Here is a 57,671-nt window from a genome sequence, read left to right on the forward strand (position 1 = left end):
GACTTTTCCTGGAAGTATGGTATCAGCCACTTCGCTAATAAATTAGCTTGCTATCAGTTCTCAGCATAGAGTACCCCGGATTTGCCTAAGATACATGCCTACAACCTTTCACCTGGACAACCATCGCCAGGCTGACTTAACCTTCTCCGTCCTCTCATCGCATTACACAGAAGTATTGGAATATTAACCAATTTCCCATCGACTACGCCTTTCGGCCTCGCCTTAGGGGTCGACTCACCCAGCCCCGATTAACGTTGGACTGGAACCCTTGGTCTTTCAGCGAACGAGTTTTTCACTCGTTTTGTCGTTACTCACGTCAGCATTCGCACTTCTGATACCTCCAGCAGACTTCTCAATCCACCTTCATCGGCTTACAGAACGCTCCCCTACCACTTGCAATAAATTGCAAATCCGCAGCTTCGGCACATAGTTTTAGCCCCGTTACATCTTCCGCGCAGGCCGACTCGACTAGTGAGCTATTACGCTTTCTTTAAAGGGTGGCTGCTTCTAAGCCAACCTCCTAGCTGTCTATGCCTTCCCACATCGTTTCCCACTTAACTATGATTTTGGGGCCTTAGCTGGCGGTCTGGATTGTTTTCCTCTTGACTACGGACGTTAGCACCCGCAGTCTGTCTCCCGGATAGTACTCATTGGTATTCGGAGTTTGCATCGGTTTGGTAAGTCGGGATGACCCCCTAGCCGAAACAGTGCTCTACCCCCAATGGTATTCGTCCGAGGCGCTACCTAAATAGCTTTCGGGGAGAACCAGCTATCACCAGGCTTGATTAGCCTTTCACCCCTATCCACAAGTCATCCCCTGGCTTTTCAACGACAGTGGGTTCGGTCCTCCAGTTAGTGTTACCCAACCTTCAACCTGCTCATGGATAGATCGCCTGGTTTCGGGTCTACACCCAGCAACTAAACGCCCTATTAAGACTCGATTTCTCTACGGCTCCCCTATGCGGTTAACCTTGCTACTGAATGTAAGTCGCTGACCCATTATACAAAAGGTACGCAGTCACCGAACAAGTCGGCTCCCACTGCTTGTATGCATGCGGTTTCAGGATCTATTTCACTCCCCTCACAGGGGTTCTTTTCGCCTTTCCCTCACGGTACTGGTTCACTATCGGTCAGTCAGGAGTATTTAGCCTTGGAGGATGGTCCCCCCATATTCAGACAAGGTTTCACGTGCCTCGCCCTACTCGACATCATCATATCAGCCCTTTCGTGTACAGGACTATCACCTACTATGGTCGCACTTCCCAGAGCGTTCCACTAAAGCTGATATGACTTAATGGGCTTTTCCCCTTTCGCTCGCCGCTACTGAGGGAATCTCAATTGATTTCTTTTCCTAAGGGTACTGAGATGTTTCACTTCCCCTCGTTCGCCTCGTATGACTATGTATTCATCATACGATACCGACCTTATGATCGGTGGGTTTCCCCATTCAGAAATCTTCGGATCACAGGATATTTGCCGCCTCCCCGAAGCTTATCGCAGGCTATTACGTCTTTCATCGCCTCTGACTGCCAAGGCATCCACCACATGCACTTAATTACTTGACTATACAACCCCAAACAGTCGTTCATCCCTACAAGCAGGATAAGCAACAGATCAACCAATTTCTTAGTCAATCATACAGTTGGCGTCTGTGCACTTAAGCACTATACAGCTTCAATTAGATTCATATACCAAAACGCTTGATTCAGTTAATTTCGCTAGTTCTCATTCAATCACTTCAACTCCATAACTTGCGTTACTTCGTTTCCGCTTTTGTATGAGTTTGAACAAATTATTTCAACTCAAATATATTCTGTTAATGATTCACCACGTCTTCGTCAGATCGTGGTCAACTGTGATAAATCACAGAAGTTAACAAGACGCGCATATTACGCTAACTTCTTATTAAATTCTATAATCTACGACTTCGTTCGATTAAAGCCTGCGCAAAGCAGTACTTATATGATCAAACACTACGCGCAGCGTAGCTGCTTGTCTTGCGTTTCGACAAAGCGTTGCTTTGTTATTTCGAAACTCTGGTGGAGACTAGGAGAGTCGAACTCCTGACCTCCTGCGTGCAAAGCAGGCGCTCTACCAACTAAGCTAAGTCCCCAGCTTATCATCTATAGATTCGATATATCTTTACGCTCTGTTCGCCTCAGTACTTTCATACTGCGTTAGTCAGAATGGTGGGTCTGACAAGACTTGAACTTGTGACCCCACGCTTATCAAGCGTGTGCTCTAACCAACTGAGCTACAGACCCTCAGATACATCTTCATGAAGAACAACTTGTTGTGGATTCTTACCAATCGTCAATCTTTCGTTAAGGAGGTGATCCAGCCGCAGGTTCCCCTACGGCTACCTTGTTACGACTTCACCCCAGTCATCGGCCACACCGTGGTAAGCGTCCTCCTTACGGTTAGACTACCTACTTCTGGTGCAACAAACTCCCATGGTGTGACGGGCGGTGTGTACAAGGCCCGGGAACGTATTCACCGCGGCATTCTGATCCGCGATTACTAGCGATTCCGACTTCATGGAGTCGAGTTGCAGACTCCAATCCGGACTACGATCGGCTTTTTGAGATTAGCATCCTATCGCTAGGTAGCAACCCTTTGTACCGACCATTGTAGCACGTGTGTAGCCCTGGTCGTAAGGGCCATGATGACTTGACGTCGTCCCCGCCTTCCTCCAGTTTGTCACTGGCAGTATCCTTAAAGTTCCCGGCTTAACCCGCTGGCAAATAAGGAAAAGGGTTGCGCTCGTTGCGGGACTTAACCCAACATCTCACGACACGAGCTGACGACAGCCATGCAGCACCTGTATGTAAGCTCCCGAAGGCACCAATCCATCTCTGGAAAGTTCTTACTATGTCAAGACCAGGTAAGGTTCTTCGCGTTGCATCGAATTAAACCACATGCTCCACCGCTTGTGCGGGCCCCCGTCAATTCATTTGAGTTTTAGTCTTGCGACCGTACTCCCCAGGCGGTCTACTTATCGCGTTAGCTGCGCCACTAAAGCCTCAAAGGCCCCAACGGCTAGTAGACATCGTTTACGGCATGGACTACCAGGGTATCTAATCCTGTTTGCTCCCCATGCTTTCGTACCTCAGTGTCAGTATTAGGCCAGATGGCTGCCTTCGCCATCGGTATTCCTCCAGATCTCTACGCATTTCACCGCTACACCTGGAATTCTACCATCCTCTCCCATACTCTAGCCAACCAGTATCGAATGCAATTCCCAAGTTAAGCTCGGGGATTTCACATTTGACTTAATTGGCCACCTACGCACGCTTTACGCCCAGTAAATCCGATTAACGCTCGCACCCTCTGTATTACCGCGGCTGCTGGCACAGAGTTAGCCGGTGCTTATTCTGCGAGTAACGTCCACTATCTCAGAGTATTAATCCAAGTAGCCTCCTCCTCGCTTAAAGTGCTTTACAACCAAAAGGCCTTCTTCACACACGCGGCATGGCTGGATCAGGGTTCCCCCCATTGTCCAATATTCCCCACTGCTGCCTCCCGTAGGAGTCTGGGCCGTGTCTCAGTCCCAGTGTGGCGGATCATCCTCTCAGACCCGCTACAGATCGTCGCCTTGGTAGGCCTTTACCCCACCAACTAGCTAATCCGACTTAGGCTCATCTATTAGCGCAAGGTCCGAAGATCCCTGCTTTCCCCCGTAGGGCGTATGCGGTATTAGCATCCCTTTCGAGATGTTGTCCCCCACTAATAGGCAGATTCCTAAGTATTACTCACCCGTCCGCCGCTAGGTTAGGTAGCAAGCTACCTTCCCCCGCTCGACTTGCATGTGTTAAGCCTGCCGCCAGCGTTCAATCTGAGCCATGATCAAACTCTTCAGTTTAATACTTCGTAGCGCCTTAAAGGGCGCCAATCTTGGCTCATCAATTTTCTGACATTAATTTCTCAAATAAACTTCGAGTAATTTCTACCATCAATCAATGAAAATAATTTCGATCAATCAACCAGTAAAAATCCACACAAGTTGTTCTTCATAATCTCTTAATGATCTTCTTGTTACTTCGTCAGTAGCAAGCTAGGTCGGCTATATTACTCTCTATCTCTAGAAAGTCAACCAGTTCAACTAAATATTTTCCTTAACAAATCATCTTTTTTAAATCTTTAAAATCTCTCGCAGAAATCCTAAATCATTCAATCAAGTTATTGATTTATCAGAAGTTTTATTTAACATCACCGCCGATGGATGTGCATTCTACAGCATTTCACATGCGTTGCAAGCATGTTTTTTAAATAATGTGTTTGAGTGATTAATTTTCAATCTCAAATGTTTATATATTATTGTTTTATATCATTATTTTTAATTTAAATTATTTTTCTTTAAGACTATCTACCTCTAAGTAAGCCAATATCATTATGCTTAATTCCTTTTTAAGTTCTTGTTCTGAAATAAGAAATTCGTTATTTGTCACGTAACGCATCATGGTAAATAAGGTGCTATTAATAATCACAAAGGCCTTGTGTTTAAGTATTTCAAAGCTCCATTCGGGATAAAAACGATTAAATACATACAATCCGACCTCTAAAAAATGTTTTTCTAAAATTTTAGCAGCCTCTGAATGATTAAATCCGTGCCAATGTTTCAATACCTCTATAAAGAATCCATTGTCATCCTGCATAACATCGAAACCAAATTGAATACTCATAGGTATCAACTCTTTTAAGCTAATTCCGTCTTGATTCATCGTGATGTTCTTAAATGCCAAGCCTAGACTTTCACTTTTTCGACGTAGAAGCTCTAGAACGATCTGGTCTTTATTTTCAAAGTATTGATAAATAGAACCCACACTCACTCCAGACTTTTCAGAGATCTTTGGTGTTGTGACTTGTAATAGACCGTATTGAGCAATACAAATCTGAGTCGCTTCTAAAATATGTTCAACAATTTGTTTGGCACGTTGTTGTTGAGGTTGCTTTCTCATTGTTTTATCGCCTCATTTCAATTTTATGATTTTGTTTTTTTCACAATGAAAATGCGAATTGAATGCGAATAAATATTCGTATTAGTCTGGATGAAACAATAATCAGGCATCCCCCTTTATGTCAAATATAAAAACACCGAAAAGAATGGCATCTTTTGAGCGAATGATTGAAAGCGATTTTCTTTCCAAAATTTTAAACCGCTTCACCGACCAAAATTTTGTACCTACATATAAAGATTACCTTGAACTCAATCAGAGTATGTATACAGGTGATGAAGCCATGGATCAGCTCATGGTTTGGGTGATGACCAATCCTAGAATCCATCGGCAATATTTTGAAACGGCACTCTATCAAGGATTAGAACATCTCCCCCACACTATTCCTGAACTCGAAAACTTTTTTAAGCTCGTTGAAACACCACCCGAGTGGCTAGACCCACAACAAATACAAACAGCGATTCAATTTTCACATCGCTTGGGTGCAAACAGTACATTTGTTCTACGAGATTTAGCATTAATGACGGGGTATCAATATCCCGGCTTTAATCAGCCGCTCATTTTAACGGGTGCTTTAAAACAATATGCAGGCAAACGTTTAGCTGAAACCCATAAATGGTGGTTAGACATTACCAAAGAGCATGGTTTTGACCGTTTTAATGATGGTTTCACCTCCACCATTTTCGTGCGCTTTATTCATGCTTTGGTACGTTATCAACTTAAAAAATCTAATGATTGGGACTGGGATATTTGGGGAATGCCAATTAATCAATATGACCAAGCCATGACCAATATTGCTTTTAGTGGTGTTTTGCTGTTGGGGCTTCGCGGAATTGGGATTTTCCCCAATAAAACAGAAGTCAATGCCATGTTGCATTTTTGGAAATATGCAGGTTGGCTAATGGGTGTCGAGGAAAAATGGCTTATTGAAAAAGAATCTGAAGGATGGAAACTTTTACAATGGATGAACTATGCACACCCCACCACAGATGAAAGTAGTCGTGCATTGGCAATCAGCCTATCGAAAGAACCTTTTGAACGTGAATACAAATACTTCAATACACTACAGCAGAAAAAGGCCTATCAAAATCACTTACACATGACTCAATTCTTTCTAGGTCGAAAGAAAATGCGAAATCTTGGCTTAAAACCTCGTACGCTTGCATGGTATCCATTGTATCTGATGGCAAAAAATAGTGTGATTTATACCAGTGCTAAAGGCTTTAAACCGCTTGATCGCTATTTACAAAAACGTGGGCGTGCACAACAAGAGTTTGCTTTGGAACTGTATAAAAATGCAGGAAAGCAACTTGCCAGTATGCATCGTTGATACATTAAAAATGATCGTCGTCGCAACCATCTTGGAAATTTCAACAGACCCGAATATTAAAAAAACCGAGCTGTTAAGCTCGGTCTGTACATGTTGATACAAAAGATATAGGGAATAAAAAAATCAAAGTGAGGAATTAAGAAAATCTTGGCTGTTGCTGTTTCATCAGCCTTGCTTCTCGTTCAGCTAGTTGTGCAGAAGGAGAACGTGCAAGATACGCCAGAGCTTGCTCTGTATTACCTTCTTGTTCAGGATGAAATTTTGGACTGAACCAACGGAATGTTGCCAAAATGAGATGACTAAAGGTTGGAATATTGTCAGTTTTACGACTAACCTTTTCGACTTGCATTAACAATCTGAGCGTACCCATATTTCGATATTTTCCAGCATCGATATCTTGCTTTAAGATTGCTTTTCCACCTTCCATCCATACCAATGCCATCAACGGTAAAATAACTGCCATTAATGCATTTTTAGACATTTGAAAACCAAACTCTGTTTCAAACATATGTTCGAACAAATCAAAAGCAACACTGCGATGTTCAACCTCTTCTGCCAAATGCCAGCGGAATAAATCTGCCATGATCGGATCTGCATGATCTAGCGAGGTATTGTCCAGACTCCACTGACCTGCCACACCAGTATAGTGCTCGATTGCAGCAATAATCCCCAAGCGTAAAATTAACCATCGTTTTTCATTTACTGCATATTTGAGTGCCTTTATCCCGAGTGGTTTTTCACCCAATAGAATCTCAAATAAAAAATGCATCCGTTGAATAAAAGGTTTCACATCAATTTCATGTTGATCAAAATAAATTTGTGCATGCTGATGTGTACGTCCATGGATGGCTTCTTGTTGAATAAAACCTTTCACATCTGCTTTTAATTGCTCATCTTTAATATAAGGTAAGGCTTTATTGAACACACGACAAAACCAGAACTCACCAGCTGGCAAAATCATATGTGCAACATTCAAAATATGTGTTGAAATTGGATCGTTTGGAATCCAATGCTTTGGAATTTGGTTAAAATCGAATTTTACTTTACGTCCAATAATCTGGTGTGCTTCATTATTATTTGTCATGTTTTACATTCCATTGAATATGTCTATTATTTTTAAATAATTGTCGATTAAGTCACCATATCTTTTAAGGACAATTGATTGTTAGGTCAGACAATTCAAAATAAATTGATAAATAACAAATATTTAAAAAATAAATTAGTTTCATTTATCCCAATAAAAAGAGGTCATCACATGGCATGATGACCTCTTTATGCTGTTTAAGACACACGTGAATCATTAGAACTTCATACTGATTCTAGCCCAGTAGTTACGTCCGATATTATTAAATTGTTCTTTTGCAGATAATCCTGTACCTGCATCACCCAATTTATTGAGATGTTCGGTATAGGCTTTGTCAAACACATTATCAATCCCCACGGACAGATCGACCCCTTCATGAATGTGATAGGTTCCATTTAGAGACAAAGTTCCAAATCCAGCACTTTCTTTTAAATCATAACCGACAATATTACCTTGATTTAAAGCCACACGATTTTGCTTCGCCACCACGCGCCAATAGGCACCCAAAGTGTATTTGTCTTGGATATATCTTAAATTTACGCGACCTTCTAAAGGAGAGATTTGCGGCAAAGGTGTATCATTACTAGTGTTTTTACCCCATGCATACATGGCACTGACATCAGCTTGTAGATGTTCCGTAAATTGATAGCCAACTCCTGCTTCTGCACCTGCAATGGTTGCATCGACATTTTTAGCGCCAGCGCTGAATGAAGAACCGTGATTCATTCCACCCATATCGTGATTGTGATAGCTCATCAAAATGAAATCTTTCACTAAGCCCGCATATCCAGAAACCCATGAACTCAAAGCACCATGTTCATGTTGATAACCAAAATCCAGTTGAAGGGTTTTTTCAGTGTCTAAATCATTAAAGGTCGGGACTGGCATGCCTGTATTGCCATGTGCTGTACTAAACAATTCCCAATAATCAGGTACACGCTCTACATAACCTAAACCTATATAGGTTTTAGCATTATGGTCTGGGTGTTGATTTTCCAGACGAATAAATCCACTTGGCAATGTTTCATTTCGGTCTTTATTCAGTTTTAAAGCATCAATTTTAACTTGATCAATTCGCGCACCAGTGACCAGTTTATAGTTGTCATTGATGTTATAAGTAAGCTCACCAAAACCACCATAAGACTGAAATTTCATATTTAAGGCATAAGGTGTACTCATTGACGGCATGGCATACATTTTCATATCACCACCATGCTTATTGAACTGTGAATCAAGTCCAGTTACTAAACTGAATTTATCCCATTCCATAGTCATGGCTAGTCTTGAATTGAGCGTACGGCGTGTCACTTGCATGGACTTTTTATTAGGGACAAGCATAGATGACATCGAACCCATACCCATACCTGAGCCCATACCCATTCCTGAATCTGAACCCATTCCCGAATCCATATTCATTTCCGTCATCGGCGGTGTTCTTAAACTAAAGTTATCCATAATATGGTCGTTATAACTATAGTTCACCTGCCCTTCGATTTTTTTAATCACTTCAGTGATATTTTTCTTTTCAAAACGTAAGCCTAAACTTTCACGAGCAAACTGAGAGCCATCCATGCTACGACCTGCATAATCGGCTTCACCATCAGCCTTTCCGCCTGTGAGTTCAAACCATGTATTTTCATTGGGTGTCCAACCCAAAGCTAAATCAGCATTCCAACGCTCCCAACTGGAAGGAACTGTCAATCCATTGCCATCTTGATAACTGTTCGATGTAGAACGGTTGGTATTGATGCGTAAATATTTGTGTTCATCGCCAATGGCTGCTTCAACATTTTGGTCAAAACGCCCAAAAGACCCCAAGAGCACACTGGCTTGACCACGGTAATGCTGATCTTCAGTAAACTGTTCAGGCTTACGTTCAAAAATGACGGTCGCAGCTGAACCCGTATTGGCATATTGAACAGTTTGCGGTCCTTTAATCACCGAGATTCGGTCATAACTTTCAGGTGAAATATAAGATGTCGGAGCATCCATTCGACTTGGACATGCACCTAGGCTTTCTGAGCCATCGGTTAAAATTTTAATGCGTGAACCAAACATGCCACGGAACGTGACATCACCATTGGTGCCTGCACCACTTTTCACAGCGTTAAAACCCACAATACTTTTCAGATAGTCTGCGCCATCTGTAGCAGGAATCGGCTGAATAGGTTGTTTAGGATCCGCATGAACAATTAAACCATTGGCATCATTACCTTGATGCGCTGTTGCCACAATCGGGGCTAAGGTTTGAACAGTTCGACTTTCAGTTTCTGCATGCATCTCTTCAGCAAAAGACGGCAATGAATAACATGCAATGCAAATAGCAGCCGCAAGTGGCTGTAATAAGAATCTAGGCTGAGCCATGACTTTCTCACTCAATACAAAAATAAAAAACGTGTTGGAAAAAAATTAATTTCCAATGAAAGTTTTGATTTATGCAGAAAGTGGCGGCGCTCGCCCCTGAGGAAGCAGAAACAAACGCTGCAGAACAAAATAAACATGTTTAAATGCTTTTTGAAATGCAATAAGTCGGACTTGAATACGGACCAAAACTTCTTTGACGCTTAATTCAGGAGGCAAAACCAGATGACCCAATACCGTACAGTACTGACACTGGTGATTTGCATCATGATGGTCATGATGTGTGCTGGATGTTTCAACTGCAGTAGAACTTAGTTGATGATCAACATGCTCAAGCACTGTCAATTGATGAGATTCGACATGTGCATCCGATGTGATTTGATTCTGCTTGATACGATGTGTGCGTTCAGCTGAAATAGAATTCGAGTGATTGACTGATACTTGGACAGGCTGAAATAAGGCACGAGTGATCGTTTCGCATACTGGAGCAATTTGATATTGCTTCGGAAGCAAAGGCTGTAAAAAGACGGCAATTTGTAAACACACTGCTGCTAAGCTCAGCAACAACCCAATACGAAACAATATTCCAGCTCATATTTCATTCTGGCTCAAGTATAACAAAGCCCAATCGAAATTGGGCTTTGTAAATCAAAAAGTATCCAAAATAAAAAATATTTAGCGTTTAGCTGGAACTTTTTCTTTTTGACGTTGACGCACAATTTTCTCCACTTTCTCACGTGCACGCTGACGTTTAAGCGGTGAAAGGTAGTCAACAAAGAGTTTGCCGTCTAAGTGATCCATCTCGTGTTGAATACACACAGCAAGTAATCCATCTGCTTCAATTTCAAAAGATTTCCCATCCAAACCAATTGCTTCAATTTTGACACGTGACGGACGATCAACTTTGTCGTATATTTGAGGAACAGACAAACAGCCCTCTTCATAAGGCTGGGTTTCTTCTGTTAATGGGGTTACTTTGGGGTTAATAAAAACCATTGGCTGATCTTTATCTTCAGACAAGTCCATGACAATAAGCTGAATATGATGATCAACTTGTGTTGCCGCTAGACCAATACCTGGCGCTGCATACATGGTTTCAAACATGTCAGAGGCAAGTTGACGAATTTCTTCTGTCACTTTGCTGACAGGTTTTGCAATGGTACGCAAACGGGGATCAGGAAAACTTAAAATAGGTAATAAGGCCATACTGTTCCTCACCGGCTATGCCATTGATCTTAAAAAATTAAATGAAATTAATCTTCATTAAAAAATGTGTGTAATATGCTTATTATAGCGCAAATAGATCCATAATTTTAGGAATTATGATAATGAAAAAGGTTTTAGATAGCATGCCAAATTTAGGTGCTTCGGGGTTTAAAAAACAATGTCTTGCATTAACTATTTGCCTTTTTACAGGCATATTTACGGTTCAATATACTCAGGCAGCTAGTCCAAATTACACACCACCGTCCATCAAGGCGAATGCACCCAATGTCTATGTGGTGAAAAAAGGCGATACGCTTTGGGATATCTCAAGAAAATTTCTGAAATCCCCTTGGCGTTGGAAAGAAATTTGGACAAGTAACCGCCATGTTAAAAATCCACATTGGATTTACCCTGGGGATCGCCTACTTTTGTGTACGCTCAATGGCAAACCGCTCATTGGAAAAGATGAAGGTGATGGCTGTGCAGGGGTTATTCGACGTCATTCTGGTGACATGAAATTATATCCTCAAATTCGTGTTGAAAACTTAGGCAATGCCATTCCTGTGATTCCACTAGATCATATTCAACAATGGTTATATCGCAATCTTATTGTGACACCTAGCGAAATGCCAAATGCACCATACATTGTGGGAACTGAAGATAAACGTGTCATTGCTGGTGTCGGTCAAACGGTTTATGCACGCGGTGAAGGTTTAGAAGTGGGTCAACGTTATGGTGTTTATCGTCAATTAGAGCCGTACACCACTGCTGCACTCAAAGGTAAAAAAGAGGTTGTTGCCCTTGAACTCACTGAAGTTGCACAAGGTACAGTTGTAGGTGTGGAACGTGATATCACCACAATTGAGTTAAACCAAAGTTTCAATTATGAAGTCCGTCGTGGTGACTCCGTCTTACCAATCTACGAAGCCGATTTACCAAGCTTGTTTTACCCAATTGCCACCAATGAAGTTCAGTCTGGTGGTCAGGTACTTCGCGTGATGGGGTCTATTGGCACAGGTGCTCAACATAGTGTCGTTTCGATTGATCGTGGTACAAATCACGGGGCAAAATTGGGTCATGTTCTGAGTATTTACCAACAAGGGGAAAGCATTGGGGATCCTCGAACTAAAGAGACCATCAAACTACCAAATCAACGCATTGGTAATCTCATGATTTTTAAAACTTTCCCTAACTTTAGCTATGCTTATATTTTAGATAGTTCACTGCCAGTGAAAGTTGGTTCTGAAGTAAAAGCTCCTCCAACAGTCGATTTAGAATAATCCCCAGTTGGAGTAAGTGAATATGTTGAACTCAATATCAGATTTGCATTTAGACTCAATCAAATTATGGTATTTAGTTCAACATTCACTTTCAAGTTATCGCAAACTTATTCAATATTTTGGCTCTGTAGCGCAAGCTATACACCCAGATCAATTAAACTGTTGGTCTGATGTCAAAATTCATCAAAATCATATAGAACGTGCCCGTAATTTTCTAACACCTACAGGTCAAGAACAATTTCACATCTGCCTCAATAAAATTCGCCAACATACTGATTTTATCTTACTCGACTCAGAAGCAAGTTACCCCAAACAACTACTTCACTATGAAGATCGACCACCCATACTCTTTGGCAAAGGCAATCTACAAAATTTAAGTCAACCTCAAATTGCGATTGTTGGCAGTCGTAAACCGAGTCCTCATGGTAAACAAGTGGCATATGACTTTGCTTATTATCTCAGTGAAAAAGGCTTTTTTATTACCAGTGGACTCGCGCAAGGTATAGATGAAGCAGCACATTTAGGGGCATTAAATCATCATCGAACCATTGCAGTCATTGGCACAGGTTTAGATCAGGTTTATCCGAGCCAAAATCAAGGACTTCAAGACAATATATTGAAAAGCTCAGGCACAGTGATCAGTGAATTTTTACCCGAGACCAAACCCTTACAACACAACTTTCCAAGGCGCAATCGGATTGTGAGTGGTTTAAGTTTAGGCATTTTGGTGGCTGAAGCGACTTTAAAAAGTGGCTCACTGATTACGGCGAAATCTGCTGCTGATCAAGGCAAAACAATTTTTGCGATACCCGGGCATATTTATAGTGAGTTTCATCAAGGTTGCCATCAATTGATTCGAGAAGGTGCCATTTTGGTTGATCATCCTGAACACATCATTGAAGACCTTGCCCTACCCACTCAATGGCAAATCCATGAAAATGCAAATCAAGACTCATCCATTTTAAATTTAGAAACTCAACCTCAAAGCAAAGATTCTTCAACCGCGAAAAACCATTCGATCAGTCCAAAGCCCATCAATCTCCCCGATCATCTGTTTGCTTTATATCAACAACTTGATTGGGTGGGTCAAGATCTTGATCAGTTGGCATCAAAAGTGAGTTTATCCACTGCAGAATTGACCAGTGCGCTGATGGAGCTCGAACTTCTTGGTTTATGCATGCAAAAATCTGGGCTTTACTTGCGTTGCCGATCAGATCATTAAGGTTCACAATATGGTCTCTTGATATTCATGCATATGGTGACCCGCTATGATTACAACCTCTGTTGCTGAAGCTGCGACACATTTAGCACAAGGTAAAGTCTTGGCTTATCCAACAGAAGCAGTATGGGGATTGGGCTGTGACCCCTTCAATGAACGTGCATTTAATGAAATTCTTAAACTGAAACAACGCCCAATTGAAAAAGGTGTGATTTTATTGGCAGGTCAACTCAGCCAAGTTGAACATCTTTTACAAAAGCTCGATCCTAACATTCGTGAGCAAGTGATCGAAACGTGGAAAAATCCCACAACATCTGATCGCGCAACCACGTGGCTGCTCCCAGCAGATGAACATATTCCCACATGGATTAAAGGCAATCACCCCAAAGTTGCTGTTCGTGTAACCAGCCATCCTTTATGTGTTGCCCTCTGTCGGACATTTAATGGTTTTATTGTCTCAACCAGTGCCAACCCTGCTGGATTGGATCCTGCTCGTTCACTTCAAGATGCTCAACACTATTTTGGCAATGACTTAAATTACTTGGATGGCGATTTAGGCACATGTCGTCAACCCAGTCGTATCATTGATGCCATCACAGGTGAAGTGGTTCGAGCTTAAGCGCTCGAACCTTTATAAATTTGAATAATAGCTGTATTTAATAAATTTATTTAGTCTTAAAAACTATTATTTAAGCAAAAAAAAAGCTCAGCCAAATAGGATAGGCTGAGCATAGAAAAGGATGTGATTGTCACATCCAGAGGGTTCGAAAATCTCGGATCAGATGTAAGTATATGTTGTTAAAGCAACATCATCTGGAATGAACGTATTATGCATCAAATACATTTATTACACAAATTTCATAAACTGATTACAAATGGAGATCACAACTAATACATAAAAGATATTATGGCCATATGTTCAATTTAAGTAATTATTTTCATTTACTAAAAAATAAAAAAACTCAAAAGTAGATGTTTTGCAAATAAGCTTATTTGATTTTCTGATTAAAACCATTGGAAAAATAAAAGTTTGTTTGTTTGTTTTTTATTCATAAAATTCAATTTTAACTGTGTAAAGGGAAAATTTAGGATGGCTTTAGCCATGAAGGTGCTTGCGTTGCTGTTTTTTTCTGCGCAATCGCAATACCGATTAAAATTACAACGCCACCAATGGTGTGATAAATCGTCCATGCCTCTTTTAACCAAAATAAAGCAATCACTGCAGTAGCGATTGGCATTAAGTTCATAAAAATACTGGTTCTATTGGGACCAATGCGCTGAACTGCGAGCATCCACACAAGTGGCGCAATAAGTGAAGGGAATATTCCAGCGTAGGCAACACTAGCGACATTTGTAGAATTGATTGGATCTAAACCTAAAATCACCACAAAAGGCAGATGATAAAGCAGTGCAAATGCTATCTGCACATATAAGCTGATCATAAGTGAAATTTTTAACTGCCATTTTTTCAGAAACACACCATAAAAAGCATAGAAAAAAACAGCCAGCACCATGAGGATATCTCCCCAATGTCCACCTAGGTTCAACAAACTACTCAAATGCCCTTGGCCTACGACATAGATCAACCCAGAAAATGACAGTACGCTACCGATGACAGCAAATCGATTTGGGATTTCTCTTAAAATCAAAATCGAAACAAAAATCGTAAATACAGGAATAAAGGCATTAATAATGCCCATATTGGTTGCAGTTGTATAATGCGCCGCACTATAAGCCAAGCCTTGATATAAGAACATACCACTGGCACTGAGTACTGCAAACTGAAGCCAATGCTGACGTATAAATGTTCTTTCTCGCCAAACAGGACGCAGCATAAACGGGGTTAAAATTAAAAATGCCAATAACCAGCGATAAAAACTAATACTGATTGGGGAAATATAATCCGCAACATAACGCGTGACCACGATATTTAATGACCAAATTAAGACAGCAACAATCGGGAGTGCAAATGCCCACCAAGCGTGGTGTGACTTTAAATTCATATGGATAATGTCCTGCTAAATCTTATCTTGATTATTGGCTCTATTTAATTTTTTCGTTGATCTTTAAATGCAACAGATCATTCTAAATAAGGCTGTACGTTAACATAAGCATTGGTTTTTTTTAAAGCACAACGAGCAACACATCAACATTATCATGACTCAAACAGGTCATTTCATTCCCCATAGCTCTACAAAAACACTATTGAACATTAATCAGTGATATGTGACTTTAAAACTCGTTTTTTGAAACCTGTAGCATGATTGCTTCATATTTTCATATTTAAAACCCTCTATTTAGATCCATCCTGAATTTTTTATTACAATTCAATTTAAACAACTTAGGCAAATCAATGAAAAAATTACTTATTGCATCTTTATGCATGACGGCACTTACACTTACTGCATGTGACAAAAAAAATAGTGATGCGACGACATCAAACCACTCAAATACAACATCTGCACCAGCAAGTATTTCACTCAGTAAAGATAATGTTGCAGATATTAAAAATGACTTAACTCAGTTACAAACCTTGTCAAACGCTAAATCTCAAGAAGCCTTAAAGTTCCAAGATGAAGCGAATAAAGCAGCAGAGCAAGGCAAAGCACCTGAACTCACTGCTGTGGTCAATAAAATGGAAAGCTTTGTGGTGAGCTTTAATAAAGATCTAGATGCTTTACCTATAAAAAGTAAAGAAGCAGATTCTATTCGCAGCAAAATGAAACAATCTAATGACCTTGGTCTTGAGTTAGCAAAAGCCAGCATCAAAACCCCACCTGATATGGATAAAATCAACGCCCTACAGAAAAAAGCGGTCGATTTACAGCAAGAACTCATGACAGAAATGCAAACGCTTGAAGTGAAAGTCAATTCAAAAGCTTAAATATCCAACATAGGATAATTAAAAGTCTAAACGAGACAGTAGACATCATTTTGAGATTTCACTCAGCATTTTAAAATGCACGCTTCAGCAAAAAAGCAGGGATTCCCTGCTTTTTTTGTGCAACCATTTTTACTTTTATTGAGCGCTTAAGCAGATTCATTGCGATCTTTATCTCAAACATAGCTTGTTCTCGGATTAAATTCCCTTTACAACATGGTATGTCAGATCAAATCTTCAAAAGGAATTTCACATGGCTTCAGTTTACGATATTCAAGTTAATACCATTCAGGGACAAGAAACTACACTCAATCAATATGCAGGCAAAGTTGTTTTGATTGTGAATGTTGCTTCAAAATGTGGCCTTACACCACAATACGAAGGTCTGGAAAAACTTTATCAGGCCAAAAAAGATCAAGGTTTGGAGATTTTGGGTTTTCCTGCCAATAATTTCTTAGAGCAAGAACCTGGTACTGACAATGAAATCCAAAGTTTTTGTTCAGTTAACTATGATGTCCACTTTCCACTTTTTGCAAAAATCTCTGTGGCGGGTGAAGACAAACATCCCCTATATCACACCTTAATTCAAGCCGTACCAGAGCGAATTGGTGAAGGTCCTTGGTGGAAAGATTTAGTCGACTATGGTTTAACCCCTAATCCGAAACCAGAAGTTCTATGGAACTTTGAAAAATTCTTAGTCAACAAAAAAGGTGAAGTCGTTGCACGATTTGCACCAGACATTACAGCTGAAGACCCACGTTTGCTTGAGGCGATTCAACGCGAACTCGATGCTTAAATAAAAGTATATTTCGTTCAATAAATGACATAAATATGAGTATGTAGCACAATCGCACATACTCATTATTTATAATACAATCATAAAGTTATAAGATTTTACAAAAGAAATCTTCTTAATTTATCCACTATTTTTATATTTCAACAACAATTCATTCACTATTTTTCAATGACTTAAGCCTAGGATGACTCTATCGAAACAACGATAATCCCTAAGAGGTTGTGTCATGAATACATTCGTTAAAGCAATTGTTTTATCTTTATCTACTGCTTTAGTTGCTGCTCCTGTAATGGCTGCACCTCAAGATCATCGTGGGTTTGATGACCGTCACGCAACACATGCTCCCGTGCATCAACAAAAAAATGGCTATGATCAAAAACAGTATAGCCATCATAATCAGCAATATTCAAAACAGCAGTATTTAAATAATAGTAAAAAGGTCAATCCGTCACGTGATTGGAAAGTAGGACAAAAAGTACCAGCTCAATACCGTGTTAATAGCTATAAAGTTGATCATAAATTGATGAAAAAAATGAGTAAACCTGCTAAAAACCAGCAATGGATCAAGATCAATGGCGACTATGTTTTGGTCAATGCAAAAAGCAATACGATTTTAAAAATCATCAACGGCTAATCTAGACATTGCGATTTTAATCATACAACTTTCCCCAAATTGAGCACTTTGGTGCTCTTTTTTTAATTTGAGAAGTATTAAATTGTTATTTGTTTGCAACAATCACTATTTTCTACACATTTAGCTTATATATTGATTTCATATTAAAAAACTGTTTATGGGATGAAAATTGATTGTGATGAAAAAACTGATTCAAGGTGCACTCATTCCTTTTTCGCTTTTTGCCTTTGTGATGTTAATCATTGGTTGTGATCCAAGCATGCAGACTGCTGCAGAACATGATCAAGATAACGATGCCGTTACTCAGCAAGAACAGCCAAAACAAAACAATAAAGAAAGTGACAATGATGAAGCTCCCTCTGAACGTGATCTTGCATCCAATCAATCTGAATTGAAAAGTGGTAATTTCTTTTATATTGCCAGTGATGTTGCGCTCATGCAGTCAAAAACAGGGCGTTATGTGAGTGAACTTCAAAAAACCCAAGAACAATTTCAGCAGGCTTTAGACAGCAAAAATACAGCACAGTTAGAAAGCACCGCAAACCATTTGTATAGCCAATTGAATGGATTTAACCAAGCACTCAATGGTTTGGATTTAAGAACTCAAGAAATAGACCAAATTCGCCAGAACTTAATGAAAGCCAATAAGGAAGCATTAAAATCGCCATACTTGAATGGTGAAATAGACATATCACAAATTGATGTTAAAAAAGTTCAACAACAAATGACCTCGATTCAAAGTGAAATGCTCAAACTGGCTGCCATGATTCTTGCACCAGAAGATAAGAATGATCAACAGAACCAAAGCTAAAGAATATTTAATCCATTAAAAAAGCCCTTTGCAATAAAAGGGCTTTTTTAAAATCAAATTTTAAGAATTTTTCAAATCTGTAAATAAAGCTTATTTCAATCGCATATCGACCACGATACGACCATCAATTTTACCGTGTTCCATTCGGTTAAAAATATCATTGATATTTTCAAGCGGTTCAACATGTATATGCGCTTTCACTTTACCACGTGCTGCAATATCGAGGGCTTCTTTTAAGTCCAAACGTGTTCCGACAATTGAACCACGTACCGTGATACCGTCAAGCACCATATCAAAGATAGACAAATCGAATTTACCCGGCGGCAAACCATTTAAGACCATGGTTCCACCACGGCGTACAATCGCAACAGCCTGTTCAAATGCTTTCGGTGAAACGGCGGTCACCAACACACCATGACATCCATCACCTGTCGCCTCTAGAACTGCATCTTTGACATCAACTTTCAATGCATTAATACTAACATCTGCACCTAGGCTTTTCGCCAGCTCAAGTTTTGAATCATCTACATCGATGGCAACCACATTAAAGCCCATGGTTTTTGCATATTGCACTGCAACATGGCCTAAACCACCAATACCTGAAATTGCGACCCAATCACCAGTTTTGGCTTCAGTCATTTTCAGACCTTTATAAACCGTCACCCCTGCACATAAGATCGGCGCGATTTCCAACAAATCAACACCCTCAGGAATCACCCCTACGTATTCACCATCGGCAAGGCAGTATTCAGCAAAACTTCCGTTGACTGAATAGCCTGAGTTTTGCTGTTCTTTACACAAGGTTTCCCAACCTGCATAACAATGATCACAATGCCCACATGCAGAATATAACCAAGGAATACCCACCAAATCTCCAACTTTGAGATGATCAATGCCTGCACCAATTTCAATCACTTCTCCAACACCTTCATGTCCTGGAATAAATGGAAGCGTCGGTTTGATTGGCCAATCCCCTTGCATGGCATGTAAATCTGTATGGCAAATCCCAGTGGCAATAATTTTGACTAAAACCTTACCTGGTGAAACTTGTGGAATAGGCACTTGTTTAATTTCTAATGGCTGACTAAATGCTGTAACAACAGCTGCTTTCATGGTCCCTTGCATATCTAAAACTCCCTAACGTATTGGTTTACATCATCTCTTTCAGGTGATGATGCCTTTGTAATGATCTGTTATGAACATACGTTTACTTAGGTAGGTTTTTGGTAGGTTTCAAATAAACTTAAGGCTATGAAATCGAATAAAAATCCAAATAATCATTGCTTTTATACATAAATTTTAATGATTTTTAACATAAAAATATTCAGTTTCAATTTGCTGCTGACGTGACATTACATTCTTTGTCTTGCCCTAGAGCACGTTTCACGTCCTGCTTAAAACGCGTACGGGGAAATGGATAGTTACTTGGCAAATATACAGTGAGTCGTGTTTTATTATTTTTTAATCCTTCAACTGTTGTTTTATGAAAATAAATACCTCCTTCGCCACGCGCAAATAACGTACCCATCTCTAAGTCTTGTTCCAAACGATTATCACTAAAAATAAATATTTCTTTATCTGTATCTGTAAATGCGACACAACGTCCATAAGCTTGTTTTAAATGGTTAAATGCTGTCTGATAATTGATCTCTAATTCGGTGCTTAATCCATTCTCAAATGAATTTGCAACCAATGCTGCTTCTGAAGGTTGGCTTGGCGTGAGTACATAGTTGGTTTGACAGGCTGTCATCAACATACCGCCAAAGCTAAATAAGACTATTTTAACCCGAATCGCGGATAAGAAATTGACTTGAAAAATAGAAGGACTAGAGCCATCAGTTGAGTTACCACACCAAACTCACAACCCTAGTCCTAATGTTCAATAGTACCGAATTATTCTGCTTAATTGATGACTTTTTTCTACAATTTGAAGCAACTTATTGGAAATTTCTCAAGCAAGATGGCAAACTTTCAAGAATCCGAGTTGCTCAACTCAGTCTTTCAGAAATTATCTTTATTGCTATTTGGTATAAATCCTCTCATTTCACTAATTTCAAAGCCTTTTTCACTTGGTTAAAAGAAGATAAAAGCTATTTATTTAAGTACTTGCCTTGCTATCAAAGGATGATTCATCTGATCAATATGCACCAATTGGCTCTACACGCTTTGCATGTGGCGCTGATGAAAGGTCAAGAAACACAATATTTATGGATTGATTCAACAACTCTGCCAGTTTGTAAAAATCAACGTATTCAACGCCATAAATCATTAGTCCAAATTGCATCACGCGGTAGAAGCTCAATGGGTTGGTTCTATGGCTGTAAATTACATATTGCGATGAATCAATTTGGTGAAATTACCTGTTCTGCTTTATCGAATGGACATGTTGCTGACATAAAAATGGTTGAGCAATTAGTTGATGGCCTAAAAGGAAAAATTTACGGGGATCGAGGCTACATCAGCCAAGAATTAAAGCGCAGGCTGCAAGTTCAAGGTATTGATTTAATTACTTATCATCGGAGGAACATGGAATCTGTTCAACTCAGTGCATCAGATGAATATCACCTAAGGCAACGCAATAAGATAGAAACATTATTCAGCTTATTGAAAGGGCAATATCATTTAGTGACGAGTAAAGCACGTAGTACTTATGGATTTCTCAGCGGAATTTATGCTTCGTTATGTGCATATCAATTAACCCATCGAAATAAGCCAACGATTCAAATTATGGAGTCATCGGCTTAAGCAGGATTCGGGTTATTTTAGAATAATATTTAAACTTCAACATGTTGGTATTTTGAGTATAGTTGTTGATTTTGATTATTTTAGATTAACAAATCATAGGGTTATGACAACATTTTAAATGTAATGATTTAGCTCATCTAATTATCCTAGATATGGGAAACATAACTATAAAAATACCGTCTATTTCTATTTAAAACTTGGTTATAAATAAACAATCAATCGATAGCAAAAATTATTTCCATCTGATTTTTATGATTCAAAAATCAAATATTTGAGTGAGAAAGCATCTTATGAATAAGAAAGTTGCCATTATTTCAGGCGGTTCTCGTGGTTTAGGTCAAGCTATTGCCATTGGACTTGCTCAAGATGGCTATCAAGTTGTAATCAGCTATGCTCAAAGTGCTGAAAAAGCCCAAAGTATTGTCAATATGATTACAGAATTCGGCGGAACAGCATTGGCCATCAAAGCAGATGTATCCATTGAAAATGATGTCAGTCATTTATTTTCAAAAACCAAAGCTGAATTTGGACAGATCGACGTTGTCATTAACACAGCAGCAATTTCAGTTTTAAAACCACTGTCTGAGTTTAGTCTTGTAGATTTCAATCGTGTCATTTCCATCAATTTAACAGGGACTTTCCATATTTTAAAACAAGCAGCTGCACATATAAGCAAAGGTGGAAGAATTTTAACTTTTTCTAGTAATGTTGTTACCTCCTTACCTCCTACTTATGCTGCTTATGCTGCATCCAAAGCAGCTGTTGAAGCGTTAAGTAAAACCTTTTCTAAAGAATTACGTGGGCGTGGAGTTACAGTCAATATTGTTTCCCCTGGTCCAACAGCAACAGATATGTTTTTAGAAGGTAAGTCTGAAGAATTGGTCAATCAATTTGCCCAAGCTTCGCCCTTAGAGCGTTTAGGTACACCCGAAGATATTGTTCGTGTGGTACGTTTTTTGGTTGGTCCAGATGCCGCTTGGATTAATGGGCAAGTCATTAAAGTGAATGGTGGAGCAAATTAGTTTTTGTATTCAAAAATAGATCATGGTCATGCTGTTAAATTTGGATGCATCTTCATAACGAAGCATCCAAATTTAACCATACACACTTTAGCTCAAGCTGAGATTTCAGCTTTCATCTCTTTCCAGCGCTTAAATGCTTTTTGCATTGCATAACGTTCATAAGGTTTTGCCAAACGGCTTTCCATACCTGAGTAATCACCTTTATGTGCAGCTTCAAGCAAACTGTCTGCAAGTTTTTTAATGCTTGCACGACCACGGTGTTCATAGCTTTGGACTTCTTCTTGGTCTAAAACCAAGTCCCAGCAAGAATCTACTGAGCTGAAGTGTACAGAAATGCTTAGATAGTAGTGGTCGTAGTCTTGATAAAGTTCCCAAGCTTGGGCTTCAAAGTCAATCAGGGTCATCGTACGTCTTAAAACATATTTCAGTTGGGCTAACCATACTCCTATCATTGATGAAAATAAATTGCTCTATGTCAGATTGAGTGTGTTTGATTAAAAATTGGTACTATCATGCTTTACCCTCTTCTCTCATGATAAATTTATGCAATTGATCATTTTTATTGGCGTACAGGCTTCAGGCAAATCGACCTTTTATCAGCAGTATTTTTATCATACGCATCTTCGGTTAAATCTAGATATGTTGAAAACTCGACATCGTGAAAACGTATTGTTCGAAGCAGGGCTTGCCTCGAAAACCAAGATGGTGATTGATAATACCAACCCAACTAAATTGGATCGTGAACGATATATGCAACGTGCCAAGGATGCAGGTTTTGAAGTGGTCGCTTATTATTTTGAAACGGATTTAAAAAGTACTTTAGAACGCAATAGTCAAAGGATTGGCAAAGCGAATATTCCTGAAGTCGGTGTTCGAGCGACATATAAAAAGCTTGAAATACCACGTTTGGATGAAGGTTTTGATGAGATTTTTAAAGTGAAGATTGTGAGGAATGGAGAGTTTGCTATTAATAAATAACAAACTCCTTCTGAAAAATTAAGCTAGTGTCTCTTCATTATCGTCATTATTTGAATCAGATAACTGATTAGATCTTTTAATAAGTAGACCATCTTCTGGCTTAACTGTTAATAACGTATGAATTCTTTTAAGAATCATGAATATATTTAAAGCTGTTAAAGTGAGTAAAAATACTACTAGAGGATTTAAAAACCAATTTGATATCAATATATTAGATTGTGAAGGTAGCTTATAACTTAAAAGTTGCGATAAAACCAAACAAACTATTACTAATGTTAGAGCACAAATAATTGAAAATGAAATATTTGAATACAATTGACCAAGTAGCTCTTTCCTTTTCTTGAATAGTGGAATTGTTAAATTATTACTATTCCATAAGTCAGCCTTTTCATCCAACTTTGTTTCCTGATCAAAAATAAGTACTAGTAATGAAAGTAAAAGAGCTGTAAAAATGGATCCAAAACTTACTAATAGAGATAATGTTTCTTTGAATAATCTGATATCTAACATAAGCGCAAGAATTACAAGCACTATAGGTAAACCAAAAAAGCTAACCATATCTCTAATATTTAAGGTTTTAAAATGCTGATTACAGATGTTTATAACGCTTATTTTTTTACTCATGTTATATCTCCTTAAGGAGTAATCTCGGAAGAAAACTCCTCAGCAACCTCAAAAGCCCACTCTTTAAGCTCTTCAAGAGTTGGAGTTGGGTTTTCCAATAGTTTCTCTGGAGCCTCAATTTCACAAAGAACATTCGCAACTCCATTTCCTATCTTGAATGTTCTTCTTTTACCATTCAATTCGAATACTGTTTTTACTTCTTTACAATGTTCAGTTAAAACTTCAACAGCCTTTAATTTCTTTTGAGGATTATCAATTTTTTTTCTTGAGAATAACTCTGAAAGAGTGCCAAAATTTCCGCCACGCACAGGTGGCTTAAGTGTAAGTGTTGCTGGAGCCTCCTCATAACCTAAATCAGTGATTGTATCGGTTATATCATCCTGTACTTTAAATTTATTTAATTTGATTTCTTTAGCTACAGCTTTACTCCAATTCTTTAGAGATGTCTCATCAGACAATGGAGTCATAGTTATTACACAACTTATTTTAGGTCTTGTGAAAGCAATTATTTCATCATGAAATGTTGTTTTCATCCCATGACCATTAAAATTATGTAGTAAAGCTAAGCCATAGCGTGACGATAGAGGTAAATTTATGTAGAAAAAATGCTTTGTTATTTCAGCATTATCTAATCTTCTAGTAAATTCCACATCCGAACTATTTATATCAATAATTTCTTTTTCGAGACCATACTCTCCTTCAAGAAACCACCCATAAATTATTCTCTCTTTATTAAGTGCAGTTACATTTAAAAATTTATAAACTTTTTTTCGACTCTGATCGGCAACTTTTTCAAATTTAGAATTATGTGATGTTATGAATTTTTTTATTAAATCGAATAAATCTTTTCCATTTATATCATTCAGTTGACTATTAGCACCGATTTTTTTCTTACCTGCCACATCGATTTCTAGAGTTGGATTGTAAACTTTTACCAAATATGGACTAATTGAATGCAAAATTTCCCCCTTAAAAATTATAAATTTATTTATCCTTTACTATTATAAATAAAAAAACCACCCTTTCGGGTGGTTTTCAATCTTGAACCGTCTCTTATTGAGCGCGGTTTTTGATTTTTCGGATCGTTTCCAACTGAGCAGCAGTTTCTGCAAGAGCAGCCAAAGCAGCAGCAGCGTCCAAATCGCCCTTTTGATTTGCAAGCAAAGTTTCAGCATTTTTACGTGCTTCAAGAATTGCTGCTTCATCTAAATTTTCAGCACGGACTGCAGTATCTGCAAGAACCGTAACAATATGCGGTTGAACTTCTAGAACACCACCAGATACATAGATCAACTCTTCTGTACCGTTTTCCAACTGAACGCGGATTGCGCCCGGCTGAAGCAAAGTTACCAACGGAGCATGGCCAGGCATAATACCCAACTCACCGCCAGCACCTTTAGCAATTAGCATCGTTACAGTGCCTGAGTACAAAGACTCTTTAACACTTACAACATCACATTGCATAGTCGCCATGAGAATCTCCTAAATTAGGGAACTAATTAAAGTTTCTCAGCTTTAGCAATCACTTCGTCAATACCACCAACCATGTAGAACGCTTGTTCTGGGATGTGGTCGTATTCACCAGCTAGAAGACCTTTAAAGCCACGAATCGTTTCTTTAAGCGGTACAAGTTTACCAGGAGCACCAGTAAACACTTCAGCTACGTGGAACGGTTGAGAGAAGAAACGTTGGATCTTACGTGCACGGTATACAGTAAGTTTGTCTTCTTCTGCCAATTCGTCCATACCAAGAATCGCGATAATGTCTTTCAATTCTTTGTAACGTTGAAGAACGTTTTGAACTGAACGAGCAATTTCGTAATGCTCAGCACCCACTACAAGTGGATCTAACTGACGTGAAGTAGAGTCAAGTGGATCGATCGCTGGGTAAATACCAGAAGATGCGATGTCACGGCTCAATACAACAGTCGCATCCAAGTGAGCGAATGTAGTTGCAGGCGATGGATCTGTTAAGTCATCGGCAGGTACGTATACCGCTTGAATAGACGTAATAGAACCAGACTTAGTCGATGTAATGCGTTCTTGAAGAACACCCATCTCTTCTGCAAGCGTTGGTTGGTAACCTACTGCAGATGGCATACGACCTAGAAGTGCTGATACTTCAGTACCTGCTAGTGTATAACGGTAGATGTTGTCTACGAACAATAATACGTCACGGCCTTTACCGTTTTCGTCTTTCTCGTCACGGAAGTACTCAGCCATCGTCAAACCAGTCAACGCTACGCGTAAACGGTTACCTGGTGGCTCGTTCATCTGACCGTAAACCATTGCTACTTTGTCAAGAACGTTAGAGTCTTTCATCTCGTGATAGAAGTCATTACCTTCACGAGTACGCTCACCAACACCAGCGAACACAGATAAACCTGAGTGCGCTTTAGCGATGTTGTTGATCAATTCCATCATGTTTACAGTTTTACCAACACCAGCACCACCGAACAGACCAACTTTACCACCTTTAGCGAACGGGCAAAGTAAGTCAATGACTTTAATACCAGTTTCTAAAAGGTCAGTAGAAGCCGCTTGTTCTGCATAAGAAGGCGCTTGACGGTGAATTGGTAAACGCGCTTCAGTAGCAACAGGACCAGCTTCGTCGATAGGGCGACCAAGAACGTCCATGATACGACCAAGAGTCGCTGTACCTACTGGTACAGAGATCGGCGCGTTAGTGTTAGTTACGTTCAAACCACGTTTAAGACCTTCAGTAGATCCCATCGCAATTGTACGAACTACGCCATCACCAAGTTGTTGCTGAACTTCTAATGTAGTTTCAGTACCATCAACATGGAGGGCGTCATAGATCTTAGGAACGCTATTGCGTTCAAACTCGACGTCGATAACCGCGCCGATGATCTGAATGATACGACCGCTATTCATTGCTGTCTCCTCAATTCAAAATAATGTTAAACGGCAGCGGCACCACCAACGATCTCAGAAATTTCCTGAGTAATCGCGGCTTGACGCAGCTTGTTATAAATAAGTTGTAGGCTCTTAATCAGCTCACCTGCGTTGTCAGTTGCAGCTTTCATTGCAACCATACGAGCAGATTGCTCACATGCGATGTTTTCAATCACACCTTGATACACCACAGACTCGATATAGCGAACCAATAAACCATTGAGAAGCTCTTCAGCTTCAGGTTCATAGATATAATCCCAACCATATTGACGGTTAAGATTCTCGCTCTCATCGGCAGCTGCCAATGGAACAAGTTGCTCAATCTTTTGATTTTGAGTCATGGCGTTGACAAAGCCGTTTGACACTAGATAAATACGATCTAACTCGCCTTTATCATAAGCATCTAACATCACCTGTACAGAACCAGATAACTGTTCAAGACTCGGTGTATCGCCTACATTCGTAGTCGCACCCAGTACTTTACCGCCGTAGTTTTTAAAAAACGAAACCGCTTTTTGACCAATTAAAGCAAATTGAACTTCAATTGACTGCTCTTGTTGCTGTTGTACGTGTTTAACAACTTTTTTGAACAAGTTAATGTTCAAACCACCTGCCAAACCACGATCTGAAGAAACAATGATATAGCCAACGCGCTTTACAGGACGTTCAACCATATAACGGTGTTTGTATTCAGGATTCGCTTGTACTAAATGAGCAATTACACGGTGCATATTTTCGGCATACGGACGGCCCTGAGCCATGCGCTCTTGCGCACGACGCATCTTAGAAGCAGCTACCATCTGCATCGCACGCGTAATTTTCTGCGTCGACTTGATACTAGCTACTTTGGCGCGAATTTCTTTTAAATTTGCCATACGCTTAACCTAGTATTCGGAAGCCCTTTCGAGCCTCCGAAGGTTGATCCGTGAACCAAACCGACTAGCTTTTAGCAAGTGCTAAAATTAGTAAGTTTGAGTCGCTTTAAAGCTTTCAATACCTGCTTTGAATGCTGCTTCGATATCTTTATCCCAAGCACCAGTCTCGTCAATTTTTTGCATTAACGCAGCTTGTTCTGAACGGAAGTAAGCAACTAACGCAGCATCAAATGCAACGATTTTCTTAACTTCAACGTCAGCCATGTAGCCTTCGTTAGATGCGTAAATTGATACAGCTTGGTCAGCAATTGAGTAAGGAGCATATTGTTTTTGCTTCATTAACTCAGTTACACGTTGACCATGCTCAAGCTGTTTACGAGTTGCTTCATCAAGATCAGAAGCGAACTGAGCAAACGCAGCCAATTCACGGTATTGCGCCAAAGCAGTACGGATACCACCAGACAATTTTTTGATGATCTTAGTTTGCGCTGAACCACCAACACGAGATACAGAGATACCCGCGTTCACAGCAGGACGAATACCTGCGTTGAATAATGATGTTTCAAGGAAGATCTGACCATCTGTAATCGAAATTACGTTTGTTGGAACGAATGCAGATACGTCACCTGCTTGAGTTTCAATAATTGGCAATGCAGTTAATGAACCAGTTTGGCCTTTAACTTCACCATTAGTGAATTTCTCAACATAGTCAGCAGATACACGAGAAGCACGTTCAAGTAGACGACTATGAAGATAGAATACGTCACCTGGATACGCTTCACGACCTGGTGGACGACGTAAAAGCAATGAAATTTGACGGTAAGCAACAGCTTGCTTAGACAAATCATCATAAATGATAAGAGCGTCTTCACCGCGGTCACGGAAGTATTCACCCATTGTACAGCCAGAATATGGAGCCAAATACAACATTGCTGCTGGATCGGCTGCAGCTGCTGCTACAACAGTTGTATACGCCATAGCACCAGTTTCTTCTAGCTTGCGTACAACGTTAGCGATAGTCGATTGTTTTTGACCAATTGCTACGTATACACATTTAATGCCAGAGTTCTTCTGAGCGATGATCGCGTCGATCGCCATTGCTGTTTTACCAGTTTGACGGTCACCAATGATCAACTCACGTTGACCACGACCTACAGGAATCATTGTATCTACTGATTTATAACCAGTTTGTACAGGTTCATCCACTGATTGACGCCAAATTACGCCTGGTGCAACTTTTTCTACTGCATCAGTTAATTTTGCATCAATTGGGCCTTTACCATCAATTGGGTTACCCAAAGCATCTACTACACGGCCAAGAAGTTCAGGACCAACCGGAACTTCTAATACACGACCTGTGCAACGCGCTTTTTGACCTTCTTGAAGGCTTAAGTAGTTACCTAAAACAACGACGCCCACTGAATCCTGTTCTAGGTTCAGTGCCATACCGTATAAGCCGCCGTCGAATTCGATCATCTCACCGTACATTGCATCAGCAAGGCCGTGAATACGCACAATACCGTCGGAAACCATAACAATGGTCCCTTCGTTCTTAGCGGTCGCGCTGGTGTCCAGATCGCCGATACGCTGTTTAATGAGCGCACTGATCTCGGATGGATTCAGTTGTTGCATTGCGCTATACCTCAATCTTTAATAAGTTCAGTCTTCTTTTTATGCAATTACGCAAGAAGACGAGTCCGCATTTTTTCAAGCTTGTTAAGCGCAGAATCATCTATCACTTGGTCGCCTGCACGAATAACAACACCTGCAATTAAAGCAGGATTCACTTCAACAGTTACACTTACTTTCGCGTTAAAACGTTTTTCTAACGCATGTGAAAGCAACTGCTCTTGTACTGAAGTCAATGGAAACGCAGATTCAATAACGACATCTACAACATTGTTATTCTGTGATTTAAGCAGTTCGTACTCTGTTTCAATTTCAGGTAAGAGTGTTAAACGATCATTTTCTGCAAGAAGTGTCAAGAAATTAGACACTTGTACAGTTTGATCTTCACCTAAAACTTTTGCAAAAAGACTCACCTGCTCAACAGGAGTAAGCTCAGGGCGACTCAAGTAAGCGGAAAATGCTTCATCTTGCACCGCAGCACTAAGCACTTGTAACACATTAGACCAATTGTCAGTTGCACCTTGCTCAGAAGCGAAAGCAAATGCTGCTTTGGCATACGGGCGTGCTAACGTCAAGAGTTCAGCCATAATCGCCTCGCTTAAAGTTTAGCAGCCAGCTGAGTAAGCATGGCATTATGAGCTTCTTGATCAACTTGCTGGTTCAGAATTTTCTCTGCACCAGTAACAGCAAGAGCTGCAACTTGTTGACGTAATTCTTCGCGAGCAGAATTGATCTCAGTATCAACAGCTTCTTTAGCCTGTTGACGAATACGCTCACCTTCAGCAGATGCTTGAGTACGAGCTTCTTCAACCAATTGCGCTGCACGACGGTTCGCTTGTTCGATCAATTGAGCTGCTTGTGCTTTAGCTGCATCAATTTCTTGCTTAACTTGCGCTTGAGCGTCAGCAAGATCTGCTTTCGCTTTTTCAGCAGCATTTAAGCCATCAGCGATTTTACGCTGACGCTCACTAATCGCATTGATTAGTGGTGGCCATACAAACTTCATGCAAAATGCGACGAAGAACGCAAATGCAATCGCTTGGCCAATCAATGTGAGGTTGATATTCATTGCTATTCCTCAAATAGTTGATTTCGGAATGTAGCGAATTAACCCAATAAGCTTACGAACGGATTAGCAAAGATAATGAACAAGCCAATACCAACACCGATCATAGGCACAGCATCAAGAAGACCCGCGATTAAGAACATACGAGTTTGAAGTTGTGGAGCCAATTCTGGTTGACGAGCAACAGCTTCAAGGAAGCGACCGCCTAAAAGACCAAAACCAATCGCAGTACCTAAAGCACCAAAAGCGATTAAAAGAGCAGCTGCAACAGCAGATAAGCCAACTACTAAATCCATGAAAAAATCCTCAGAGGTTGAGTTTAAATCAAACAAAAAAACTTTAGCTCAACTACATAGTGTAGTCGAGCAATATAATTAATGCTTTTCGCTAGCCATACTCATGTACACGATAGTCAGCATCATGAAAATGAACGCTTGTAACGTGATAACAAGAATGTGGAAAATTGCCCAAGGCACAGACAACGCCCATTGAACCCAGAACGGTAATAATGCGATAAGGATGAAGATTAACTCACCTGCATACATGTTACCGAATAATCGTAGAGCCAATGAAATTGGACGCGCGATAAAAGTTACTAATTCAAGAAGAATATTTACTGGAATTAATAGTGCTTTTAAAAATGGGTTACTCGGATTGAATGGGTTAAGTGCAAATTCCGCACCAAAACCGACAAGCCCTTTCTCACGAATACTATAAAAAATAGTCAACGCAAATACTGATAACGCCATACCTAAAGTTACGTTAGGGTCAGTAGATGGAACAATTTTAAAGTAGACATGGTGAGGGTCCATACCAAATACGCTTGCACCGATTTGTTGTGCTAGATACGGAATCCAGTCAACAGGAATCAAGTCCATTGCGTTCATGAGGAAAATCCACACGAAAATCGTCAATGAAAGTGGTGCGATTAAACGTGATTTGCCATGGAATGTGTCGCGGACACTCGAGTCAACAAACTCAATGATCATTTCAATTGCAGACTGGAACTTGGTAGGAACACCAGAGTTAGCAGCTTTCGCCACAACCCAGAACAACAAACAGAAAATCACACCAAGGCCGATTGACCAACCCATCGAATCCAAGTGAATAGCAGTGAACCCCATATCTTTCGCTTCAGCAGCAGTCTCAGCTAACTTCCAAGTACCGTCTGGCATTTTGCCATAGGTCATGTTAGTCAAGTGATGCTGAATATACTCAGACGAGGTAAGGGTATGTTCTTCAGCAGCCATAAATCACACCTGGTTAATGTCAAATACTAAATTAGAGAAAACGAATATCGCGTGCTGCTTGATATCTCGCCTATCTTCTAAAAAACTTTTCAATTTTTGTTGTGCTTCAACTCATTTTTGTAGACGTGACGCCCAAAAAGGAGCGACCCACGACATGGTTTGAACGAGTATAAAACCACAAAACAATGCAACCGGTGACAACGGTTTAACATTGATTAAAATCAAAATGAATCCAACAATCACAATTGCAAACTTACCGAGCAAACCTCGATACATGTTCGAAAGAACCTGCTTCGAAGCTCTAGCACCTGCAGCTCGGAACGACTGCCATGAAAAATAACAACTGGCTAGCCAACACACGAATGCACCCAAAGCTGCACTCAAAGCCGCAGTCGAGTCTTTCAAGACCCACGCTATCAAGGCTGAAACAGGTATCATACATGCTTGCAAGATGACTAAAGCTTTCGCTAATCGTCGGTCAATCAAGCGACTAGTTCGGCTCATTTTTTTCTCACTCACAGCATTAATGCTTGACAAGTTTAGCTGATGATTATTTTTAATCGCAGGCATTATAGAGTTACACCCCTGAACATGCAATCTTTTCCCGACCTAAGTCTGGTATTTTTCATACTTATATTGATGTTCATATATACAATTATCGATTGTTTTTAAATCACTTTTTGTGACTTCCCACACAATTGAGTGTAATCATCGCCAATTTTTTCCATGCAACGATAAAATTTTGTTGCAAAGAAAAACTTTCATCGACGACTTGAAAATGAATATCCCCTAATTTTTTATATTGATTTGCGCTTGCTGTAGACTCAGCTAAAAGGCACATATTGGTTTGTGGTCGAGTATCACTCAAATACTTAATTTGAGCAATAGTAGGTGCCATATGTGCATCTTCAGTCAATGCGCCAGCAAATTTTAAATTCAGTGAACGCTCTAAATATTGGTAGGCATCATGGTATGCCCAATAGGGCTTAGCTTGACCAGAGAGCTTGAACTGCTGTGAAGTATGAAAGAGACCTTTGGCAAACTTTTTTGCATTTGCCCAATACGCTTGTTTGTGTTCTGGATATTGCTGTGATCTGAGCGCCGCAATAAAGAATCCAATACGTACTGCATTATTTGGCTCTAACCACACATGCGTATCGATGGCATTTTTTAATGCTCCACCCCGACTATTACGCATTGGGAGTGTATGCACAATATGCGCATCCAATATTGATATGGCTTGATTCTTTTGTGCCAGTACATTTGCAAGTGGTGCTTCATGCGCTTTACCCAACCAAATCACCAAGGAAGCATCTTGAATCATTTTGCGATGCGCTGGAGTAAGTTGCACATCATGTCCTGTTTGATGTTCTAACAGTAGTTTTGGCTCCTCTACCCCGCGCGTGATTTCTTTCGCGATCAAATAAATGGGATGCGTTGAAACCACCATAGGCCCCTGAGCCCATGTAAATGATGTAAATAGAGTGACTAGACAAAGAACGACAAAGCGGGACATGGAAATATTACCAGTACAAATTCCATGTTATAATATAACAAAACTCAATAAATGCCTATCTTGAGTTCGTCAGCCGTTAAAGCTTCATGTTATATTTAACGATATTTTTTCTATTTACGAAACGTGTTGAGGTCTGCAATGAGCTTATGTTCACACGAGCATCACGATACTTTGCACGGCGTGCATGATCATCATAATGTTCAAAATCGTCTTGCTGAAGCTGAAACCATTTGCGTGGATTCAGGCGCACGACTGACGCCACTTCGTAAAGAAGTTCTTGAGCTCATTTTAAATGCATCGGGCCCTGTAGGCGCTTACGATCTTTTAGCAAAGCTCAAAGGCAATTTAGATCGACCTGCCGCACCACCAACGGTGTATCGAACTTTAGACTTTCTATTAGAAAAAGGCTTTATTCATCGTTTAACATCGATTAATGCTTATATTCCGTGTTGTCATCCGCGCGCGGGACATCAAGCGGCTTTCCTTATTTGCACCCAATGCCATGTAGTGAAAGAAGCTTCTGCCACAGGTTTAATCCAACAACTCGATTTACTTGCAGATTCAGATCATTTTCAACCGCATCATAGTATTATTGAGATCTCTGGAATATGTCAGCAGTGCTCGAAGTAAGCCTCTCCCCTTCATTAATTGAGTTAAAGAACATTCATGTTCGCATTGATGATCGAGATATTTTAAAAAATGTAGATTTCTCCGTTCAAGAGAAAGAGATCGTCACGCTGATTGGTCCAAATGGCGCAGGTAAATCAACTTTAATTAAAGTGATCTTGGGCATTGTCAAACCAAACTCAGGCAAAGTCATTTCAGAAAAACCATTAAAAGTGGCTTATGTGCCGCAAAAGTTTAATCCATCTCATAGTTTGCCTCTTCGCGTCAAAGACCTGCTTGCACTAGAAAAATGTAGTGCTGAAATCAAAGCTGAAATTATCCGTGATACAGGTATAGCAAAATTAAGCGACTCTAAAGTTCAGCAACTTTCTGGCGGTGAACGTCAGCGTGTACTTTTGGCTCGTGCATTGTTACGTCAACCCAATCTTTTAGTGCTTGATGAGCCGATGCAAGGTCTCGACATCCAATCTGAAGCTGAATTATATGATTATGTTCGCAGTCTTCCTGAACGTTATGGCTGTTCCATCCTCATTGTTTCTCATGATTTGCAATGGGTGATGCAAGGGACACAACGTGTGGTGTGCCTTAATAAACATATTTGTTGTAGTGGTCTACCCGAATCGATTCAGCAACATCCTGAGTACCAAGCCATCTTTGGGACCAACCGAGTGTTCTATCACCATCATCATGACCACTGTGCGCATGGCGATAGTGCTGTGCCTTGCCAACATGATCCACGTCCACATATTCACCCTGAGCCGGAAGCCTAAACCATGATGGAATGGTTACAACTCCTTTTACCTGCATGGACAATGGGCACATTGTTGGTTTTTCTGACTGCACCGCTCGGCTGTCTGATGCTGTGGCGCAGAATGTCTTTTTTCGCTGACACCATGGCACACGGGACCTTGTTGGGTGTTGCGATTGCAGGGGTACTTACCCTCCCCCTCTGGATGGGTGTGAGCTTTATTGCATTGCTTTTAGTGGGTGTACTTTGGATTTTGCATGATCCTCGCCTCCCCAACGATGCTTTACTTGCATTATGTTCTGCAACTTTGCTTTGCTCAGGCTTATTATTAATTCAACATTTACCTGCACTAAAACCTGAACTTTTAAGCTATTTATTTGGCGATCTACTCACCATTTCATGGTCTGATTTACCCATATTTGCTTTGGTGATTGTTTTTGCGCTGGCAGTTTTATTTAAAAACTGGAAAGCCCAAATTCAAGTGGCCATTGATCCCGATATTGCTGTCAGTGAAGGCGTAAACGCCAAATGGCAACGCCTGATTTTTATGATCTTACTTGCGCTGTTTACGGTATTGGCTTTACGTGCAGTGGGCTCATTACTCATGGGGGCATTATTAGTCATTCCTGCATTAACAGCCCGCTTGCTTGCACACTCACCTAAACAAATGGTGATTATGGCATTTATAGTCGCTCAAATTGGGGTGACTGTCGGCTTATGGTCAAGTGCAGGTCTGAATATTTCTACAGGTTTAAGCATTGTGCTGACAATGTCGATTTTATTTGCTTTGATTTTTATTGTGCAGAAAGTTAGAAGTCGAACCAGATCATTCAAATGAATAGTCTAATAAGACTCAAAAGTAGATCATCATGCTTTTTGAGTCTTAGTAGAACTTAATGCTGCAACATGCAGTGAAGAAATCAATTTATACCCATTTAGCATTGAGCACATATATAAGTCCAAGGGCTTTAGATAAGTTCGAACGCATAAATCTGAACTCAACTTAAAGCCTTCGCCTTATACTTCATTTTTCTGATCCAACCATGTATTCAAGTCCAAACCAGATGGCGCCTGATAAGCATGCAAACCAAACTCTCCAATAATGGCAAGAATATGATCAAAAATATCCGATTGGATATCTTCATAGTCTGCCCATACTGTCGTCTTGCTAAAAACATAAATCTCTAAAGGTACGCCTTGAGGTGTCGGCTGTAACTGTCTGACAAGCAATGTTTCTTCTTGAGAAATACTTGGATGTTGACGCAAATAATGCACCAAATAGGCTCTAAATGTACCTAAATTTGTTAAGCGTCGTTGGTTACGTAAATCCGTTACAGTTCGATTCCATTTTGATAATTCTTCAGTTTTCTGTTTTAAGTACTGCTGTAAAATTAAGAAATTTTGCAGTTTCTCGAACTCTGAATCATTTAAAAAATGGATACTGCTTTGATCGATATAAATGGAACGCTTTATACGACGACAATTGGCATCCGCCATCCCTCTCCAGTTTTTAAATGTATCCGTGACTAATCGATTGGTTGGAATGGTGGTATATGTCTTATCAAAATTTTGCACTTTGACTGTATGTAAAGACATATCGATGACGGTGCCATCAGCACCCAAGCTTGGCATTTCAATCCAATCTCCAATACGGATCATGTCATATGAAGAAATCTGTACGCTGGCCACCAAAGATAAAATCGTGTTTTGAAAGACCAACATCAGCACAGCAGCCATCGCACCAAAGCCTGCCAACAATGTGAAGACATCTTTTTTTAGGAATGTTCCTAAAATCATCAATGCACAAACAATATAAACAATCAGTTTGACTAACTGTAAATATCCTTTAATTGGCTTATTTTGTGATTTAGGATTTCTTTGATAAATCAAATTAAAAATATTTAAAAATTCACTGATGGATAGTGCAATCGTGATAAAAATCCAAGCCTGAGCAAGCATTTGAACCATCTGAACAAATTTTTCAGATAGATGAGGTACTGATGCTATGGCATTGATAATAAATAATGCAGGGACAATATTGGCAATTCTTCGAATGACACTATGATTTTCAAATATATTTTTATGCGCAAAAGGAAGCTTGTTAATGAGTCGTCTTAAGCCAACAACAACGACTTTACGAGTCAGAACATATAACAAAAATGCCAGTAATATCACAATGGAGAGTGACGTCAGCATTTCCAACCAAGGATATTGATCGATCCAGTCAGAAAACCTTTGAATTAAATCTTTCAACATAAACCTCCTGTAAGCCAGAAAGCACATGCTAAATTGATTTGTTTAAAAAACAATCACCTATAACATAAATAGAAGAATCAACTACATAACAGTTACTTTTCTCTTATACATTTCAGTATTGATTTTATTGGCATATTCACATGAAGTGATTATTTAAATTTTGCTGAATCATACTCACTCAATAGTGACTTTATTTCATTGGAATTAACGTATGAGGCATTATATTTTTGGATATTATATTGACCACGAATTCGGATGGATCAAGATACGTCAACTTCATCATGCTAAATTAAAGTAGACCCAAAACGCTTATAACACGATCATTTTTATCCCCAATTTTGAAATGAACTATATAATCCAAATAATGCAATTAGAATTAAAATACAGCCACATAGTCCTAGAACTTTTGGATAGTAGCGACTTTTCGACAACTGATTAAAAGATAAATACACCACCGACAAGGTGAGAAAATCTAAAATAATCCAAGTGATCACAAGAATCATCAAACTGATATTGATATCCGAATGAATACCGATGAATTGCGGGAAAAAAGATGAGAAGAAAATAATATCCTTGGGGTTCGAAATTCCGACTAAAAAGCCTTTCTTCAGACCACCATCAATGGGTTTCAGTGTTTCTATACGCTGATCTTTTACTTGATAGACTTCTTTTAAAATGTCATAACCCAAATACGCGATATAAAGGCAACCTAAAATTTTAATGATCAAGAATAATGTTTCATGCACACTGAACGTACCTTTCAAAATCAAAATTGAAAGGGTGATCAGCAGCAATGAAGCAAGATTTGTCCCTATAATGGTTTCAAGTGACTTTCGATAACCACCTTTCAAACCTGCACTTGCAACCAAAATCATGACTGGACCTGGGGTTGCAATCATGATGATCACACTAATGACATATAAATAAAATTCTAAATAATTCATTATTCTTTATGGTTCGCATCTAAGCTTTAAATCAAATAGTGCGACCTTATTCCTTATCTATTTCAATTAAAAAAATTACTGATGAACCAAACTCAGTAAACTCGCTGCACAAGCAAACAACACGGCAAAGCTTCGGTTCATATATTTTTGCTGTTTTGGTGATCTGAGCATCCGAAGCACTTTTGCTGCAAGCCCTGTATATCCGGCCATCACAATCATATCAATCGTGATCATCGTAACGGCCATAATCACATATTGAAGCGCTTGTGGTTGAGATAAATCCAAGAATTGCGGCAACACAGCCAATAAGAATACAATCGCTTTAGGGTTGGTGATATTGACCAAAAAGCCATTTAAAATCAGTTTTGAAATCGATTTTTGAGAGCTTTCAACCGTTATATCAATTGATTGCGGAGGGGCAGTCCATTGTAAATACGCCAAATACAGCAAATACAACACACCAAACCATTTTACGACTAAAAATGCCCAAGGTGATGTTGCAAATAATACTCCCACCCCTGCTGCCACAATCGCAATTTGCACCAGTAAAGCGAGTTGCAAACCAATCACATTCCAATAGCCATGCTTAAAGCCATAATTTAAACCGCTGGACATAGACGCAATTGCCCCTGCACCGGGTGAAACACTAATCACCCAACATGCCAGCATATAGGCGAACCACATTTGGTAGGACATAAAAATTAGGAGAGAAGAACTTGAAAGATAAAATGATTATACCTGTATCTTTCGATAATTTTGCTTTTAAAAAAAGCATGGATTACCCTATTCACCTAGAATTGCTTCATGCACAATACTGCTTAGAGAAAAGACAATAATCAGGAGCCATCGTTCAATGACAGCCCAATCTGTAATTTTACCATTACCGTCAAACCATGCACGTTTTATCGTGATCCGTTTAAAAGACCTGTCTATAGATGGCTTAAAGAAACAACTTGAAGCATTGTTGTCGACTCGTGATCGTTTGATTACCCAACATCCTGATGCTCAAATTAAGACCTCAATTGCCTTTGGTCCTGAGCTTTGGTCTAAACTTTATGATCAAACACCAACAGGTTTTAAACAGTTAGCCCCAATTCATAGTTCGTTTACCATGCCGGTCGTTCCTGCTGATGTTTTGATTCATATCGCAAGTGCTCGTACCGATATTTGTTTTGTTTTAAGTCAGGCTTTTTTCGATGGCATTCAAGACCAAGTTGAAGTGTTGGATGAACGTGTTTGTTTCCGTTATTTGGATGGGCGTGACCTTACAGGTTTTATTGATGGTACGGAAAATCCACAATTCCCTGATGATCGTGGTGAAACAGCTTTACTGGGTGAAGAAGCCGGTATTTTTGCCGATGGTTCGTTTGTCTTTGCGCAGCGTTATGCCCATGATTTAGAGAAATGGAAGCGCTTAAAAGTCGATGCTCAGGAGCATATCATAGGTCGTACCAAGCTCGAAAGTATTGAACTGGATGATGATGTTAAACCTGAAAATGCACACATTGCCCGTACCGTTATTGAAGATGATGAGGGTGAAGAACTGGAAATTTTGCGTCATTCTTTACCTTATGGTGATGGTAAAGGCGACCAAGGCTTGTTCTTTATTGCGTATACCAAAGATTTAACACGTATTGACCGTATGTTGCTTCGTATGTTTGGTACAAGCGGTGATGGGATTCATGACCGTTTGCTTCACTTTGTGACAGCACTTGATGGTGCCTATTACTTTGCACCAAGTGAAGAGTTGTTGGAAGAAGTTTTGGAAGATTAAGAATGGAGCCGACGAGAGTCGGCTTTCTATTAGGATTTTAATATGAGCAAGTAGCACTCTTCGATATTTATTATTTTAACTCATTTTTAAATCTCTAAATATAACAGATAAAATTTAGTATTAACCATATTTAACCAACTACTTCAAATCTAACAATCCTAAATTAGATATTTTATCATTTTCAGTACAAGAGGGCTCTAAATCCATATCTAAATAAGTATAACGATGTAACAACTTTTCTTCACTATTAGCCCCACCCCAAATATTAAAGTGTGAACCTTCATTAGAAAAACATTCAGTCAAAATATTAGGTACTCCATCACCTATTAAATCCACTCCTCTAATTTTTCCATTTTCATACATTATTTGAGATTTATTAACGACTAACCCATAACCCCTTATATTAATTTTACTTTTTTTATCAATACTATAAAAATAATTTGGTTCATCTGTAACATAAGCCAAGTTTGAAACACAATCAGTATTTTCTTTCTTTAAAATAGGGTTTACTAAATCATATGTAAATTTTTCGTCTTCTTTATAAACTATTATAATTTCACTATTTAAGGGCTTTTCACTTACAATACATCCTTCTTCAGTATTTAATAATAAGAAAACTTTATTATCTAAAAATTCTTTCACTGATTGATGATGTTGTTGTTGCTTTTCTCCCTGTGATGAAGTTAATTTTCCTTTCTCTACTTTATAATCCTTAACTGGCTTAGGATGACTACTATTGAAATATGTATCATCACAAGCATTCAGTGCCAATAAACAAATGATGGTTATTATTATTTTATAATTCATTTCATTACCTACCTGTATGAGACCAATGTGGGGCATCTTTACTTCCGTACCAAATTACACCATGTTTTTTCCCTAAAGCTACTAAAGAAGACCAACTTGTAATTTTTGTATTAATGCCATCAATGGATACAACTTTTCCATTGTAATTTGATATCGTCATATCTACCGCCATTTTTCTATTATGATTCGATGATCCTGGTTTTCCAACCGGGTTATTTCCTATTGCATACTTTTGATGCATTGCCTTAGCAGCCTTTACCGCCTCACTTGTATTTCCTTTGTGTGTCCAATCAATATTGACCCCAGGAAAAGGAGGAATTTTATCTACAGCAATCTGTCCTCTCGCTATGGCAGTAGAATAATACATTAAATAACTTCGCTCATTAGGACGCCACGTTGTATTAATTGTTATGCTAATGCCTGCATTTCTCATAGCATTGATAAATTTTTTTGCATTAGTTTTAAAGGGCTCAGCTAAATCATCTAGACTTTTACTTTGCAAATATAAACCACACCAGTCTTGACCACTAACCTTTACTTGAGTTAAATCTGGTTTTTTGACGTTAATAGATATTGGTTGCATATCTTTTTTTAACACTTCTTGTACTAATAGGGTATTTTTTTCAAATATTTTAATAGTTTCCCCTGATTGCCCTTTATGCATCTTTGCACCAACATCATTTACACCACTAATATGTGTTTTTTTATTTCCTTTATACTCAATAATATACTCACAATTACTAACCAATTGGCTTGATGAACTATCATAAGTTAATACTTTAAACTCAATTTCATTATTGTCTTTGATAATAGTTTTGGGATGACCTTCGGAACTAGTTTTTTCCGTTTGATCTCGAATTGTTGTTGAGTCATTTACTTCTATATCTTGCCCATTAGATTGATCACTTTTTGTTTCCAATTTAGATATTGATTTAGGTTTTGTGATTTCTATAAGATCAGTATTGGATTTCAAATTTTCTGAAGCATTTTCAATTACTTGTGATTCAACATCTATAATACGTAGTGGCTTATTTTTATCCACTCTAATTGTCAATAAATTTTGACCATCTCTTAGCCTATAGTTAATTTCAAACCCAGGCATTGCATTAACAGTTATCCTCCCATAATTATTAGTTTTTTTTAATTTTGACTGATTTCTATATCTCTGAACCAAATTCAAATTTGTTATAGGATCTTTATTGCCTTTATGTCTAAAAAGAATATCAAAAGTATATAAATTAATTTTAATAACTTTTTGTGCCATCTGCTCAGTCACAATAAAACGATCAATTTCTTGCTTTGAATCAAGACCATTAATTAATACTATAATTTCCTCCCCATTTAAAGCTACAATATTTTTCTCTATCCCGTCCACTCCAACACAATGCTTTTTTTCAATTGTTTTATATTTTAAAAAATAAGAGAAATTTGGAATTTCTTTATTATCACTATCCACAATTTTAATACTAAAATTAACATCTTTTTGTTTTTTATTACTACCACTTGATTCTATTGTTTGCTGTGTATTTGAAATAACCTCTTCTTTTTGAGAGTTCTTCTTAGATAAAGTTGGTTGTTGATTATGTATATCTGTTTTAGCTTTAATTCCACTACAACCATTTTCAACTACTAAGATTGCCGAGTGATTTTTCCCATCTGCAATTAGCATTATTTCTTTTTTATTACTGTCAATAACTTTTTTTCCGTCAACTGTAAATCTTGCCCCCCAACCATCATTTACTAAAAATGATTTGATTTTACCTTGACTATTAGTTATTAAATTACTAAGAGCTGGTACTACTTTAGTTTTTCTATATCCTATATTTACTTTCGATTTGACAAGTGGGTTTGCGCTTTTATCAATAAATTGAACATAAAAACGCGAGGTACCTTTATATCTGTACCATCGCATATCATCATTTTCGGTGCCTTTAATCTTTACTTCTTCAGTTAAAGGGCTCTTAGCAAAATCAGGAATCGCTGATTTATATTTATCAGGATTACTTTTGTTTCCAGCAGCTTGGGCTTGAGGGCTAAAATATAATACGACACCATTAGTAATATCTTCTTCTAAGCCTTGGTAAATTGGTGATATTGCTTCAATAATGTCTTGTGTATGCTTAGATATTTTTCCTGAACGCATTTCTTTAACAGCTTTTCTAAAAGGAGCATTTTTCTCTGTCATTGCATCAAAATTTTTTTTCAAAATATCGCTAACATTTCTTGCATTAATCCATTCAGCAAAACCAATTCTATTTTTTATACAGTGAGCAACAACTTTCCAAGTTGTTACACTACATCCACCCGCTTCTCCAGCTACAGTTCCAACATAATTCATAAATTCTTCAGAATAACTCATTTTTTAACACTTCCACATGGATTTATTATTTTCTTTTTAAGTAAAATTTTTTCATAATCATTTGCAATCAAATTAAGATTGCCAGCCTTGTCAAAATATGACATCTCATTAAAATCACTATAATAGTTCATTTTAGATGAAAGGATATCAAATTCGATTTTACTTAAGTTTATTAAAGTTCTTCTATTATTAGAAAACATTCTTTTAGCATATATTTTTTTTCCAGCACTATCACTCTCTATAATACATCCTGAATTAATATCAAAAACAATCAACTCATTTGTATAATCTTCTTTATTTCTATCAAAAAAATAATGACCAACACATGGTGATCCACATGAACTTAAAACATAAAAAACATCATCACTAATTTTTTTTATAATTGGAGATCTAACCCCTGCCAATATTATATTTTTCTTAACACCATTTAAACGCAACACATCACAACTTGTTTCATATTCATTATTACATTGTGATATAATATTAAAATTATCACTCGCATAAATCTTAAATGGTAAAAAAAATAAAAAATAGATAGTAACCCGAATCCTGCTTAAGCCGATGACTCCATAATTTGAATCGTTGGCTTATTTCGATGGGTTAATTGATATGCACATAACGAAGCATAAATTCCGCTGAGAAATCCATAAGTACTACGTGCTTTACTCGTCACTAAATGATATTGCCCTTTCAATAAGCTGAATAATGTTTCTATCTTATTGCGTTGCCTTAGGTGATATTCATCTGATGCACTGAGTTGAACAGATTCCATGTTCCTCCGATGATAAGTAATTAAATCAATACCTTGAACTTGCAGCCTGCGCTTTAATTCTTGGCTGATGTAGCCTCGATCCCCGTAAATTTTTCCTTTTAGGCCATCAACTAATTGCTCAACCATTTTTATGTCAGCAACATGTCCATTCGATAAAGCAGAACAGGTAATTTCACCAAATTGATTCATCGCAATATGTAATTTACAGCCATAGAACCAACCCATTGAGCTTCTACCGCGTGATGCAATTTGGACTAATGATTTATGGCGTTGAATACGTTGATTTTTACAAACTGGCAGAGTTGTTGAATCAATCCATAAATATTGTGTTTCTTGACCTTTCATCAGCGCCACATGCAAAGCGTGTAGAGCCAATTGGTGCATATTGATCAGATGAATCATCCTTTGATAGCAAGGCAAGTACTTAAATAAATAGCTTTTATCTTCTTTTAACCAAGTGAAAAAGGCTTTGAAATTAGTGAAATGAGAGGATTTATACCAAATAGCAATAAAGATAATTTCTGAAAGACTGAGTTGAGCAACTCGGATTCTTGAAAGTTTGCCATCTTGCTTGAGAAATTTCCAATAAGTTGCTTCAAATTGTAGAAAAAAGTCATCAATTAAGCAGAATAATTCGGTACTATTGAACATTAGGACTAGGGTTGTGAGTTTGGTGTGGTAACTCAACTGATGGCTCTAGTCCTTCTATTTTTCAAGTCAATTTCTTATCCGCGATTCGGGTATAGTAATATAATTTTTATTTAACATCACTTCACCTCGCAAGCATTATCATTCTTATGTTCGAGATCAATTCCACATCCACAACCATCTATTTCTTCATCTTCTAATGACTCAGCTTCCTGTTCGACAACAGTTTGTTTAATCTCTGTTAAATAAGCTCCTGGTACTAAAGCCAGCTCAATTTCATCTGATGTGTCACTATAAACTCGCTCACTACTTTGTTGTACAAACTCATACTCAGATTCAAGTTTTTTCGAATGATTAATTATTTTATATTTTATATTTTTCAATATATTAGGATCAAAAATTTGACTCAAATCAAATCTCATACTATACATCCCACTTTCAGGCATCTTTGGTAATTGTGCATTTACAGTTGCCCCACCCATAAACAAATGCTGCCCCGCCTTACTCTCAAACTTCCCACCAGTCGTACTAAATACACCACTAGCATTAATCTTGAGTTGAGAACCTCCTGCCGTCAGCACAATTTCTTTAGGACTTGTAATCTCAATCTTATCTTCCGTTGAAATCAGTTTAATGACCTTGCGTGCAATCGCTTCGATCGCATCGTCCTGCGCCTGGAGTTCCAATTTCCCCTTTGCAGCAAAAGCTCGAAGCCCTTTTTGTGCTGCAAACAAACTGATCTTATCCTGAGCATGGGCAATTACATTTTTCTGCGCACTCAAATTAATCGAACCTTGCGAGCTCTGACCAATATCACTTGACGCATGCATAAAAATATCTTCAGGTGTGGTTAACGCAATTCCATTTGGAGAAGCCAATAACATTAGAGCCTGTCGGAACAATTTCCCTTGTTTACGCTCACGTGCATCTTTGGAGTTTTCCAGATCACTCACATATCCCTGCATCAGATTTTTTAAATGATTCATCGCAATCTGCGGTGTTAATGTTTCAGGTTGCCCAAAGCACCCTCCAATAATCAAATCGTCTGGCTTAACTTTGACGTCTTCAATAATTTCACCAACTTTTTTCAGCACTTGAATCGGATCTGTATTCATTCCAGACTTTAAACTGACCAAACGAGATTGCAGTTTTTCTGTACCAAGGTCTTCAAGGGTTTCAATTGTCTCTCGCAAATTTGCCATGGCATCTTGGGAATCCATAAAGGAATCTTTGAAAAACTGAACAGTACTCTGGCTTTCACCGCCAAAAGCCCCCATTTGTTCAACAAAGCTATCGCTATTTTTCAGTGCCGATAATGGGTCTTCCGTTAAATCATTTTGGAACAGGCTCAAGGTTTGTGATGCAGCTTGAGAGATATTTTCCATCTGCAAGGATTGGATCAGTTTGGGCAAACGGTTAATCACATTTAAAGCATCAGTTTGCTGTTTTTCTGCCAGCTCACTGAGCATTTTCATACTTTCATGCCCTTGATTCAGCAAGACCTGTGCCTGAGCTGCTTCCAGATGATCTGCAACTGCTTTTTCTTGTGCATAAGTGGTTATCAGCATGCCCTTACCTGCGCGCACAGCACCATAAGCATCTGTTCTTAATTCAAAGCCTTCACCCCGACCATCTGACAACTCTTGTGCTTTAGGATGGCTCAAATTGCCTAAATTCAGTTGTGATGCAGCATGACTACTTTGCAGTTGGGTACTAATTTGCCCCGTCGTATCATCAAAACGCAGTTGATTAAAACCAGCACCACCCACTTCCTGAGAGCGTATACCACTGAGTTTTTTGGTATCAGGTAACTGGCCTTGTACATCAAACATGGTCTGATACCGCTCTGCTTCATGCAAACGCCCAACCACAAAAGGCCGATCGACATTACCATCAAAAAAGTCAATCACCACAATTTCACCAATACGTGGATGAAACCGCGAGCCATAGCCTTCCCCTGCCCAAGAAGTCAGCACATCGACCCATGCCGAGTCCGTATCATTATCATTGGCGCCTGCACCACCATCATGTCCATGGTCATCTGCTCGGGTAAATACAAAGCGAACTTTAATTCTGCCCCATTGATCCACAAAAATGGTCTCACCTTCTGGTCCCACCACTTTGGCACGTTGAGGGTATGCCATCGGACGATGTTTTAAAGGGTCATATTCAGGGACTATAGGAATTGAACGACGTACCAATGACAATTCATTAGCGACACGCTCATCGGGATTCACTTTTTGCCAACGGCTCAAATCCAGTAATGCTTCGACTTGTGTCGTCAGTTCTTTAGGTAAATTATTCTGGCTATAAAAACGCTTACCTAAAATTAAAAATTCACGGTCAGAACCCTGATGTTGATCAATTTCAGGATGTCCCACAAATTCAAACCAATAGCCAACATCTGCATCTCGCACACTGCTAATGGCGGTGAAATATTTGGACTGTAAATCTTGATATTGTGTGAGCTGAGTATTGAGTTTTTCAATTTGCGCCGAACCTGATGAGGTCGACTGATCTTCACCATTTAAGTCTGAAATCCAAGCAGGACTAATGGTCCATGCTTGTTCTAGGCTTAAAGTTTCATTGTCCTGTTGTTCACTATGTTTATGTGTGCTTAGACTGGTATTACCCTGATCCTGAGCCAAGGTATCGGCTTGCCAACGTTGAACCTGTATAGCATTGGACTGAATCGTCCGTTGGGCAATAAAGCTGGTGATGGTATCGAAACGTTCAGTGGCATTACTGCGATGGAATCGAATACTACGACGGCTTAAGGCTTCAAAATGACTGTTATCATCAATCAAACGCAGTTTTTGTGCCTGAATCGGCTGAGCAGACATCGCAACAATTTTATCTGCTTCATCTACCAGCCAGTTTATGCCTTCACTGCGCCATAGACGTGTTAAAAACTTATAATCCGTTTCATTCGCCTGCATCACAAAAGGACGGATGTCGTAATCCTGTTTCAGCCCTTCAGTGGATAAGGTTAGGCTAGAGGCAAACAGTGCACTTTTGCTTTGCCATTCTTTAAATAACGTCTCGGTAATTTCGACCACGCTTTTATTCATAAACACACGACTGTTACGGCGTTTATGCCAAAGCGAAGTCGCATCTTCCAAAGTGAGTTTATATAAGGTGAGTGCACCATCACTTTGCCCTTGGCTTGCCCCTGTAATAATGCCTGTGGTACGCGCCAATTTACCTAAATCGGTGACCTGATCTATTGCGACTTGGGATCCAATAAATTGCTTGAGTTGGATATGGGCATTGGTGGACAGGCATAACAGCTCAACCTTAAGGCCTTCATTGATAAAATGCTGACCTTGAATTCGTTGGATAAACACCTGAGAATTTAAACTGACATTAGCGAATTGAATATGTAGGGCTCTTTTCTGAAGTCCAAAGCCCAGACTTTCGATGAGCAAATTTATCGTTTTTAGCATGATGATGATTAATGTTATTGGTTATTATTTTTCGGAGTTTATGTCGTTTTGATCACCAAATACACAGCTTAATTTGTTACTTTTTATGTATAAAAAAAAGAGAATTAATCAATTAATTCTCTTTTTCACACAATAGTTTAAGCAATTTTACTTAAACAAAAAAACACTATATAAAAGTCTAAAAAGGAATACGTTTGTAACGACGATATTCAGGCTTCCAAAAATTATCTTCAATGCTTTGTTGAAGCAACTCATCACTAATTTGTGGCGCAACCCCATCCGCAATTGCAGCTTTTGCCACTTGAAAAGCAATGACCTTAGACACCGCCTGCAAAGAATCCAAATCAGGTAATAAATCTGCATCTGGGTTGACTAATTTAGGTGAACTATCAGCCAAAGCCTGACTCGATGCCATCAGCATATTACTGGTCACACGCGTTGCTTGAACCGCAATCACCCCCAAACCAATGCCAGGGAAAATATAAGCATTGTTACACTGCGAAATGTTGTAAAGCTTATCTTGATAATGCACTGGCAAGAATGGACTACCTGTGGCAATCAGCGCTCGACCGTCCGTCCATTGAATAATATCGCTTGGTATAGCTTCTACACGAGATGTTGGGTTCGATAATGGCAATACAATTGGACGTTCGCAATTTTCCGCAAGGGTGCGAATCACCTCTTCAGTAAATAAACCGGGTTGTCCAGACACTCCTATCAATACTGTCGGTTTGGCATTCTTTACCACATCCAGTAATGAAATCATGTCTTCAGCATTCGCCCAAGTCGACACTGCTTCAGTTTTTTGTGCCAAACGACTTTGGAAATCCAGTAAATTCGGCTGATTGTCAGTAATTAAACCGAAGCGATCGACCATGAAAATACGTGCACGTGCTTCTGCATCGGTTAAACCTTCTGAGACCATTTGCGCCACAATCTGTTCCGCAATACCACAACCGGCAGAACCTGCACCTAGAAATGCGACTTTTTGATCTTTCAGTTGTTTGCCTGCTGCACGACTCGCTGCAATTAGGCTACCCACAGAAACTGCTGCTGTACCTTGAATATCATCGTTAAAACAGCAGAACTGATCGCGATATTTCTCTAGCAACGGCATGGCATTTTTCTGAGCAAAATCTTCAAACTGAATTAGGGCTTTCGGCCAGCGGCGTTTAATGCCTGTCAAAACTTGGTCGACAAAATCATAATATTCATCACCACTAATTCGAGGCTGTTTCCAACCTAAATACAGCGGGTCATTGAGCAACTGGGCATTATTGGTACCCACGTCAATAGTGATTGGTAAAGTATAGGCTGGGCTAATTCCACCACATGCGGTATATAAGGACAATTTTCCAATCGGAATCCCCATCCCACCAATACCTTGGTCACCCAATCCTAAAATGCGTTCACCATCTGTGATCACAATGACTTTAACATTGTTTTTATTCACATTTTGCAAGATATCATCAATGAATTCACGGTCAGGATAAGAAATAAAAATCCCACGATGACGACGATAAATATCAGAGAAACGCTGACATGCTTCACCCACCGTTGGGGTATAGATAATTGGCATCATTTCTGAAAGATGCTTTTCAATCAGGTGATAAAACAGCGTTTCATTGGTGTCTTGAATATTTCTTAAATAAATATGCTTGTTGATGTCACTATTGAATGCAGTGAACTGTTGATAAGAACGCTGATGCTGTTCTTCGATGGTTTCAATGACGTGAGGCAATAGGCCATGCAAATTAAAATTAGAGCGTTCTTCTTGCGTAAATGCCGAACCTTTATTGAGTAGAGGCAGTTCAAGCAAGGTGAATCCTGCATATGGTGTATAAAGCGGATGTTTATTTTTCAGATGTGCAGCTGTCATTTTTAGTCCCATTGATGTGGCTTTCATCGCCCTACTTCAGTCCCATTTGACCTCAGCAATAAATTCATCAGATAGCTTAATCCTATTTCTCACCAATTCAGCATTTAGTAAATTGATAATGATATAGGGAGTATTTAAGATCATGATGATCGGATATATTTAATCAATTTCTCGATCTTTGTTGATTGAATTTCTGCATCATTGTCATTTTTCAATAAGCTTGATATTTTAATATGAAATAAATGAGCGCCTATGTCGGTGCTATGTACTGAACTAAGCCCATCAGATTTAGGCCCATCAGATAAGGTTTAATAAGTTCTATAACGATATAAATATTCCCAAGGCAATAACAATTAAATTTATTCAATAAAGGTCAAACATATGACACTCCATTCACAATTTAAAACGGTATTTCTCTGCTCTACCTTAAGTTTCTTTGCTCTCACAGGGTGTGAGTCTGTTTCAAAAACATCGTCTAAAGTCAGTTCTAAAGCCCTGTCGATGATCGGTTTGGGTGACAAAAATAAAGTACCTGAAATTGATAAAAAAGGTGTGGTCGATATCAGTAAGACCACTTTAGAACAGATCGAAAAACTCACTCAAAATATGCCTACAGGACAATGGGTCTATATCGAAAATGATCTTCAAGGTATTTATAACTTACAAAACAAATCCAAAGATGGTCATATGTTATTACTTCGACTGAACTGCAAAAATCCTGCGCAGCGTCCTGGGTTTATTATTCAAAATAAAGAAGGTCAAGACATCTTAAAAGCGCATGATCCACAGGCGGGTGCAATTCAGTTTTTAGTCGATAATAAAAACTATAGTAATCCCTTTGATTTGGTGAATATTAAAAAGCTTGATCAATTTAAAACGGTCCTCAAAACAGCCAAAGTGATTAAAATTTTTAACGCTTCAAAACTCTATACATTTGAAAATGGAAAATCTGAGTTATTGACTAAACCAGTGACCTGTAAGGAATAGCGCTTTCTGCTTATGCCAAAATGATCCTTGTATCATCTCATCATTGTATTATTTTGGCATAATCGTTTTTCGATCATTGATCTATAATGAATTGAAAAATCATTTATTCAGGTCACTATTTTGGCATATTGACAAATACAGCTGTTAAACGTCGCACCACAGGTAAGGCAATCAAAACGATTGGATAAGCGATTGCCCAAGACAGCATCCACGCAGACCACCACTTTGTCCAAAAATGCTCAATGAAACCGACATTCAAAAGCATATTGACCATCGAAATCATGCCACTCATAAAACATGACAAGATCAAGGGCATCACCCATGCCGCATTTTTTGCAGAAAGCTTATCAATATTGCCGATTATTTTTGCTTTAGATTCGACCATCTTTAACTCATATATCACTGAATTTTTAGGCTATTTTAAATTAAATAGCATGATAAGTCTTATTTTATTGTGACCTCAAATTGAATCGCTTTTATTCGATACAAATGCGATTACCTAAACGATCGGAAATTTGCTATATTTGCTGTTTTTCTGCGACATTAATTTTTCGATAAATTATGAATACGGCCATACAAGCAGCTCTTGATCATGCAGTCCAATCCCTAAAATCTGAAGGGATTCTCCCAACCGACTGGAACAACACCAGCAATTTGACGCGAACCAAAGACCGAAGTCATGGTGATTTCGCATCAAATATTGCCATGATCGCTTCTAAACCTGCAGGTATGAAGCCTCGTGATCTCGCAGAGAAAATTTTAGCGAATTTACCTGAAGTGGTTGATATCACCAAAGCTGAAATTGCAGGTCCAGGTTTCATCAACTTCTTCTTAAATGCAGACCAACGTTTTGCAGTTTTAGACCAAATCCAAGCACAAAAAGATCAATTTGGTCATACGCAAGCTAACGCTGCGAAAAAAGTCCAAGTTGAATTTGTTTCTGCAAACCCGACCTCTAGCCTTCATGTGGGTCATGGTCGTGGTGCAGCCTATGGGATGACTGTTGCAAACTTACTAGAGGCAACAGGCGCAACTGTAGATCGTGAGTACTATGTCAACGATGCAGGTCGTCAAATGGACATCCTTGCAACATCGACTTACTTACGTTATTTAGAATTAACTGGTCAACCTTTGGTATTCCCTAAAAATGCGTACCAAGGCGACTATGTGAAGGAAATCGCGCAAAGTATTATCGACAAAGACGGTGATGCTTATGTACGTCCAGTGGCAGACATCTATAAAGATGTGCCTGAAGATGTTCAATATGCTGAAGAACTTGATGCAGATGGCAACAAAGTGGTGCTCTCAGGTGACAAAGAAAAACATATTGATGGTTTGATTTTCAATTCTCAAACAGCACTTGATGAAGGTTACCGTGTTTTCCATCAAGCAGCTTTACATGCCATTTTAGATGACATTAAAGATGACCTTGGTGAATTTGGCGTAACTTTCAACAAATGGTTCAGTGAAGCAACCTTAACTGAAAAAATTGATGAAGCACTTCAAGTGTTAGATCAACGTGGTTTCCTTTATGAAAAAGATGGCAACATCTGGTTTAAATCGACTGAATTTGGCGATGAAAAAGATCGTGTGGTGAAACGTCGTAATGGTCAAACTACTTATTTTGCTTCGGACATTGCTTACCATTTGAATAAATTACAACGTGGCTATACCGATATTGTTGATATCTGGGGTTCAGACCACCACGGTTATATTGCACGTGTTAAAGCTGCCATTGATGCAATGGGCTACGATTCGAAAAAGCTCACTGTTCTTCTGGTACAGTTTGTCAGCTTATGGCGTGGCGGTGAGATGGTTCAAATGTCATCTCGTTCAGGTCAGTTCGTCACTTTACGTGACCTTCGTAAAGAAGTCGGTAATGATGCAGCACGGTTCTACTATGTGATGCGTAAGTCTGAACAACACATTGATTTTGACTTAGACCTTGCGGTTTCACAGAGCAAAGACAATGCGGTGTATTACATCCAATATGCCCATGCACGTATTTGCCGTATGCTAGAAAAAGCAGCCAGCACCAATGTGAACTTTGACCTTGCTCAAGCACGTACTTTTGCTTCGCGTTTAGACTTAGATGCAGAAACAGAAATTTTAGCGAAGCTTGCAGCATATCCTGAAATCATTGTGCGTGCAGCCAACAGCTATGAACCACATCAAGTTGGTAACTACTTGAAAGAATTGGCAGCTTTATTCCATGGTTGGTATAATGAACATAAAGTACTCAATGATGATGCTGATTTAACTCAAGCACGTTTATTGCTTTCTGTGAATGTACAGCAAGTTCTACGCAATGGTTTAGAGTTATTGGGTGTATCTGCGCCTGAAAGCATGTAATAAAAACAATTCGAAATGGCTATTAAAAAAATAGCCATTTCATGATCTAGATTGAGAGAGGTTTCCACGTGTTTGGAAAAACGCAACGCGGTGTATCGGAAAGACCGAATAAACCAAAAAAACCCCTAATTCCTAAATGGTTAGGAACATTGGTGGTGATTTTAATCGTGTTAAGTTTTGCATTGGCGCTCATGCTTTGGAAACCATGGGAACCTGTCAAACCTAGAACCAACGAAATTAAGTCAGATCATTATCAAGAAGACACCAACAAAGACTACCGTTTCTACGATTTATTGCCTCAGCAACAAGTCACCCCGATTCCTGAACAAGCTGTTCCAGAGAATCAACAAGTTGAAACTGCACCAGTGATTGTGGATGCGCCTGCTGCAACACCAGCACCGACCACAAGTGCTGAAAATGGAACTCTTGTTCCAAGTGAAGAACCTGCTGCACCGAAAACCAGCTACATCTTACAAGTACGTAGTTTCCCTGATCCTGACAGTGCTGATGCACGTCGTGCTGAAATTATTTTGAATGGTCTTTCTGCCGATGTCATGAAAACCACTGAAGGTGGTCAAACTTGGTATCGTGTTGTATCAGGTCCTTACGAATCTCAGCAAGCGGCAGTCATTGCACAGCAAACACTTCAACACAGTGGAATCGATTCAATTGTGGTGAAACGTTAATGTGATTGTATAACGGTCTCAATCTGAAATCTGTGAATACTGATTTCAATTAAAACGCCCGATGATATTCATCGGGCGTTTTTTTAATACTTTAAAGAACAGAACAATGGTACGCCTTCCGCTTTATTTAATGATGATATGTGCTAAATAAATTGCGATTAGACAATAATATCAGCCAAATTCCCTTTTTGCTCTAACCAATCTTTACGATCGCCAGAACGTTTTTTCGCAAGCAATTTATCCAATAAACCTGACGTGAAATGTACATCATCTAAATCCAATTGCACCAAACGACGTGTATTTGGATCAAGTGTCGTTTCACGAAGTTGACTGGCATTCATCTCCCCCAAACCTTTAAATCGAGTGATTTGCGGTGCTTTAGTTTTGGCTTTCTTCAAGATATCTTCAAGTTCAGCATCATCTAAGGCGTAGTGAACATCTTTACCATCATCAATACGGAATAACGGTGGCATCGCAACAAACAGATGCCCTTCCTCAACCAAGATCGGGAAATGTTTCACAAACAGTGCACACAACAAGGTGGCAATGTGTAAACCATCCGAGTCTGCATCGGCAAGGATACAAATTTTACCGTAGCGGAGCTCTGATAAATCATCCGAACCTGGATCTACACCAATCGCAATGGCAATATTATGCACTTCTTGAGATGCCAAAACTTCATCAGAAGACACTTCCCACGTATTTAAGATTTTCCCACGAATCGGCATGATCGCTTGGAAATTCTTATCACGAGCTTGTTTTGCCGAACCGCCCGCAGAATCACCTTCCACAATAAACAATTCTGATTCATTTAAATCATGACCAACACAGTCTGACAATTTACCCGGCAAGGTTGGACCTGCCACAATCTTCTTACGTTCTACTTTTTTAGCTGCTTTTAAACGGCGACCCGCTTTTTCAATGACAAGTTCCGCCAGTTGCATTGCCACTTCAGAGTTTTGGTTGAGCCACAAAGCAAATGCATCTTTGGCAATATTTTGCACCACACCAACCGCTTCACGACTTGAAAGACGTTCTTTGGTTTGACCTGAAAATTGAGGTTCTTGGAATTTGAGGGACAAAATAAAGTTAACGCCATCCCACACATCTTCCGCAGCCAGTTTCATATTACGTGGCAACAGATTACGCAGTTCACAGAATTCACGTAAAGCATCGGTCACCCCAGAACGTAAACCATTGACATGCGTACCACCTTGCGCAGTCGGAATCAAATTCACATAGCTTTCTTGAATTTGTTCACCACCTTCAGCATTCCAACAAATCGCAAATTCAGCGCTTGCTCGTTCAGCTTCACCTGTTGCAACAAAAGCAGGCGTTGGAATAATCTCGCGCTCTTCAAGCTCATCCATCAAATAGTCAACGAGACCATTTTCAAATTGCCATACGATTTTTTCGTCGTTGATTTCGTCAATGTAATTAATTTGCAGACCAGCAGCCAAAACGGCTTTGGCTTTTAAATTGTGTTTTAACGCTTTTAAGGCAAATTTTGGTGAATCAAAATATTTGGTTTCAGGCCAGAAATGTACCGTCGTTCCTGTGGCACGTTTGGGTGCTTTACCCTCTAAAACTTCAAGTGGTCCTGTTGGCTCACCTTGCTCAAACGCCATTTTGTACAAGTTCCCTTGGCGCTGAACTTGAACCTCTACTCGAGTGGATAAAGCATTGACCACAGAAATACCTACACCATGTAAACCACCTGAAAACTGGTAGTTATCTGTACTAAACTTACCACCAGCATGTAGTTTGGTCAGAATGATTTCGATACCGCTTTGGCCATATTCAGGATGAATATCAACGGGCATACCACGACCATTATCTTCCACAGACAATGATCCATCTTTATATACAGTGACCGTAATTTTATTGGCGTGTCCTGCAAGTGCCTCGTCGACTGAGTTATCAATGACCTCTTGCGCCAAATGGTTTGGGCGTGTGGTATCGGTATACATACCAGGACGGCGACGTACTGGGTCTAAACCAGATAATACTTCAAGGGATTGAGCCGTATATTGAGACACGTTTTACTGTTTCCTTATTTTATGCAGTCAGATAAAAACTGATATGCCATCGGTATTTTTTCTGCGAAATCTTCCATCGCATGATTGCCATTCGCTTCAGTGATGATCATTGAGCGATGTTTTTCAGCGCTATAATAACGCTGTGCTTCACGATAATCCAAAACTTCATCACCTTGTTGCAAGAGCACCAAAATTTTGTCTGCATCTTGCACAAATGGCACCGCCATCTGTTCTAACTGATCAAGTTGTGCATCATCTAAAGCCCAATCTTCAGTGACCTGATAGGGTAAGTGTTCACGTCCAAAGAGATTTCTAAACAGTTGCCATGGTCGCATAGCAGGATTAATCAGTACAGCAGGCACGCCATATTTAGCGACCAATTGTGTCGCATAAAACCCACCTAAACTACTCCCCACCAAAGCCACTTGATCTAAATGTTCAATCAAACTGGATAAAGACTCTATCACACGAATTGGAGACATATTTAGATCTGGCAAATGTATATTTACATTTTTATCATCTCGATAATAGTCTTTTAAAAGCCCGCCCTTAATAGAAAAAGAATTACTTTTAAAACCATGTAAATAGATTATATTCATTACTTCTCGATCATTTCACATCATTAAATTAGACTTTTTAGCCTTAAATCGAACATAAAGTTGTTCATATTTTGTATTAAAGTAAGAATTGTCTAACAAAAAAAATGGTGTCTAACGTCAATCATCGTTATTTTAAAAAATGTTCAGGATGAACAATTTAAAAATTTTGATAAGGAATTTATACATTGATCTATGCTAAAAATAAAGTGTATAGCTCGATCAAGCCACATTAGGATAACAACAAATGCCGAGTCTCACACCGCTACATGAAACCTATTGTAAATGGGATCGCTCTCCCCCAAGTCAGGCCGATGTTCTAGAAGGCTTAGCCCAACTTGTCAGTACCCCCTTGAGCCAAGTGGTTCAAAATTTGATTCAATCATTACATCGTGAATTGATGCTCAGTGTTTTCGGCTTGAGTAAGAAAAAATCTAAAGAATTTCAAAAAAAATCCTATGTGAATAAATTTTATCAATTTTCCTATCGTTCATTTTTAAACTACGGTCACTTTTTCCTTGCACCGACACTTCGTAAAATTATTGATCAATTTCCAAACCTGCATGATAAACCATTAACACCCAAAATGATTTTTTTGGTCAGTGCCCTCAATGGCGTATTAGGGGATTACTTACTCAAGAATCATAATCCTTTGGCGCTTCCAACTGTTCTTTATGATCATTATGGTGAGTTACAAGAAGGTGATTTGTCTGGGCGTGTAGTGATTTTCTGTCATGGCCTATGCATGAACCATCTCGATTGGACCAATCGAAACTATGGGGGCATTGGGGAAAAACTTTTGGCACAACGCGATAATAACACCATGTTGTATTTACATTACAATACGGGTCGTCGTATCTCTGCAAATGGCCGTTCACTTTCCAATTTATTAGAAGATTTGGTCAATCGTAACCCACGTATTACCAGTATCGATTTAATTGGTCATAGTATGGGAGGATTAGTCTCCCGTAGCGCTCTATTTTACGGTAAACAAAACATGTATAAGTGGTTTCACATGGTGGAAAATTTAGTCTGCCTTGGTTCACCACACCATGGTGCCGTACTTGAGCGTATTGGTTTTGCCGTACAAGATAAAATTGGGAAATTTCCAATTGTTCGCCTTGCCAGCCATATCGTGAATATCCGCAGTAATGGGATATTAGATTTACGTTATGGTAGTGTCCGTGATGATGATTGGGAACATAATAACGCCCGTATTGGCATGCTCGATGACAACCGTAAACCGGCACCATTGCCCTCACATGTCAATACATTCCTGGTGGCAGGTACGATTGAGTTTGAAAATAAAAAAAATCGAACTTTAAAAGTGATTGGAGATTATTTGGTGAGTGTCAAAAGTGCTTTAGGTGAACATCCAAATCCACGTTTTCAGTTGAAATTACCTGAGTCACATAAAGCTGTTTTCTATGGATTAAACCATATGGAAATTCAATACCATTCCAGTATAGCTGAACAAATTGTGAAATGGTTTTATCCACGACATGATGAATTGGCTGAAGATCAAATTCGTAAATATTTGGTCAAGCTTGAGACAATGGAAGGGATAGTTGAAA

The 57,671-nt window shown here is 39.1% G+C and carries 52 protein-coding genes, 2 tRNA genes and 2 rRNA genes (2 of these 56 cut by a window edge); 19 read left to right on the top strand and 37 right to left on the bottom strand.

Annotated features, from left to right (window positions below; all coding sequences use genetic code 11):
- From G8E00_RS15220 to G8E00_RS15240, 5 genes are all read right to left on the bottom strand, one after another.
- Positions 1-1,565, bottom strand: a 23S ribosomal RNA gene (locus G8E00_RS15220) (it extends 1,327 nt beyond the left edge of the window).
- Positions 1,566-2,037: 472 nt separating this feature from the next.
- Positions 2,038-2,113, bottom strand: a tRNA-Ala gene (locus G8E00_RS15225).
- Between the two features lie 74 nt (positions 2,114-2,187).
- Positions 2,188-2,264, bottom strand: a tRNA-Ile gene (locus G8E00_RS15230).
- 61 nt (positions 2,265-2,325) lie between these two features.
- A 16S ribosomal RNA gene (locus G8E00_RS15235) occupies positions 2,326-3,862 on the bottom strand.
- Together the 16S and 23S rRNA genes with 2 tRNA genes alongside form the textbook arrangement of a ribosomal RNA operon.
- 484 nt (positions 3,863-4,346) lie before the next feature.
- Positions 4,347-4,958, bottom strand: a complete 612-nt coding sequence (locus G8E00_RS15240; RefSeq protein ID WP_166012745.1) for a TetR/AcrR family transcriptional regulator — start codon at positions 4,956-4,958, stop codon at positions 4,347-4,349.
- Positions 4,959-5,076: 118 nt separating this feature from the next.
- On the opposite strand from G8E00_RS15240, the gene G8E00_RS15245 reads away from it, so the two are divergent.
- Positions 5,077-6,285 carry an oxygenase MpaB family protein gene (locus tag G8E00_RS15245; RefSeq protein WP_166225986.1) on the top strand — a complete coding sequence of 403 codons (1,209 nt, stop codon included), beginning with the start codon at positions 5,077-5,079 and terminating at the stop codon, positions 6,283-6,285.
- 136 nt (positions 6,286-6,421) lie between these two features.
- On the opposite strand, the gene G8E00_RS15250 is transcribed toward G8E00_RS15245, so the two are convergent.
- The 4 genes from G8E00_RS15250 to def form a co-directional block, all read right to left on the bottom strand.
- A complete protein-coding gene (locus G8E00_RS15250; RefSeq protein WP_166225989.1) occupies positions 6,422-7,369 on the bottom strand; it encodes a metal-dependent hydrolase in 948 nt (315 codons plus the stop codon).
- 216 nt (positions 7,370-7,585) lie between these two features.
- The gene (locus G8E00_RS15255; RefSeq protein WP_166225992.1) at positions 7,586-9,733 is read right to left on the bottom strand and encodes a TonB-dependent receptor domain-containing protein; all 2,148 of its coding nucleotides are present in this window, start codon (positions 9,731-9,733) and stop codon (positions 7,586-7,588) included.
- Positions 9,734-9,802: 69 nt separating this feature from the next.
- On the bottom strand, positions 9,803-10,315 hold the full coding sequence (locus G8E00_RS15260) for a DUF2946 family protein (RefSeq protein ID WP_406741472.1): 513 nt from the start codon (positions 10,313-10,315) through the stop codon (positions 9,803-9,805).
- Positions 10,316-10,405: 90 nt separating this feature from the next.
- Complete coding sequence (gene def / locus G8E00_RS15265) at positions 10,406-10,936, bottom strand: peptide deformylase (RefSeq protein ID WP_166012740.1); 531 nt, start codon at positions 10,934-10,936, stop codon at positions 10,406-10,408.
- Between the two features lie 122 nt (positions 10,937-11,058).
- Between def and G8E00_RS15270 the strand changes: the two genes are divergently transcribed.
- From G8E00_RS15270 to G8E00_RS15280, 3 genes are read left to right on the top strand one after another with little or no spacing between them, the layout of a single operon-like run.
- Positions 11,059-12,216: a LysM peptidoglycan-binding domain-containing protein gene (locus G8E00_RS15270; RefSeq protein WP_166225998.1), complete on the top strand. Its 1,158-nt coding sequence runs from the start codon at positions 11,059-11,061 to the stop codon at positions 12,214-12,216.
- 22 nt (positions 12,217-12,238) lie between these two features.
- A complete protein-coding gene (dprA, locus tag G8E00_RS15275; protein ID WP_166226001.1) occupies positions 12,239-13,438 on the top strand; it encodes a DNA-processing protein DprA in 1,200 nt (399 codons plus the stop codon).
- A 46-nt stretch (positions 13,439-13,484) separates the two neighbouring features.
- Positions 13,485-14,054, top strand: a complete 570-nt coding sequence (locus G8E00_RS15280) for an L-threonylcarbamoyladenylate synthase (RefSeq protein ID WP_166226004.1) — start codon at positions 13,485-13,487, stop codon at positions 14,052-14,054.
- Positions 14,055-14,520: 466 nt separating this feature from the next.
- Here G8E00_RS15280 and G8E00_RS15285 read toward each other — a convergent pair whose 3' ends face one another.
- Positions 14,521-15,438 (bottom strand): DMT family transporter, encoded by a 918-nt coding sequence (locus G8E00_RS15285; RefSeq protein WP_166226007.1) that lies wholly within the window; start codon positions 15,436-15,438, stop codon positions 14,521-14,523.
- Between the two features lie 350 nt (positions 15,439-15,788).
- On the opposite strand from G8E00_RS15285, the gene G8E00_RS15290 reads away from it, so the two are divergent.
- The 4 genes from G8E00_RS15290 to G8E00_RS15305 all read left to right on the top strand — a co-directional run bounded on the left by G8E00_RS15290 (position 15,789) and on the right by G8E00_RS15305 (position 18,557).
- Positions 15,789-16,319, top strand: coding sequence for a hypothetical protein (locus tag G8E00_RS15290; protein ID WP_166012735.1), 531 nt, complete (start codon positions 15,789-15,791; stop codon positions 16,317-16,319).
- A gap of 250 nt (positions 16,320-16,569) precedes the next feature.
- Positions 16,570-17,112 carry a glutathione peroxidase gene (locus tag G8E00_RS15295; protein ID WP_166012734.1) on the top strand — a complete coding sequence of 181 codons (543 nt, stop codon included), beginning with the start codon at positions 16,570-16,572 and terminating at the stop codon, positions 17,110-17,112.
- A gap of 226 nt (positions 17,113-17,338) precedes the next feature.
- Positions 17,339-17,746: an RcnB family protein gene (locus G8E00_RS15300; RefSeq protein WP_166012733.1), complete on the top strand. Its 408-nt coding sequence runs from the start codon at positions 17,339-17,341 to the stop codon at positions 17,744-17,746.
- Between the two features lie 178 nt (positions 17,747-17,924).
- Positions 17,925-18,557 carry a hypothetical protein gene (locus G8E00_RS15305; protein ID WP_166012732.1) on the top strand — a complete coding sequence of 211 codons (633 nt, stop codon included), beginning with the start codon at positions 17,925-17,927 and terminating at the stop codon, positions 18,555-18,557.
- Between the two features lie 90 nt (positions 18,558-18,647).
- On the opposite strand, the gene adhP is transcribed toward G8E00_RS15305, so the two are convergent.
- Positions 18,648-19,682 carry an alcohol dehydrogenase AdhP gene (gene adhP, locus G8E00_RS15310; protein ID WP_166226010.1) on the bottom strand — a complete coding sequence of 345 codons (1,035 nt, stop codon included), beginning with the start codon at positions 19,680-19,682 and terminating at the stop codon, positions 18,648-18,650.
- Between the two features lie 205 nt (positions 19,683-19,887).
- Positions 19,888-20,307 (bottom strand): hypothetical protein, encoded by a 420-nt coding sequence (locus G8E00_RS15315; RefSeq protein ID WP_227591377.1) that lies wholly within the window; start codon positions 20,305-20,307, stop codon positions 19,888-19,890.
- Between the two features lie 125 nt (positions 20,308-20,432).
- Between G8E00_RS15315 and G8E00_RS15320 the strand changes: the two genes are divergently transcribed.
- Both G8E00_RS15320 and G8E00_RS15325 read left to right on the top strand, forming a co-directional pair.
- Positions 20,433-21,302, top strand: a complete 870-nt coding sequence (locus tag G8E00_RS15320; RefSeq protein WP_166221390.1) for an IS982 family transposase — start codon at positions 20,433-20,435, stop codon at positions 21,300-21,302.
- 290 nt (positions 21,303-21,592) lie between these two features.
- Positions 21,593-22,324 carry an SDR family oxidoreductase gene (locus G8E00_RS15325; protein WP_166226016.1) on the top strand — a complete coding sequence of 244 codons (732 nt, stop codon included), beginning with the start codon at positions 21,593-21,595 and terminating at the stop codon, positions 22,322-22,324.
- A gap of 92 nt (positions 22,325-22,416) precedes the next feature.
- Here the strand turns inward: G8E00_RS15325 and G8E00_RS15330 are convergent, their stop codons facing one another.
- Positions 22,417-22,728, bottom strand: coding sequence for a hypothetical protein (locus G8E00_RS15330; protein ID WP_166012728.1), 312 nt, complete (start codon positions 22,726-22,728; stop codon positions 22,417-22,419).
- Between the two features lie 139 nt (positions 22,729-22,867).
- On the opposite strand from G8E00_RS15330, the gene G8E00_RS15335 reads away from it, so the two are divergent.
- Positions 22,868-23,302, top strand: a complete 435-nt coding sequence (locus G8E00_RS15335) for an ATP-binding protein (RefSeq protein WP_166226021.1) — start codon at positions 22,868-22,870, stop codon at positions 23,300-23,302.
- Positions 23,303-23,320: 18 nt separating this feature from the next.
- Here the strand turns inward: G8E00_RS15335 and G8E00_RS15340 are convergent, their stop codons facing one another.
- From G8E00_RS15340 to G8E00_RS15395, 12 genes are all read right to left on the bottom strand, one after another.
- On the bottom strand, positions 23,321-23,926 hold the full coding sequence (locus G8E00_RS15340) for a hypothetical protein (RefSeq protein WP_166226024.1): 606 nt from the start codon (positions 23,924-23,926) through the stop codon (positions 23,321-23,323).
- Positions 23,927-23,937: 11 nt separating this feature from the next.
- Positions 23,938-24,885 (bottom strand): hypothetical protein, encoded by a 948-nt coding sequence (locus G8E00_RS15345; protein WP_166226027.1) that lies wholly within the window; start codon positions 24,883-24,885, stop codon positions 23,938-23,940.
- A 94-nt stretch (positions 24,886-24,979) separates the two neighbouring features.
- Complete coding sequence (locus G8E00_RS15350) at positions 24,980-25,399, bottom strand: F0F1 ATP synthase subunit epsilon (protein WP_166012725.1); 420 nt, start codon at positions 25,397-25,399, stop codon at positions 24,980-24,982.
- Positions 25,400-25,425: 26 nt separating this feature from the next.
- Positions 25,426-26,820: a F0F1 ATP synthase subunit beta gene (gene atpD, locus G8E00_RS15355; protein WP_166012724.1), complete on the bottom strand. Its 1,395-nt coding sequence runs from the start codon at positions 26,818-26,820 to the stop codon at positions 25,426-25,428.
- A 26-nt stretch (positions 26,821-26,846) separates the two neighbouring features.
- Positions 26,847-27,716 carry a F0F1 ATP synthase subunit gamma gene (gene atpG, locus G8E00_RS15360; protein ID WP_166226030.1) on the bottom strand — a complete coding sequence of 290 codons (870 nt, stop codon included), beginning with the start codon at positions 27,714-27,716 and terminating at the stop codon, positions 26,847-26,849.
- A gap of 87 nt (positions 27,717-27,803) precedes the next feature.
- Positions 27,804-29,348, bottom strand: coding sequence for a F0F1 ATP synthase subunit alpha (gene atpA, locus G8E00_RS15365; RefSeq protein ID WP_166012722.1), 1,545 nt, complete (start codon positions 29,346-29,348; stop codon positions 27,804-27,806).
- 47 nt (positions 29,349-29,395) lie between these two features.
- Positions 29,396-29,932 carry a F0F1 ATP synthase subunit delta gene (locus G8E00_RS15370; RefSeq protein WP_166012721.1) on the bottom strand — a complete coding sequence of 179 codons (537 nt, stop codon included), beginning with the start codon at positions 29,930-29,932 and terminating at the stop codon, positions 29,396-29,398.
- A gap of 11 nt (positions 29,933-29,943) precedes the next feature.
- Positions 29,944-30,414 carry a F0F1 ATP synthase subunit B gene (locus G8E00_RS15375; RefSeq protein ID WP_166226034.1) on the bottom strand — a complete coding sequence of 157 codons (471 nt, stop codon included), beginning with the start codon at positions 30,412-30,414 and terminating at the stop codon, positions 29,944-29,946.
- Positions 30,415-30,452: 38 nt separating this feature from the next.
- Positions 30,453-30,707, bottom strand: coding sequence for a F0F1 ATP synthase subunit C (gene atpE, locus G8E00_RS15380; RefSeq protein WP_166012719.1), 255 nt, complete (start codon positions 30,705-30,707; stop codon positions 30,453-30,455).
- Between the two features lie 78 nt (positions 30,708-30,785).
- A complete protein-coding gene (gene atpB, locus G8E00_RS15385; protein WP_166012718.1) occupies positions 30,786-31,661 on the bottom strand; it encodes a F0F1 ATP synthase subunit A in 876 nt (291 codons plus the stop codon).
- A 111-nt stretch (positions 31,662-31,772) separates the two neighbouring features.
- Positions 31,773-32,165, bottom strand: coding sequence for an ATP synthase subunit I (locus G8E00_RS15390; protein ID WP_166012717.1), 393 nt, complete (start codon positions 32,163-32,165; stop codon positions 31,773-31,775).
- 169 nt (positions 32,166-32,334) lie between these two features.
- Entirely contained in the window at positions 32,335-33,177 is an 843-nt protein-coding gene (locus tag G8E00_RS15395; RefSeq protein WP_166226037.1) for a metal ABC transporter solute-binding protein, Zn/Mn family, read from the bottom strand.
- Between the two features lie 138 nt (positions 33,178-33,315).
- On the opposite strand from G8E00_RS15395, the gene G8E00_RS15400 reads away from it, so the two are divergent.
- The 3 genes from G8E00_RS15400 to znuB are packed head-to-tail and all read left to right on the top strand — an operon-like array spanning position 33,316 to position 35,390.
- Positions 33,316-33,807: a transcriptional repressor gene (locus tag G8E00_RS15400; protein WP_166226040.1), complete on the top strand. Its 492-nt coding sequence runs from the start codon at positions 33,316-33,318 to the stop codon at positions 33,805-33,807.
- Complete coding sequence (gene znuC, locus G8E00_RS15405) at positions 33,786-34,574, top strand: zinc ABC transporter ATP-binding protein ZnuC (protein ID WP_166226043.1); 789 nt, start codon at positions 33,786-33,788, stop codon at positions 34,572-34,574. Before G8E00_RS15400 ends, znuC begins: the two co-directional genes overlap by 22 nt.
- Before the next feature lie 3 nt (positions 34,575-34,577).
- Positions 34,578-35,390, top strand: a complete 813-nt coding sequence (znuB, locus tag G8E00_RS15410) for a zinc ABC transporter permease subunit ZnuB (protein WP_166012713.1) — start codon at positions 34,578-34,580, stop codon at positions 35,388-35,390.
- A gap of 179 nt (positions 35,391-35,569) precedes the next feature.
- On the opposite strand, the gene G8E00_RS15415 is transcribed toward znuB, so the two are convergent.
- From G8E00_RS15415 to G8E00_RS15425, 3 genes are all read right to left on the bottom strand, one after another.
- The gene (locus G8E00_RS15415; protein WP_166012712.1) at positions 35,570-36,808 is read right to left on the bottom strand and encodes a mechanosensitive ion channel family protein; all 1,239 of its coding nucleotides are present in this window, start codon (positions 36,806-36,808) and stop codon (positions 35,570-35,572) included.
- Between the two features lie 326 nt (positions 36,809-37,134).
- Positions 37,135-37,752: a LysE family translocator gene (locus G8E00_RS15420; protein ID WP_166226046.1), complete on the bottom strand. Its 618-nt coding sequence runs from the start codon at positions 37,750-37,752 to the stop codon at positions 37,135-37,137.
- Positions 37,753-37,827: 75 nt separating this feature from the next.
- A complete protein-coding gene (locus tag G8E00_RS15425) occupies positions 37,828-38,448 on the bottom strand; it encodes a LysE family transporter (RefSeq protein WP_166226050.1) in 621 nt (206 codons plus the stop codon).
- A 157-nt stretch (positions 38,449-38,605) separates the two neighbouring features.
- Between G8E00_RS15425 and G8E00_RS15430 the strand changes: the two genes are divergently transcribed.
- Positions 38,606-39,526, top strand: coding sequence for a Dyp-type peroxidase (locus G8E00_RS15430; RefSeq protein WP_166226054.1), 921 nt, complete (start codon positions 38,606-38,608; stop codon positions 39,524-39,526).
- A gap of 138 nt (positions 39,527-39,664) precedes the next feature.
- On the opposite strand, the gene G8E00_RS16310 is transcribed toward G8E00_RS15430, so the two are convergent.
- The 6 genes from G8E00_RS16310 to G8E00_RS15460 all read right to left on the bottom strand — a co-directional run bounded on the left by G8E00_RS16310 (position 39,665) and on the right by G8E00_RS15460 (position 49,437).
- A complete protein-coding gene (locus G8E00_RS16310) occupies positions 39,665-40,333 on the bottom strand; it encodes a hypothetical protein (RefSeq protein WP_171522904.1) in 669 nt (222 codons plus the stop codon).
- 4 nt (positions 40,334-40,337) lie between these two features.
- Complete coding sequence (locus G8E00_RS15440; RefSeq protein WP_166226057.1) at positions 40,338-42,692, bottom strand: M15 family metallopeptidase; 2,355 nt, start codon at positions 42,690-42,692, stop codon at positions 40,338-40,340.
- The gene (locus G8E00_RS15445) at positions 42,689-43,132 is read right to left on the bottom strand and encodes a hypothetical protein (protein ID WP_227591378.1); all 444 of its coding nucleotides are present in this window, start codon (positions 43,130-43,132) and stop codon (positions 42,689-42,691) included. The genes G8E00_RS15440 and G8E00_RS15445 overlap by 4 nt, the downstream gene beginning before the upstream one ends.
- 113 nt (positions 43,133-43,245) lie before the next feature.
- Positions 43,246-44,115, bottom strand: coding sequence for an IS982 family transposase (locus G8E00_RS15450; RefSeq protein WP_166221390.1), 870 nt, complete (start codon positions 44,113-44,115; stop codon positions 43,246-43,248).
- Positions 44,116-44,231: 116 nt separating this feature from the next.
- Complete coding sequence (locus tag G8E00_RS15455; protein WP_166226060.1) at positions 44,232-47,558, bottom strand: type VI secretion system Vgr family protein; 3,327 nt, start codon at positions 47,556-47,558, stop codon at positions 44,232-44,234.
- Between the two features lie 178 nt (positions 47,559-47,736).
- Entirely contained in the window at positions 47,737-49,437 is a 1,701-nt protein-coding gene (locus tag G8E00_RS15460; RefSeq protein ID WP_166226063.1) for an NAD-dependent malic enzyme, read from the bottom strand.
- 381 nt (positions 49,438-49,818) lie between these two features.
- Here G8E00_RS15460 and G8E00_RS15465 point away from each other — a divergent pair, with 381 nt between their 5' ends.
- Positions 49,819-50,424, top strand: a complete 606-nt coding sequence (locus tag G8E00_RS15465; RefSeq protein WP_166012698.1) for a hypothetical protein — start codon at positions 49,819-49,821, stop codon at positions 50,422-50,424.
- 115 nt (positions 50,425-50,539) lie between these two features.
- On the opposite strand, the gene G8E00_RS15470 is transcribed toward G8E00_RS15465, so the two are convergent.
- Positions 50,540-50,809 (bottom strand): DUF2798 domain-containing protein, encoded by a 270-nt coding sequence (locus G8E00_RS15470; protein ID WP_166012697.1) that lies wholly within the window; start codon positions 50,807-50,809, stop codon positions 50,540-50,542.
- A gap of 176 nt (positions 50,810-50,985) precedes the next feature.
- Here G8E00_RS15470 and argS point away from each other — a divergent pair, with 176 nt between their 5' ends.
- A complete protein-coding gene (argS, locus tag G8E00_RS15475) occupies positions 50,986-52,776 on the top strand; it encodes an arginine--tRNA ligase (protein WP_166226066.1) in 1,791 nt (596 codons plus the stop codon).
- A gap of 68 nt (positions 52,777-52,844) precedes the next feature.
- Positions 52,845-53,462, top strand: a complete 618-nt coding sequence (locus tag G8E00_RS15480; RefSeq protein WP_166012695.1) for an SPOR domain-containing protein — start codon at positions 52,845-52,847, stop codon at positions 53,460-53,462.
- A 158-nt stretch (positions 53,463-53,620) separates the two neighbouring features.
- On the opposite strand, the gene parE is transcribed toward G8E00_RS15480, so the two are convergent.
- Together parE and G8E00_RS15490 are read right to left on the bottom strand one after the other, a co-directional pair.
- Positions 53,621-55,501, bottom strand: coding sequence for a DNA topoisomerase IV subunit B (gene parE / locus G8E00_RS15485; RefSeq protein ID WP_166012694.1), 1,881 nt, complete (start codon positions 55,499-55,501; stop codon positions 53,621-53,623).
- A 14-nt stretch (positions 55,502-55,515) separates the two neighbouring features.
- The gene (locus tag G8E00_RS15490) at positions 55,516-56,100 is read right to left on the bottom strand and encodes a YqiA/YcfP family alpha/beta fold hydrolase (RefSeq protein ID WP_166226069.1); all 585 of its coding nucleotides are present in this window, start codon (positions 56,098-56,100) and stop codon (positions 55,516-55,518) included.
- Between the two features lie 244 nt (positions 56,101-56,344).
- On the opposite strand from G8E00_RS15490, the gene G8E00_RS15495 reads away from it, so the two are divergent.
- Positions 56,345-57,671, top strand: partial view of a PGAP1-like alpha/beta domain-containing protein gene (locus tag G8E00_RS15495; RefSeq protein WP_166226072.1) — the 5' portion only. Its footprint extends 5 nt past the window's final position; only the first 1,327 of its 1,332 coding nucleotides appear in the window; its start codon is at positions 56,345-56,347; the stop codon falls past the right edge of the window.

The sequence above is a fragment of the Acinetobacter shaoyimingii genome (assembly GCF_011578045.1).
GTDB classification, from domain to species: domain Bacteria; phylum Pseudomonadota; class Gammaproteobacteria; order Pseudomonadales; family Moraxellaceae; genus Acinetobacter; species Acinetobacter shaoyimingii.

Excerpts from the sequence above, each read along its gene's own strand:
- G8E00_RS15240 (WP_166012745.1), bottom strand. The coding sequence starts at position 4,958 with ATGAGAAAGCAACCTCAACAACAACGTGCCAAACAAATTGTTGAACAT.
- G8E00_RS15245 (WP_166225986.1), top strand. The coding sequence starts at position 5,077 with ATGTCAAATATAAAAACACCGAAAAGAATGGCATCTTTTGAGCGAATG.
- G8E00_RS15250 (WP_166225989.1), bottom strand. The coding sequence starts at position 7,369 with ATGACAAATAATAATGAAGCACACCAGATTATTGGACGTAAAGTAAAA.
- G8E00_RS15255 (WP_166225992.1), bottom strand. The coding sequence starts at position 9,733 with ATGGCTCAGCCTAGATTCTTATTACAGCCACTTGCGGCTGCTATTTGC.
- def (WP_166012740.1), bottom strand. The coding sequence starts at position 10,936 with ATGGCCTTATTACCTATTTTAAGTTTTCCTGATCCCCGTTTGCGTACC.
- G8E00_RS15270 (WP_166225998.1), top strand. The coding sequence starts at position 11,059 with ATGAAAAAGGTTTTAGATAGCATGCCAAATTTAGGTGCTTCGGGGTTT.
- dprA (WP_166226001.1), top strand. The coding sequence starts at position 12,239 with ATGTTGAACTCAATATCAGATTTGCATTTAGACTCAATCAAATTATGG.
- G8E00_RS15280 (WP_166226004.1), top strand. The coding sequence starts at position 13,485 with ATGATTACAACCTCTGTTGCTGAAGCTGCGACACATTTAGCACAAGGT.
- G8E00_RS15285 (WP_166226007.1), bottom strand. The coding sequence starts at position 15,438 with ATGAATTTAAAGTCACACCACGCTTGGTGGGCATTTGCACTCCCGATT.
- G8E00_RS15290 (WP_166012735.1), top strand. The coding sequence starts at position 15,789 with ATGAAAAAATTACTTATTGCATCTTTATGCATGACGGCACTTACACTT.
- G8E00_RS15295 (WP_166012734.1), top strand. The coding sequence starts at position 16,570 with ATGGCTTCAGTTTACGATATTCAAGTTAATACCATTCAGGGACAAGAA.
- G8E00_RS15300 (WP_166012733.1), top strand. The coding sequence starts at position 17,339 with ATGAATACATTCGTTAAAGCAATTGTTTTATCTTTATCTACTGCTTTA.
- G8E00_RS15305 (WP_166012732.1), top strand. The coding sequence starts at position 17,925 with ATGAAAAAACTGATTCAAGGTGCACTCATTCCTTTTTCGCTTTTTGCC.
- adhP (WP_166226010.1), bottom strand. The coding sequence starts at position 19,682 with ATGCAAGGGACCATGAAAGCAGCTGTTGTTACAGCATTTAGTCAGCCA.
- G8E00_RS15315 (WP_227591377.1), bottom strand. The coding sequence starts at position 20,307 with ATGACAGCCTGTCAAACCAACTATGTACTCACGCCAAGCCAACCTTCA.
- G8E00_RS15320 (WP_166221390.1), top strand. The coding sequence starts at position 20,433 with ATGTTCAATAGTACCGAATTATTCTGCTTAATTGATGACTTTTTTCTA.
- G8E00_RS15325 (WP_166226016.1), top strand. The coding sequence starts at position 21,593 with ATGAATAAGAAAGTTGCCATTATTTCAGGCGGTTCTCGTGGTTTAGGT.
- G8E00_RS15330 (WP_166012728.1), bottom strand. The coding sequence starts at position 22,728 with ATGACCCTGATTGACTTTGAAGCCCAAGCTTGGGAACTTTATCAAGAC.
- G8E00_RS15335 (WP_166226021.1), top strand. The coding sequence starts at position 22,868 with ATGCAATTGATCATTTTTATTGGCGTACAGGCTTCAGGCAAATCGACC.
- G8E00_RS15340 (WP_166226024.1), bottom strand. The coding sequence starts at position 23,926 with ATGAGTAAAAAAATAAGCGTTATAAACATCTGTAATCAGCATTTTAAA.
- G8E00_RS15350 (WP_166012725.1), bottom strand. The coding sequence starts at position 25,399 with ATGGCGACTATGCAATGTGATGTTGTAAGTGTTAAAGAGTCTTTGTAC.
- atpD (WP_166012724.1), bottom strand. The coding sequence starts at position 26,820 with ATGAATAGCGGTCGTATCATTCAGATCATCGGCGCGGTTATCGACGTC.
- atpG (WP_166226030.1), bottom strand. The coding sequence starts at position 27,716 with ATGGCAAATTTAAAAGAAATTCGCGCCAAAGTAGCTAGTATCAAGTCG.
- atpA (WP_166012722.1), bottom strand. The coding sequence starts at position 29,348 with ATGCAACAACTGAATCCATCCGAGATCAGTGCGCTCATTAAACAGCGT.
- G8E00_RS15370 (WP_166012721.1), bottom strand. The coding sequence starts at position 29,932 with ATGGCTGAACTCTTGACGTTAGCACGCCCGTATGCCAAAGCAGCATTT.
- G8E00_RS15375 (WP_166226034.1), bottom strand. The coding sequence starts at position 30,414 with ATGAATATCAACCTCACATTGATTGGCCAAGCGATTGCATTTGCGTTC.
- atpE (WP_166012719.1), bottom strand. The coding sequence starts at position 30,707 with ATGGATTTAGTAGTTGGCTTATCTGCTGTTGCAGCTGCTCTTTTAATC.
- atpB (WP_166012718.1), bottom strand. The coding sequence starts at position 31,661 with ATGGCTGCTGAAGAACATACCCTTACCTCGTCTGAGTATATTCAGCAT.
- G8E00_RS15390 (WP_166012717.1), bottom strand. The coding sequence starts at position 32,165 with ATGAGCCGAACTAGTCGCTTGATTGACCGACGATTAGCGAAAGCTTTA.
- G8E00_RS15395 (WP_166226037.1), bottom strand. The coding sequence starts at position 33,177 with ATGTCCCGCTTTGTCGTTCTTTGTCTAGTCACTCTATTTACATCATTT.
- G8E00_RS15400 (WP_166226040.1), top strand. The coding sequence starts at position 33,316 with ATGAGCTTATGTTCACACGAGCATCACGATACTTTGCACGGCGTGCAT.
- znuC (WP_166226043.1), top strand. The coding sequence starts at position 33,786 with ATGTCAGCAGTGCTCGAAGTAAGCCTCTCCCCTTCATTAATTGAGTTA.
- znuB (WP_166012713.1), top strand. The coding sequence starts at position 34,578 with ATGATGGAATGGTTACAACTCCTTTTACCTGCATGGACAATGGGCACA.
- G8E00_RS15415 (WP_166012712.1), bottom strand. The coding sequence starts at position 36,808 with ATGTTGAAAGATTTAATTCAAAGGTTTTCTGACTGGATCGATCAATAT.
- G8E00_RS15420 (WP_166226046.1), bottom strand. The coding sequence starts at position 37,752 with ATGAATTATTTAGAATTTTATTTATATGTCATTAGTGTGATCATCATG.
- G8E00_RS15425 (WP_166226050.1), bottom strand. The coding sequence starts at position 38,448 with ATGTCCTACCAAATGTGGTTCGCCTATATGCTGGCATGTTGGGTGATT.
- G8E00_RS15430 (WP_166226054.1), top strand. The coding sequence starts at position 38,606 with ATGACAGCCCAATCTGTAATTTTACCATTACCGTCAAACCATGCACGT.
- G8E00_RS16310 (WP_171522904.1), bottom strand. The coding sequence starts at position 40,333 with ATGAATTATAAAATAATAATAACCATCATTTGTTTATTGGCACTGAAT.
- G8E00_RS15440 (WP_166226057.1), bottom strand. The coding sequence starts at position 42,692 with ATGAGTTATTCTGAAGAATTTATGAATTATGTTGGAACTGTAGCTGGA.
- G8E00_RS15450 (WP_166221390.1), bottom strand. The coding sequence starts at position 44,115 with ATGTTCAATAGTACCGAATTATTCTGCTTAATTGATGACTTTTTTCTA.
- G8E00_RS15455 (WP_166226060.1), bottom strand. The coding sequence starts at position 47,558 with ATGCTAAAAACGATAAATTTGCTCATCGAAAGTCTGGGCTTTGGACTT.
- G8E00_RS15460 (WP_166226063.1), bottom strand. The coding sequence starts at position 49,437 with ATGACAGCTGCACATCTGAAAAATAAACATCCGCTTTATACACCATAT.
- G8E00_RS15465 (WP_166012698.1), top strand. The coding sequence starts at position 49,819 with ATGACACTCCATTCACAATTTAAAACGGTATTTCTCTGCTCTACCTTA.
- G8E00_RS15470 (WP_166012697.1), bottom strand. The coding sequence starts at position 50,809 with ATGGTCGAATCTAAAGCAAAAATAATCGGCAATATTGATAAGCTTTCT.
- argS (WP_166226066.1), top strand. The coding sequence starts at position 50,986 with ATGAATACGGCCATACAAGCAGCTCTTGATCATGCAGTCCAATCCCTA.
- G8E00_RS15490 (WP_166226069.1), bottom strand. The coding sequence starts at position 56,100 with ATGAATATAATCTATTTACATGGTTTTAAAAGTAATTCTTTTTCTATT.